Source organism: Streptomyces tendae (assembly GCF_014650435.1).
GTDB lineage: Bacteria > Actinomycetota > Actinomycetes > Streptomycetales > Streptomycetaceae > Streptomyces > Streptomyces tendae.
Genome location: NZ_BMUY01000026.1, coordinates 1 through 40,422, shown reverse-complemented (window position 1 = coordinate 40,422; position 40,422 = coordinate 1). Strand labels below are relative to the sequence as shown.

General features: G+C 70.1%; 38 protein-coding genes and 1 pseudogene. 14 read left to right on the top strand and 25 right to left on the bottom strand.

All coding sequences use genetic code 11. From position 1 onward, the window contains the following. A partial coding sequence (locus tag IE258_RS38890; protein WP_506417440.1) for a Rossmann-fold NAD(P)-binding domain-containing protein occupies positions 1–328 on the top strand: 328 nt, incomplete at its 5' end. A 37-nt stretch (positions 329–365) separates the two neighbouring features. On the opposite strand, the gene IE258_RS38885 is transcribed toward IE258_RS38890, so the two are convergent. Further along, positions 366–674 carry an ArsR/SmtB family transcription factor gene (locus IE258_RS38885; RefSeq protein WP_189750518.1) on the bottom strand — a complete coding sequence of 103 codons (309 nt, stop codon included), beginning with the start codon at positions 672–674 and terminating at the stop codon, positions 366–368. A 61-nt stretch (positions 675–735) separates the two neighbouring features. Between IE258_RS38885 and IE258_RS38880 the strand changes: the two genes are divergently transcribed. The 7 genes from IE258_RS38880 to IE258_RS38855 all read left to right on the top strand — a co-directional run bounded on the left by IE258_RS38880 (position 736) and on the right by IE258_RS38855 (position 8,783). After that, a complete protein-coding gene (locus tag IE258_RS38880; protein ID WP_189750517.1) occupies positions 736–1,755 on the top strand; it encodes a zinc-binding dehydrogenase in 1,020 nt (339 codons plus the stop codon). A 136-nt stretch (positions 1,756–1,891) separates the two neighbouring features. After that, positions 1,892–2,902 carry an FAD-binding oxidoreductase gene (locus tag IE258_RS41560; protein WP_229892722.1) on the top strand — a complete coding sequence of 337 codons (1,011 nt, stop codon included), beginning with the start codon at positions 1,892–1,894 and terminating at the stop codon, positions 2,900–2,902. Continuing rightward, on the top strand, positions 2,899–3,798 hold the full coding sequence (locus tag IE258_RS38870) for an LLM class flavin-dependent oxidoreductase (RefSeq protein ID WP_189750516.1): 900 nt from the start codon (positions 2,899–2,901) through the stop codon (positions 3,796–3,798). The genes IE258_RS41560 and IE258_RS38870 overlap by 4 nt, the downstream gene beginning before the upstream one ends. Then, positions 3,798–4,619 carry an ATP-binding protein gene (locus tag IE258_RS41555; protein ID WP_229892721.1) on the top strand — a complete coding sequence of 274 codons (822 nt, stop codon included), beginning with the start codon at positions 3,798–3,800 and terminating at the stop codon, positions 4,617–4,619. Before IE258_RS38870 ends, IE258_RS41555 begins: the two co-directional genes overlap by 1 nt. A gap of 580 nt (positions 4,620–5,199) precedes the next feature. Next, positions 5,200–6,567, top strand: coding sequence for a LuxR family transcriptional regulator (locus IE258_RS41550; protein ID WP_229892720.1), 1,368 nt, complete (start codon positions 5,200–5,202; stop codon positions 6,565–6,567). Between the two features lie 158 nt (positions 6,568–6,725). Further along, positions 6,726–8,165 carry an aldehyde dehydrogenase family protein gene (locus tag IE258_RS38860; protein ID WP_189750515.1) on the top strand — a complete coding sequence of 480 codons (1,440 nt, stop codon included), beginning with the start codon at positions 6,726–6,728 and terminating at the stop codon, positions 8,163–8,165. A gap of 27 nt (positions 8,166–8,192) precedes the next feature. Next, positions 8,193–8,783 (top strand): antibiotic biosynthesis monooxygenase, encoded by a 591-nt coding sequence (locus IE258_RS38855; RefSeq protein ID WP_189750514.1) that lies wholly within the window; start codon positions 8,193–8,195, stop codon positions 8,781–8,783. Positions 8,784–9,051: 268 nt separating this feature from the next. Here IE258_RS38855 and IE258_RS41545 read toward each other — a convergent pair whose 3' ends face one another. The 8 genes from IE258_RS41545 to IE258_RS38815 all read right to left on the bottom strand — a co-directional run bounded on the left by IE258_RS41545 (position 9,052) and on the right by IE258_RS38815 (position 16,966). Beyond that, positions 9,052–9,231 (bottom strand): LLM class flavin-dependent oxidoreductase, encoded by a 180-nt coding sequence (locus IE258_RS41545; RefSeq protein WP_229892718.1) that lies wholly within the window; start codon positions 9,229–9,231, stop codon positions 9,052–9,054. Between the two features lie 144 nt (positions 9,232–9,375). Then, complete coding sequence (locus tag IE258_RS38845; protein ID WP_189750513.1) at positions 9,376–10,503, bottom strand: Gfo/Idh/MocA family protein; 1,128 nt, start codon at positions 10,501–10,503, stop codon at positions 9,376–9,378. 156 nt (positions 10,504–10,659) lie between these two features. After that, positions 10,660–11,382 (bottom strand): alpha/beta fold hydrolase, encoded by a 723-nt coding sequence (locus IE258_RS38840; protein ID WP_059302981.1) that lies wholly within the window; start codon positions 11,380–11,382, stop codon positions 10,660–10,662. Positions 11,383–11,434: 52 nt separating this feature from the next. After that, positions 11,435–12,340 (bottom strand): NADP-dependent oxidoreductase, encoded by a 906-nt coding sequence (locus IE258_RS38835; protein WP_189750512.1) that lies wholly within the window; start codon positions 12,338–12,340, stop codon positions 11,435–11,437. A 49-nt stretch (positions 12,341–12,389) separates the two neighbouring features. Then, a complete protein-coding gene (locus IE258_RS38830) occupies positions 12,390–13,472 on the bottom strand; it encodes an MBL fold metallo-hydrolase (RefSeq protein WP_189750511.1) in 1,083 nt (360 codons plus the stop codon). Between the two features lie 47 nt (positions 13,473–13,519). Then, on the bottom strand, positions 13,520–14,635 hold the full coding sequence (locus IE258_RS38825) for an NAD(P)-dependent alcohol dehydrogenase (protein ID WP_189750510.1): 1,116 nt from the start codon (positions 14,633–14,635) through the stop codon (positions 13,520–13,522). Between the two features lie 190 nt (positions 14,636–14,825). Beyond that, positions 14,826–15,917, bottom strand: a complete 1,092-nt coding sequence (locus IE258_RS38820; protein ID WP_189750509.1) for a Gfo/Idh/MocA family protein — start codon at positions 15,915–15,917, stop codon at positions 14,826–14,828. 77 nt (positions 15,918–15,994) lie between these two features. Then, positions 15,995–16,966, bottom strand: a complete 972-nt coding sequence (locus IE258_RS38815) for an aldo/keto reductase (RefSeq protein ID WP_189750508.1) — start codon at positions 16,964–16,966, stop codon at positions 15,995–15,997. Between the two features lie 112 nt (positions 16,967–17,078). On the opposite strand from IE258_RS38815, the gene IE258_RS38810 reads away from it, so the two are divergent. After that, complete coding sequence (locus tag IE258_RS38810) at positions 17,079–17,714, top strand: MarR family winged helix-turn-helix transcriptional regulator (protein WP_189750507.1); 636 nt, start codon at positions 17,079–17,081, stop codon at positions 17,712–17,714. A 1,183-nt stretch (positions 17,715–18,897) separates the two neighbouring features. On the opposite strand, the gene IE258_RS38805 is transcribed toward IE258_RS38810, so the two are convergent. The 3 genes from IE258_RS38805 to IE258_RS38795 all read right to left on the bottom strand — a co-directional run bounded on the left by IE258_RS38805 (position 18,898) and on the right by IE258_RS38795 (position 20,744). Next, the gene (locus IE258_RS38805; protein WP_189750506.1) at positions 18,898–19,425 is read right to left on the bottom strand and encodes a carboxymuconolactone decarboxylase family protein; all 528 of its coding nucleotides are present in this window, start codon (positions 19,423–19,425) and stop codon (positions 18,898–18,900) included. Between the two features lie 27 nt (positions 19,426–19,452). Further along, positions 19,453–19,734 (bottom strand): hypothetical protein, encoded by a 282-nt coding sequence (locus IE258_RS38800; protein WP_189750505.1) that lies wholly within the window; start codon positions 19,732–19,734, stop codon positions 19,453–19,455. A gap of 128 nt (positions 19,735–19,862) precedes the next feature. Next, on the bottom strand, positions 19,863–20,744 hold the full coding sequence (locus IE258_RS38795) for a LysR family transcriptional regulator (RefSeq protein ID WP_189750504.1): 882 nt from the start codon (positions 20,742–20,744) through the stop codon (positions 19,863–19,865). A 132-nt stretch (positions 20,745–20,876) separates the two neighbouring features. Here IE258_RS38795 and IE258_RS38790 point away from each other — a divergent pair, with 132 nt between their 5' ends. Together IE258_RS38790 and IE258_RS38785 are read left to right on the top strand one after the other, a co-directional pair. Then, positions 20,877–21,905 carry an alcohol dehydrogenase catalytic domain-containing protein gene (locus tag IE258_RS38790; protein ID WP_229892717.1) on the top strand — a complete coding sequence of 343 codons (1,029 nt, stop codon included), beginning with the start codon at positions 20,877–20,879 and terminating at the stop codon, positions 21,903–21,905. An 83-nt stretch (positions 21,906–21,988) separates the two neighbouring features. Next, a complete protein-coding gene (locus IE258_RS38785; protein WP_189750503.1) occupies positions 21,989–23,059 on the top strand; it encodes a flavin monoamine oxidase family protein in 1,071 nt (356 codons plus the stop codon). A 226-nt stretch (positions 23,060–23,285) separates the two neighbouring features. Here IE258_RS38785 and IE258_RS38780 read toward each other — a convergent pair whose 3' ends face one another. The 6 genes from IE258_RS38780 to IE258_RS38755 form a co-directional block, all read right to left on the bottom strand. After that, entirely contained in the window at positions 23,286–24,608 is a 1,323-nt protein-coding gene (locus tag IE258_RS38780) for an MFS transporter (protein ID WP_189750502.1), read from the bottom strand. 70 nt (positions 24,609–24,678) lie between these two features. Further along, positions 24,679–25,542 (bottom strand): cytochrome c biogenesis CcdA family protein, encoded by an 864-nt coding sequence (locus tag IE258_RS38775; RefSeq protein WP_229892716.1) that lies wholly within the window; start codon positions 25,540–25,542, stop codon positions 24,679–24,681. Further along, on the bottom strand, positions 25,539–26,285 hold the full coding sequence (locus IE258_RS38770; RefSeq protein ID WP_189750501.1) for a DsbA family protein: 747 nt from the start codon (positions 26,283–26,285) through the stop codon (positions 25,539–25,541). The genes IE258_RS38775 and IE258_RS38770 overlap by 4 nt, the downstream gene beginning before the upstream one ends. A 135-nt stretch (positions 26,286–26,420) precedes the next feature. Next, on the bottom strand, positions 26,421–26,870 hold the full coding sequence (locus IE258_RS38765; RefSeq protein WP_189750500.1) for a hypothetical protein: 450 nt from the start codon (positions 26,868–26,870) through the stop codon (positions 26,421–26,423). A 49-nt stretch (positions 26,871–26,919) separates the two neighbouring features. Then, complete coding sequence (locus IE258_RS38760; protein WP_189750499.1) at positions 26,920–27,453, bottom strand: DinB family protein; 534 nt, start codon at positions 27,451–27,453, stop codon at positions 26,920–26,922. Between the two features lie 151 nt (positions 27,454–27,604). After that, positions 27,605–27,832 (bottom strand): hypothetical protein, encoded by a 228-nt coding sequence (locus tag IE258_RS38755; RefSeq protein WP_189750522.1) that lies wholly within the window; start codon positions 27,830–27,832, stop codon positions 27,605–27,607. Positions 27,833–27,841: 9 nt separating this feature from the next. Between IE258_RS38755 and IE258_RS38750 the strand changes: the two are divergent. Further along, positions 27,842–28,330 (top strand): annotated as a pseudogene (locus IE258_RS38750) (carbon starvation CstA family protein); the annotation flags it as partial. A gap of 539 nt (positions 28,331–28,869) precedes the next feature. On the opposite strand, the gene IE258_RS38745 reads toward IE258_RS38750, so the two are convergent. Beyond that, entirely contained in the window at positions 28,870–29,571 is a 702-nt protein-coding gene (locus tag IE258_RS38745; RefSeq protein ID WP_189750498.1) for a GNAT family N-acetyltransferase, read from the bottom strand. Between the two features lie 505 nt (positions 29,572–30,076). Here IE258_RS38745 and IE258_RS38740 point away from each other — a divergent pair. After that, entirely contained in the window at positions 30,077–31,264 is a 1,188-nt protein-coding gene (locus tag IE258_RS38740; protein WP_229892715.1) for a DUF3500 domain-containing protein, read from the top strand. A gap of 21 nt (positions 31,265–31,285) precedes the next feature. Here IE258_RS38740 and IE258_RS38735 read toward each other — a convergent pair whose 3' ends face one another. From IE258_RS38735 to IE258_RS38715, 5 genes are all read right to left on the bottom strand, one after another. After that, complete coding sequence (locus IE258_RS38735; protein ID WP_189750497.1) at positions 31,286–32,371, bottom strand: ABC transporter ATP-binding protein; 1,086 nt, start codon at positions 32,369–32,371, stop codon at positions 31,286–31,288. Then, positions 32,364–34,133: an ABC transporter permease gene (locus tag IE258_RS38730; RefSeq protein ID WP_189750496.1), complete on the bottom strand. Its 1,770-nt coding sequence runs from the start codon at positions 34,131–34,133 to the stop codon at positions 32,364–32,366. The genes IE258_RS38735 and IE258_RS38730 overlap by 8 nt, the downstream gene beginning before the upstream one ends. 54 nt (positions 34,134–34,187) lie before the next feature. Beyond that, on the bottom strand, positions 34,188–35,360 hold the full coding sequence (locus tag IE258_RS38725) for an ABC transporter substrate-binding protein (RefSeq protein ID WP_189750495.1): 1,173 nt from the start codon (positions 35,358–35,360) through the stop codon (positions 34,188–34,190). A 115-nt stretch (positions 35,361–35,475) separates the two neighbouring features. Beyond that, positions 35,476–38,136, bottom strand: coding sequence for an aconitate hydratase AcnA (gene acnA, locus IE258_RS38720; protein ID WP_189750494.1), 2,661 nt, complete (start codon positions 38,134–38,136; stop codon positions 35,476–35,478). A gap of 152 nt (positions 38,137–38,288) precedes the next feature. After that, positions 38,289–39,167, bottom strand: a complete 879-nt coding sequence (locus IE258_RS38715; RefSeq protein ID WP_189750493.1) for a GntR family transcriptional regulator — start codon at positions 39,165–39,167, stop codon at positions 38,289–38,291. 186 nt (positions 39,168–39,353) lie between these two features. Here IE258_RS38715 and rraA point away from each other — a divergent pair, with 186 nt between their 5' ends. After that, a complete protein-coding gene (rraA, locus tag IE258_RS38710) occupies positions 39,354–39,863 on the top strand; it encodes a ribonuclease E activity regulator RraA (protein ID WP_189750492.1) in 510 nt (169 codons plus the stop codon). A gap of 287 nt (positions 39,864–40,150) precedes the next feature. On the opposite strand, the gene IE258_RS38705 is transcribed toward rraA, so the two are convergent. After that, positions 40,151–40,422 (bottom strand): DUF475 domain-containing protein (locus tag IE258_RS38705; RefSeq protein WP_189750491.1); only part of this gene is annotated, 272 nt, incomplete at its 5' end.

The following is a 40,422-nucleotide window of genomic DNA, read 5'->3' as shown; positions in this document are numbered from 1 at the left end:
GGTGGCGGCGGCCTGCCTGCTGGAGGACCGTTACACCGGCGGCGCGTACGAGCTGACCGGCCCGGAGGTGATCACTCCGCGCGGGCAGACGGAGGCCCTCGCCGCCGCGCTGGGCTCGCCCGTGGCCTTCCACGAGCTGACCCGCGACGAGGCCAGGTCCGCCATGGCCCGGAGCATGCCGGCGGAGTTGGCCGACGACACCCTGGACATCCTCGGCAACCCGAGCCCGGCCGAACAGCGCGTCAGCCCGGACGTCGAACGGGTTCTGGGCCGTGCCCCGCGCTCCTTCGCCGACTGGGCCGCCCGCAATGTCACCGCGTTCCGCTGAGACCGGCCGCACCGGGGCGCCGTACCGGGGCCAGGCGCTAGAACACGTCGCGCAGGGTCTCCAAGAGGCGGGCGATGTTCGCCTCGTCGCGGCGGTAGTAGGTCCACTTGCCGCGTCGGGTGGCGACCACCAGCCCTGCCTGCCGCAGCATGGTGAGGTACTGGGAGGTGGTGGACTGTCCCAGGCCCATGCGCCGCTGGATGTCGGTCACGCAGACGCCGATCTCGACGTCCTCGGCCTTCTGGTCGGGGAAGCTCATGGGGTCCTTGAGCCACACCAGCATCTGGCGGCGGGCGGGGTTGGACAGGGCCCGGAATACGGACAGCAACTGCTCTTCCGAGAACACGGCGTGATCGTAACCCATTCTCATATTGACGATTCGCGATATGACGATTTATCTTCGCCGTATGTCCTCTTCGATGCGTGTGATGGAACTCGTCCGTTTCGGTGGCGCGGACACCGCGTTCGCGGCACGGGAACTGCCCGTGCCCAGCCCTGGGCCCGGCCAGCTGCTGGTGAGGGTCATGGCCACCTCCGTGAATCCCCTGGACCTGCAGACCCGCCGCGGCGACTACCGCGACCAGGTGGCGCTGCCGGCGGTGATCGGCAACGACGTGTCCGGCGTGGTCGTCGAGACCGGCACGGGGGCGGGCGACTACCGGCCGGGCGACGAGGTCTGGTACTTGGCGCCGGTGTTCACCGGTCAGGGGACCTATGCCGAGTTCCACGTGGTCGACCAGGCCCTGGTCGCCCGCAAGCCCTCCCGCTTGTCGCATGTCGAGGCCGCCGGTCTCGCTCTCGTGGGTGTGACGGCGTGGGAGGCGCTGGTCGAACGGGCCGGAGTGCGGGCCGGGGAGCGGGTCCTGGTGCACGGCGGCGCGGGCGGGGTCGGTTCGGTCGCCATCCAGGTCGCACGTGCGCTGGGGGCCGAGGTGGTCACCACCGCGCGGGCGAGGGATCACGACTTCGTCACCCGGCTGGGAGCGGACGTTACGATCGACTTCTCGGCCGGTGACTATGTGCCGCAGGTGCAGGCCCTGGGCGGGGTGGACGTCGTGTTGGACACGGTGGGCCGGGACACCCTCACCCGCAGTCCGCTGGCTCTGGCCGACCGAGGCCGCGTGGTGTCGATCGTGGACATTCCCGAGCCGCAGAACCTCCTCGCCGCTTGGGGCGTGAACGCGACCTACCATTTCCTCTTCGTCAGTCCCGGCCGGGCAAAACTCGAGGCCCTCGGCCGCCTGGTCGACCAGGGCGAACTCCGGCCGGTGATTGGCGCCGTGCTGCCGCTGGCCGATGTCGCCCACGCCCACAGCCTCTTGGAAGGCGGCTCCGCCGACGAAGGACGCCAACGCCCGCGCGGCAAGATCGCTCTCGCCGTGCATCCCGTGGACGAGACCCCGCACGCGGCGGCGGCCCGGACCTGAGGAATGGGGCGTCGCGCACCCGTTGTCCTCTCGTATGAGCGAAACAACTGCGGTAGTGGCGGGCGCGTATGGGGGTCCCGAGGTCCTGTCGGTGATGGATGTCGCCGTCCCGGAGCCGAGGCCGAACGAGGTACGGATGACGGTCCGCGCGGCCGGCGTCAATCCCTTCGACTACAAGTCGTACAGCGGCGCCTTCGGTGTCGATCCGGAGAGACTGCCGGTGCGGCTCGGTGTCGAGGCGGCGCGCGGGCACGGACTGACCATCGACCGCCTGCGGGCCGTGGAGATGGTGCTCGCGGACGGCTCCGTCGTGCGGGCCGACGATGCGGAGAACCCCGATCTCTTCCGGGCCGTGCGAGGGGCGGGCGCGAACTTCGGGATCGTCACTGCCTTCGAGTTCGAGGCCGACGACGTGGGCGCGGTCGCGTTCGCCCGGCTCACCCAGGACGCGAGCGACCTCGAGCGCTACCTCGTCGAGTGGGGCCGGGCGGTCGAGGACTCTCCGCGGGACCTCACCAGCTTCGTCATCGTGCCGCCCCCGCGCGGCGGACGACCGGCGCTCGCGGTGAGCCACACCATGGTCGACTCCTCGGAGCCGGAGACCGTGCGCGCCCGGCTGGAGCCACTGGCCGCGATCTCCGCGATGTACGCCCAGGACATCGTCATCACCTCCTACGCGGCCGTGATGGACAACGCGAGCGACGACCCACCGGTCTCCCACGGTGAACCGGTCTCACGCAGCGGTCTGCTCCGGCACGTGACCCCGCAGTTCGCCGCGGCGGCGGCTCGCATGATCCGCAGCGGCGCGATCGGATGGTTCCAGCTCCGCTCGGTCGGCGGCGCCGTCGCCGATGTTCCCTCGGACGCCACGGCCTACGCCCACCGCGACGCGAACTTCTCGCTGGTGGTGATGGGCGGTGCCGACGAGGTGGTCGACCGGGCCTGGGCCCGGCTGAGCCCTTTCCTCGACGGCCTCTACATCAGCTTCGAGTCCAGCCTCCGGCCCGAGCGGATCACCGCGGCCTGGCCCCCGCGGACCCTCACGCGTCTGCGTGAGCTGAAGAGCGTCTACGACCCCGAGGGCGTGTTCGGCGACAACTTCGCCCTCACACCCGCCGCGAACCACCCCGGAGGAAGCACCCCATGAGCGACTACGGCCACGAACTGTGGTTCGGCAGCTTCATCACCCCCGCCGCCCGCCCGCCTCAGGCGCCGGTCGAGCTGGCCCAGACATCCGAGAGGGCGGGCCTCGACCTGGTCAGCTTCCAGGACCACCCCTACCAGTCGGCGTTCCAGGACACCTGGACCCTGATGTCGTACGTCGCCGCACGCACCGAACGGATCCGGATCAGCGGCAACGTGCTGAGCCTTCCGCTGCGGCCCCCGGCCGTGCTGGCCCGCGCCGCCGCGAGCCTGGACCGGCTGACCGGCGGGCGAGTCGAACTGGGCATCGGCGCGGGCGCGTTCTGGGACGGCATCGTCGCGATGGGAGGCCGCCGGCTCGAACCGGCCCAGGCCGTGCGGGCGGTGGAGGAGGCCGTGGACGTGATCCGGGGTCTGTGGGCCACCGACGAGACCGGTCCCCTCCGTGTCACCGGGGAGTTCTACACCGTGAACGGCGCCAAGCGCGGCCCGGCACCCGCCCATCGCATCCCGATCCGCATCGGTGCCTACAAGCCGCGCATGCTCCGGCTGACGGGCAGGATCGCCGACGGTTGGCTGCCCTCCCTGGGTTTCCTGCCCGAGGGCCCGGCATCGCTGCGCGCGATGAACGAGCAGATCGACGAGGCCGCATCCGCCGCCGGCCGGGAGCCCGCGGCGGTCAGCCGCCTGCTCAACCTGAGCGGCCGATTCACGTCCGGCGCTGGCGGCCTGTTGCAGGGGACTCCCGGCGACTGGGCCGAACAGATCGCCGACCTCGCCCTGCAGTACGGCGTGTCCGGGTTCATCCTCGCCTCGGACGAGCCTGCCGACCTGAACCTCTTCGGTCACGAGGTCGCGCCGCGCGCCCGCGAACTCGTCCAGTCCGAACGCGTGACGTGATGCGGTGGGCGCGTGGCGGGCCCGGTGACGGAGCTGCGACAGCGGCAGCGCCGACGGAGCTGTTCGGACGCCGCGAGGAGACCGCAGTTCTCGACGGGCTGCTCTCGCAGGCCCGCGGCGGGAGCGGTGGCGCGCTCGTGGTGTGGGGCGAGCCGGGTATCGGCAAGTCAGCTCTGCTTCGCCACGTGTACGGCCAGGCCATGCACTTCGTCCGGCTGAGCCACTCGGCCACCCGGTCCGAGTCGGACCTGGCTTTCGCGGGGCTGCACGGGCTGCTGCGACCGCTGGCCGATCGTGTCGAGCTCCTGGCGACGGCCCAGGCCGCCGCTGCGCGTACCGCGCTCGGGCTGAGCGGTGAGCCGACGGACCGCCTGGTGGTCGGGGCGGCCGTGCTGTCGCTGCTCTGCGGACTCGCCGAGCGGCAGCCCGTGCTCGTCGTGGTGGACGACGGGCAGTGGCTCGACGAGGCCACCGCGCTGTGCCTGGGGTTCGTCGCTCGACGCGTGGGAGCGCATCCCGTGGTCGTCGTGCTCGCCGATCACAGCGATCCGGCCGCCCGGCCCTGGGAAGGCGTGGCCGACGTGCGGGTCGACGGCCTGAGCGACGAGAGCGCGCGGCAGCTTGTGGCGTCCGTGGCGCCGCTCACCGACGAGGCGACGACGCGGAACATGGTCCGGGGGCCGGGGGCAGCCCCTTGGCGCTGCATGAACTGGCCACGCTCGGGGGCGACCTCGACGACGCCGAGCATCGCCGGAAGCGAGGACGACCGCCCGTCGGGCCGCGCCTGCAGCGGGCTTTCCGTGCCGGGATCGAGGTCCTGAGCCCTCCGGCGCAGTTGCTGACCGTGCTCGCGGCGGCCGAGGAGCACGGCGACCGGCTCACGGTGCAGCGGGCCGGCCGTGCGTCGGGTGCCGGTGACGCCGTCTGGGAGGAAGTGACCAACGCGGGCCTGCTCCACGTGGCGGGCAACCGCGTCGGTTTCCGGCACCACGTCGTGAGCAGAGCCGTCTACGAGGGCTGCGGTGCCGCGACGAGGCGCCGGGCTCACCGCGCCCTGGCCGCCACGATGCCGGACGAGGCCGAGGAGCGCGCATGGCATCTCGCCGCCCTGGCCCGCGGACGCGATGAGGACGTCGCGCGGCTCCTAGAACGGACCGCCGCCCGCTCCCGGCTCCGCAGGGCCACGAACACGGCGGCACGGGGTGGTGGCGGGCCGCCGAACTGTCGGCCGCACCGATCGACGCCTCACAACGCCTCGCCGAGGCGGCCAGGGCTTCCTGGGACGCCGGGTGGGCAGCCACGGCGGAGCGCCTGCTCGATGACGCGGAACGGCTGGCCCCCGGTGCTCACGTCGCCCGGCGGAGCCGGGGTCTGCGGGGGATCATGGAGTTCGCCCGGGGCATGCCCGAGATGGCGCACCACTTCCTGATCACCGACATGAAGCGCGTCCCGGAACCGGGAACGGCGCTGGAACTGGGCACGCTGGCCATGCGCGCCGCCTGGTCCGTCGGACGCGGCGACCTGCGGGACAGAGCGCTGGAACTGCTGCTCGAAGACGACGTCGCGGGCCGGACCGGATTACCCGGCACGCTTGCCTGGTGGAGCGACGACGTGTCCGCCGACGCGGCGCCGGCGGACACCTGCGACCTCGGTGATGCCGCCGCGCGGGCCCGTACGACCATCCTGCCGTTGCTGCCGCCGACACCCCTCGCCCTGGCCTGGGGGATCGACAAGCCGATGGCGGATGCGCTGCGCCGCCGGTTGCCGCACCTGCGGCGGCGCAGCGAGCGCGCTCGGCTCGCCGCCGCCCTGGCCCAGACCGGGATGCTCGACAACGCTGCCGGCCGCTGGCCGCCAGCGGAGTCCTCGGCCGCGGAGGGACTGCGGCCGGCCCAGGACCTGGGTGCCGACCACATCGCCTCCCACTGCCGCACCAGCCTGGGCTGGCTCGCCGCGGCGCGTGGTGACGAACGCGCCGTCGCGGAGGCCACCGCCAGGACTCTGGAGACGTCACTCCCGCAGGGCGTCCGCGCGCTGAGCGCCGCCGCGTACTGGAACCGCGGCATGGCCTCGCTGTTTCGCGAGTGTCCCGAGGAAGCCCTGGACATCCTGGTGCGCCTGACCGAGCCGGGCCATGGCGCGGAACACCCGACCTTCGCGCTCCTGGCCGCTCTCGACACGGCCGAGGCGGCCGTGCGCGTCGGCAGAAGCGACCTCGCGGACGAACGGGTACGGGTGCTCGAAGCCTGGGCGCGGCGCACGGGAGCGCCGTGGGCCCGCTGTGCCGCGCACGTCACGCGCGGGCTCCTCGGCGGCGCCCGGGCCGAGGGCGCCTTCCGGGCCGCACTCGACGTGCCGGGTGCCCGATCCCACCCGCTGCTCTACGCGCGCGCTCAGTTGTCCTACGGCGAGTGGTTGCGACGGGGCCGCCGGCGGACCGAGGCGCGCGTCCGGATCGGCGCCGCCTTGGAGGCGTTCGACCGGCTCGGTGCCGAGCCGCTGCGCCAACGCGCGCAGCGCGAGCAGGACCTCACCGGAGCGCCGGGACTCCGGGGAAGCTCGGACACCGGGGCGATGAACCGGCTCACCGCCCAGGAACAGCGAGTCGCCCAACTGGCCGCCGAACAGCTGACGAATCGCGAGATCGGCGTACAGCTGCGGATCAGCCACCGCACCGTGGGCCACCACCTCGGGAACGTGTTTGCCAAGCTCGGCATCAACACCCGAACCGAGCTGAGCCACCTCCACGCCGGTTGCGAGCCGCCGTGAGCGCAGAAAGGCCGCGGCGGAGCGGGCGCGCGACGCCTCCGGCGGAAACGACGGATTGCCCGCCCGATTCGCTCACCGGCCCTGCTTTGTAGCGTCGCTGACGTTGTCCCGCGGACCCGCGGCGAAACGCCGTGCGACGCATGACGAGAGGTCACCTGATGCCCAAGTCCGAAACCCTGCCCCACGCGCGCCACTACATCGACGGGCAGTGGCAGGACTCCGGTTCCCGCGGCGAGTCACGCAGCCCCGCGACCAACGGCCTGCTCGGCACCTTCGCCGACGGCGGTGCGCGGGAGGCGAGGGCCGCCGTGGCCGCGGCCCGAAGGGCCTTCGACTCCACCGCCTGGTCCCGCGACCGTCACCGGCGTGCGGCAGCGCTGCACGAACTGGCCGACCGGCTCGAGCAGCGCAAGGACGAACTGATCACCCTCCTGGCGCGGGAGAACGGGAAAGTGCTTTCCGAGGCGGCCATCGAAGTCGAAGGCACCATCCCCAAGCTCCGCTACCACGCGGCGCTGGCCCTCACCGACCACGGCAGGGCCGGCGAAGTGCGGCCCGGCATGTACTCGATGACCCTGCGCGAAGCCGCGGGCGTCGCCGCGGTGATCGTGCCGTGGAACTCACCGGTCATCCTCTCGGCGCGTTCCTTCGCACCCGCCCTGGCGGCCGGCTGCACCGTGGTCATGAAGATGCCGGCGCAGACCGGCCTGGTCAACGGAGTGCTGAGCGAGATCGTCGCCGACACGCCGAGCCTGGACCCGGGCGTGTTCAACGTCTTCACCGAGAGCGGCAACGCCGGGGCTCCGGAGCTGGTCTCCTCCCCGGACGTCGACGTGCTCAGCTACACCGGCTCCACCGCGGTCGGCCGCGTGATCATGGAACAGGCCGCCCCGACGCTCAAAACGCTGTCCATGGAGCTGGGCGGAAAGACGCCGATGCTCGTCTTCGACGACGCCGACCTGGACGCCGTCGTGCCCGTGCTCACCAAGGCCGTCACCATGTTCGCGGGCCAGTTCTGTATGACGGGCAGCCGGATACTGGTCCAGCGCGGCGTGGCCGACGAACTCCGGCGGCGGCTCGTCGCCGCCCTCGAAGCGGTCCGGGTCGGGCCCGGCGACGACCCCGCCAGCGAGATGGGCGCCATGATCGACGAAGGAAACGCCCAACGGGTCGAACAGACCGTGGCCGCCGCGGCCGACTACGCCACCGTCCTGGTGCGGGGCAAGCGGGATCGGGCGCTCCTCGGCCCGTCCCTGATCGAGGTCGCCGACGTGTCCTCGCCGATCGTGCAGCGCGAAGTGTTCGGGCCGGTCGCCACCTTCGAGGTGTTCGACTCCGAGGCCGACGCCGTGGCGCGTGCCAACGCCACCGAGTTCGGCCTGGCCGCGAGCATCTGGACCCGTGATGTCGACCGCCCCCTGCGCGTCGGCCGCGAACTGCGGGCCGGGACCGTCTGGACCAACACCTGGGCCATGACCCACGACCAGTTCGAGGAGGGCGGCTTCAAGCAGTCGGGAGTGGGCCGCCTGAACGGCGTCCGCGGGATCGAGGAATTCCAGGAGACCAAGCACCTCGTGCATGTGGCACCGCAGCTCTGACAGCTCTCGACGGCGGAGTGAGATTCGATGACCGAGACGGACGGCGTCGGCCCGGCCGACGTCACCCTGCTGACCGCGCGCGTGGTGGAACCCGGCTACGAGCAGGACTTCCGGGAGTGGTTCGGGCGGGTGACCGACACCGCCTCAGCGTTTCCCGGGCACCTGGGGGACGGGTTGTTCCGGCCTGCCACGGCCGCCGGGCCATGGGTTCTGATCCACCGGTTCCGCGACCAGGAGTCCGCGCGGCACTGGACGATGTCACCTGAGCGGGCCGCACTGTTCGACCACTGCGAGGGCCATCATCAGAGCGAGGTGGCGCGTCGCGAACTCTCCGGAATGGAGACCCTGTTCACCACTGCGCACGACACGCCCACGACGGCGCCGCCTCGGTGGAAGATGGCGCTCGCCGCCTTCGCGGCCGTACTCCCGATCTCCCTGATCGGCAACGGTCTTCTGGGGCCGGCGCTCCGTGCTTGGCCGCTTGTGGCGCGGGTGCTGATGCTCGCGCTGCTGTTCAGTACGTTGATGACGTATCTGATGATGCCGGCTGTGACCCTCGTCCTGCGCCGTTGGCTCTATGCCGCCACCTCGACCGCGCGCGAGCGACCGACGCGATGACGCGGCCCCCGGGGCGGACCGCGCCGTCTTGCGGCTCGGCTTTCAGCGGGACATTTCCATGATCTCCGGCACGGATCTCCCGCAGCGGCTCGTTGATCACGGTGGCGGGGTCGAATACGGAACCCCGGACAGGCACCGCGACGGGAAGTACACCGTCCGCGCGGCGGGCCGCCCGGCGTCGGGAGGCCGCGGCGAAGCCGGACAGGTTGATCGGGGGCCCCGGGGCGCGCCCCGCTCCTGCCAGGGAACGCCCATTCCCTGGTACTCCTCAGGCGACCAGCCGGTTCCGAGGCCGGTGATGAGACGGCCCTCGCTCCCCGTCGACACCGGTCAGCGACCGGGCGAGCAGCAAGGGGGAGTACCAGGGTGCGACGAGGGTGGATGTGCCCAGCAACACCCGTTCGGTGAGGCTCGCGGCAACGCTCAGCGTCACGAACGGGTCGAGCATGGTGCGCAGCTGCCACGGAATCGTGTCCGTGTCCGTGGAGGGCTCTTCGCGGTCAGCTCTGTGTGATCAAGTCAGGGTTGACTCGCGGATCGCCATCTCCTCGGGGCCTGCGGCAGTGCCTCTCCCGGGTTCAAAGATGGGAGTTCATTCGGTCGGGCGGGACAGATGCTGCCGATGGCCTGTTTCAGCGGCCCGTGTGATCGCCTCGAGTGCCCGGTGGCGATCGAGTGCGACCGCGAAATCCGGCGCATCGGCGGTTCCGTTGCGGAGGTCGGCGGCGAACTGGGCGTAGAGGCGGGCGACCCCCGCTGCGGGTGCGTCGAGTTGCAGGTCGGGAGCCGCATAGGCGGGGGGGACCTCTAGCACTTGGACAGGCTCGCTGCCGCGGCACAGTGTGATGGTGAAATCGGTGAAATGGATGTAGCCCGACGCCGACTCCACACGCACACTGCCCTCGGTGCCCTGGATCTCCCATACCATCGCCGGGCCGGCTGACTGCCCGGCACTGTAGTGCAGCGAAGTGACGATCCCGCCTTCGAGAACGCCGGCGACGACGATCTCATCCGGCGCGTCCTTCGGCAGCGACGCGCCATCGGAGAGGCGGACGCCGTCACCGCGCTGATTGGCGACGACGGCGGACAGACTCTCGAACGTGCCGAGCACGCGCGCAAGCGGTTCGAGCCCGTGGCCGAGCATGATGCTCAGAAGCGTGGCGCCATTCTTTGCGTGAGCCATGTACTCGACCGGCGGGTCATATCGGCCGACCCACATGTCGTCGGCCAGATGCGCTCGGATGCTCGTGCTGAGCGGCTTGCCAATCGCGCCTTGCGCGATGAGGTCGCGAAGGAAGAGGACCGGCGGGTGCAGGCCGCCCTGCAACCCGACAACCGTCCGCAGCCGCCGCTCGCGGGCAAACCCCTCCAGCGCTTCGGCCTCCGACAGGTTTCTTGCGAGCGGCCATTCGCAATAAACCATCTTGCCCGCGGCCAGCGCGTCGGAAACAATCTGCTTGTGATCCGGCACCTTGACCGCAACCACCACCAGGTCGACCTCCGGTCGCACGACCAGAGCCTCATGCGTGTCGAAGGCGAGATCGGCGCCCAGCCGACGAGCGGTCGCGTTCGCGCTCTCCATACGAGTCGTACTGACGGCGCGGATCTGGAACGCGTCGAGCGCCTGCAGCGCCGGGACGTGAGCAATTCCGCCCCAACCCCGATCGGTACTGGCCCCGACAAGGCCGACGCCGATCCGGGTATGTGCTGAATTCGTCATCAGGATGCTCCTGCCGTGTGCAGCCCCGGCAACGTTCTCCGGGCTGCGTCACCATGATTCGTTTCCGGACAAATGCGTGGTCACTCGGACTCACCATGGCGAGCGAGCAATTATTGCCGTTCGCCATGGTGAGCCCGAGTGACCCAAGCGCAGGTTCTACACGTGAGCCCAGTGGGCCTCGAGTTCGCGCGCGACATCGGCCGCACGCTCTATCATCGGCCAGTGCGAGCTGCGCAGCTTGAAGACGGCACGTGCGCGTGTGGCATTACCGAGCTCGTCGGCGAAGCGGTGAGGAAGGAACGGATCGTCCAGGCCCCAGATCACTAGCGCTGGTGCGGTCACCTTGCTCAAACCTGGCTTCCACTCCGCCCCGACCTCGATCGCCGAACGGTAAAGGGCGAGAATGCTTGCCCTCATAGTGGCATCGATATGCCGGACCGCTTCGTCTGCCGCGTCGCGCGGCATCTGCGCCTCGTTGAGACTTGCTGCGAACTCCTCGAGGTCGAGGTCCGCCATCCATTGCTCGCCCTCGCCCGGCGTTTGCCAGATCTTGGCAAGATAGTGCCACGGATACTCCGGATCGATCGGTCCGCTGATGCCTGTCCATGTCCGCACCAGATCTGGCCGGACAGACGCGAGACGGCCCGTGAGCAGAGACCCCCAGTCATGACCTACCAGGTCGACGGGTTCGCCGATTTCTTCGATCTTCTCGATAAGCCAATCGAGATACTCTTCCTTCGTCGACGTGAATCCCGCTGGTAGGGGTACGCCAAACCCGGGAAGATCGATCGTCACAATATCTTCGCGTTGAAGATGGGAACGGACGGTGTCCCAAAGCCGGTGGGTATCAGGTACACCATGGACGAGGACTGCAGGCATTTCGGATTCTCCAGCTGTTTGTTGTCTTGGTTGAAATGGCCGGTCGGCCGAGTCAGGGAAGGAGGATGACTTTGCCGTGGGTGTGGCCCGTGGCGACGAGGCGATGGGCGTCCGCGGCCTCGTCGAGTGGGAAGCTCCGGCCGGTGCGTGCGGTCCATGCGCCGGCGGCGATCAGATCCAGGGCTTCCTGGACAGGGCCGCGGTCGCGGTTCCCGCTGCCCCCGGGGCTGAATACGACGCCGTGCAGTGCGGCATCGCGGTCGGCGAGCGTCACGATCCGGTCGGGGCCGCCGAGAAGATCGACGAGGGCGGGAAGGAGCCCCTTGCCGGCGGTGTCGAGCGCGGCGTCGACCCCGCCCGGAGCGACGGCACGGATGCGATCGACCAGGCCCGGGCCGTGGGCGACAGGGGTCGCTCCGAGACTCCTGACGAAGTCCGCGTTGTCAGTCCCGGCGACGCCGATCACCGTCAGACCGCGCTGTCGCGCGAACTGCACGGCGGCGCCGCCCAGAGCACCGCTCGCGCCGGTGACCACGAGCGTCTCACCCGGGCGAATGTTCAGAAGCCCGAGAGCCCTCGCCGCGTTGTCGGCGCCGATGACAGTAGCCGCGGCCTCCTCGAAGGAAACGCCGTCGGGGATCGTCGCGAAGTTGCTGCTGACCGTGTACTCGGCGTACGAGCCCTGGGTGGCGGAGTCCGGCCACCCGGCGACGCGGTCGCCGACCATGCCCTCGTCGACGCCCGGGCCGACCGCCTCGACGACGCCGGCGAACTCGAATCCGATGATGGCGGGAGCACGCAGGCGGAACACTCCGGCGCGTGCCTGGATCTCCGCCGGGTTCACCCCCGCGGCGTGAACCCGCACCAGTACCTGACCCGGACCCGGCACCGGTCGCGGAGCCTCCGCAACCCGCAACACGGAGGGTTCGCCGAACGAGGTGATGACGACGGCTTTCATGATGATCCTTCTCGTATACAAGGGTTTGCTCGCACCGTTCAGAACGGTGTCAGGTCAGGAAGACCGGCGGATTCTCGCCCCGCAGGCGGTAGTCGGGCCGGGGGCGTTCGAGGCGGATCGATTCCAGCACGGTGTACGCGTGGTACTTGGTCTGGGTGGTGGCTCCTGCCAGCCGTTCCCACCAGAGCCGGCCGTCGCTCGTCCGCTTCTCGAGGACGTGGCGGGTGGTGTAGTTCGCCATGGAGCTGATCCAGTTCTCGGTACCGACGAAGATCCTGTCCCAGCCGGTGGCGGTCACGATGTCGGCGAGCGCATCCGAGCGGCTGAACCGCTCGACCGCCGCAGTCGCCCCCTCGAGCACGTCGGTGAAGTACTCCACGCACAGCTTCACCTGCTCGTAGGTGCCGTAATGCATGTGGTGCCCGCCGACGAAGTAGTCGAAGTCGTATTCGAGGATCTGGGACTGAGCCTCGTACCAGCCGGAGATGTTCTGCGAGGCGTCGCAGTGCATGAACGTGACGCTTCCCGGACTGACGATGTCCACGGCCGTGAGCACCTTCTGCCGCGGTGCGTAGATGAAGATGTTGCCGGGGCAGTGGTTCTCTCCCCTGTAGGAGAGCTGCAGGCTCACGCCGCCCACTTCGAGGACGAGTTCGTCGTCGAACGTCCTCGTCGGCAGGGGGCGCTTCGGGTCGGGGAAGCGCTCCAGGAGTTCCTTGGTGATGCGGTGGGCGACGATCTCGACGTCGGGACCGAACACGGAGGCCGCGCCGATGTGATCGGCGTGCCAGTGGCTGTAGATGACGTGGGTCACCGTTCGGTCGGTGACGTCCTCGATCGCCGCCAGCATGTTCTCGCCCAGCGTCGGGGGTGCGTCTATCGCGACCACGCCCTCCTCGGTCACCACGAACGCGGCGTCGTAGCCGGCACTGGTGACCCAGTAGAAGCCGTCGCGCAGTTCTTCCACGTGGTAGCCGTACTTCTGGAAGTGCTCGCTCTGGAAGTACGGGGGGTAGTAGCCCGCGGGGTCCAACGGGTCGTCCGCACCCGCGCGCGGGAATCCATAGTGGTCGATCCCGTAGAAGCTCGGGGTCTCTTCGACGCTGATGGGTATCTGACCGCTCTGGCACATCGGCGGGACGCCTTTCTGTGTTCTTGGGAAGTTGTCGAACGGGTGGTCTATCCCGGTGACGTGAATCGAAGGACCGCCTTGGTGACGCGGCCTGAGCCCGCGTCCTCGAACGCGGTGTTGATATCGGCGAAGTCGTAGAAGGACAGCAGTCGGTCGATGGGGAACCGGCCCGCTCGATAGAGCTGGGCAAGGTCGTTGATCAGGAGCGACGAGACGGCGTCGCCCTGGATGATGCCCTGAAGCGACTGGCCGAGCGTGAGCCGGCCGGCGTCGAGCACGGCGCCCGCTCCTTCGTGGAACGCCACGAAGCCGAATCGGCCCATCGGGGCCAGGGCGCCGACCCCGGCGTCGAGGTTCTCCGCGCGGCCGCTCGTGTCGAGGACGTACTCCAGGCCGCGTTCGTCGACGGCGCGGAGCGCGCCGGTCAGATCCTCGACCCGGCCGGGGTTCACGAGGTGCGTCGCTCCGAGATCGCGGGCCAGATCGAGGCGGCCGGCGTCGACGTCGACGGCGACGATGGTGGTGGCACCCGCGACATGTGCCGCCATGACCGCCGCCAGGCCCACCGCTCCCACGCCGAAGACCGCGAAGGACGCTCCCGCCGGCACGGTGAGGGCCTTGAGTACGGCCCCCGCGCCCGTCTGCAGCCCGCACCCCAGCGGAGCCAGGACGTCGAGGGGCAGATCGCGGGGGACCTTGATCGTGTTCCGTTGGTGCGTCAGGGCGTGGGTGGCGAACGAGGACTGGCCGAAGAAGTGACCGTGCGGCTCGGCACCGTGGGCCACGTGGAGACCGTTCGAGCCGTCCAGGCGGGCACCTGCGAAGTTGGCCGCCCAGACGTTGTCGCAGTAGGCCGCGTGCGAGGACATGCACGGCTTGCAGCGGCCGCACGAGTGGTAGGAGAGGACGACGTGGTCACCGGGCTCGACGGTGGTGACGGCGGCCCCCACGCGTTCGACGACTCCTCCTCCCTCGTGCCCCAGCACCACCGGCAGCGGCGTCGCCATGCGCTGTGCCCGCACGTGAGCGTCGGTCGCGCATATTCCGGTCGCGACCATGCGAACGAGTACCTCGTCGGACCGCGGGTCCTCGATCTCGATGTCGCGGAACTCGAAGGGCCCGTCCTGCGCTTCGAGAACAGCGGCGCGCGCGGAGGTGGTCATACGCCGTGAGCCTGCCGCGAAGCGCCGCGAGGGACATGGTGACGGGGGACTGACATCATCAACGACTCTCTGATCGGGGGGTGGGCCTCAGGAACCCTTCAGCGAGTCCGAACCTATGTCGGCCGCCCGTGCCCGCGGATCGGTCGCCGTATCCGTCACGGCAGGCACGGTGCCGCGAGGTGCGGGGGCGTCACTGCCGGACGCCGGTCCGGGCGGCCTGTTCGACTCGGGTGACGAGACGGCTGTTGTGGGCGGCGTGCTGGAATCCCGGGGTGTGGTGGGTGCCGTTCGTGATGTCGCGGGCCAGGCTGGCGTAGACCTCGCCGACGTTGATGGAAGCGCCCGTCCAGATGTCGGCGGCGGTGGGTCCCGCGCCGGTGGCGACCGGGCGGTCGGGCGCGGTGAAGTCGACGCTCGACGACAGGGTGAGGTCGCCGACCTGAACGCCCGCGGGGTGGTCGCCCGTCAGCTTCAGCCAGCCCTCCGATCCGCGTACCTCCAGACTGAAGTGGGCGTCGGGGGCGGGCACGCCCGCCAGGATCTGCACCCCGACCGGCGCCCCCGAGGAGGTCTTGGCGATCGCGTCGAGGTGATCCGGGACCTCGCGGACGGATATCGCGCCGGTGTCGACCAACTTCACCTGGGGCCAGAGAAGTTCGGTGCGGGCGTCGATCTCGGTGATGTCGCCGAGAACGGCTTCGACCACATCCAGGACGTGGCCCGCGGCGATGGTGAGGAATCCGGCTCCGGACGCTGCCTTGTCGAAGTACTCGTACGCGCTCACCGACTCCGGGCCGTTGCCGAAGGTCGTCGCGGCGACTCGCGCGGAGAGCAGCCGCCCGAGCCGCCCCTCAGCGATGATCTCCGCCGCGCGGCGGACCGAGGGGTTGAGCCGGCCCTGCAGGCCGATCGCGGTGTGCAGTGAGCCGGCCGCCTCAGCCATCTCTTCCGTCTGCGCGACGGTCGCACCCAGCGGCGACTCCGCGTACACGGCCTTGTTCGCCGCGAGGGCCGCCAGGACGAGCTCGCGGTGAGCCGGGACCTTCACCGCGACGGTGACGAGGTCGATCGAAGGGTCACCGATGAGGGCGTAGGGATCCGCGAACCAACGCTCGGCGCCGAACGCCTCGGCAGCGCCGCGCGCGCTCTCCTCGTGCCGCGTCGCCACACCGGCCAGGTGGAAGTCGGGCTGTGCCGCCAGCGCGGGTATGTGCGAGGCGCCCGCCCAGCTCGCCTTCGTGTCCGCGCCGATGATGCCGACCCGAATGAGATTGCTTGACATGATGTGGTGTTCCGTTTCTTTCGCTGAAGCAGGACGAGGTGTGGTGCGCGGGGCGAACCGGCGCGTTCGCCCTTCTCTCACTGGTCGACGGCGGCCATGTCGGGCTCGGCATGGCGTTCGCCGGACGCCGGTGCGAGGTTGTTCAGGCGGGCGATCTGGCCCGGGGTGAGTCGGATGCCTTCGGCGGCGCTGTTCTCCTTGAGGCGGTCGATGCGTTTCGTCCCCGGAATGGGCGCGATGCCGTCTCCTTGCGCGAGCAGCCAGGCCAGAGCGACCTGCGCGGGCGTGGCCCCGACCTCGTCGGCGACCTCGCGTACCTGGTCGACGATGCGCAGGTTGCGCGTGAGGTTGTCGCCGGTGAACCGGGGATTGGAGCGACGCCAGTCGGTGTCGTCCAGGCCGTCCAGGGTGCGGATGTCACCGGTGAGAAAGCCGTGTCCCAGCGGTGCGTAGGGAACCAGTCCGATGCCGAGCTCACGCAGCGTGGGCAGCACCTCGGCCTCCGGGTCCCGCGTCCACAGCGAGTACTCGCTCTGGACAGCGGCCACGGGATGGACCGCATGGGCCCGGCGGACGGTCGCCGCTGCCGCCTCCGACAGTCCGATGTGGAGGACCTTGCCCGCCTCCACCAGCTCGCTCAGCGCCCCCACCGTCTCCTCGACGGGAGTGTTGGGGTCGACCCGGTGCTGGTAGTAGAGGTCGATGCGGTCGGTTCCGAGCCGCCGCAGTGAGCCGTCGACAGCCGTGTGAATGTTGGCGGGGGTGCTGTCCGGGCCCGGCCGGCCGGTGTGGGAGACGAGGCCGAACTTGGTGGCGAGGACGACTTCGTCCCGGCGGCCCTTGATCGCGCGACCCAGCAGTTCCTCGTTGACGTAGGGGCCGTACACCTCGGCGGTGTCCAGATGGGTGACACCGAGGTCGACGGCGCGACGAATGGTGCGGATCGACTCGGCTCCGTCCCGGCCGGCGCCCGTGTAGTACGCCGACATCCCCATGACACCCAGGCCGATGCGTGGGACATCGAGCCCGCCGAGTGACGTGGATTGCATCTGTTGTCCATTCCGTGTGGGGCGGGCCTCAGCGCCGCAGAGCGAACTTGACGCGTCAAGTTCTATCTCCTTCGAACTTGACGCGTCAATAAGTGGGTCTAGGATGTCCTTCATGGCGAGCACGGCAGATGACACGAACAGCCGGCGCCGTCGGCGTCCACGGAACGAACCGACATCCGAGGCGACGGCTCGTGCCGACGAAGGCTCCGGCTCGGGGGCGTCCACCGGTCCGGTTGCCGGGACGCGATGGCTGAACGGCGACGAGCTGGCGGCGTGGCTGGCCAACTCCGCGATCATGATCAGCCTGCCGGCCGCGCTGGATGCGCGCATGCAGCGCGAGGCTCAGCTGACCTTCTTCGAGTACATGGTGCTCTCGGTCCTCTCCGAGCAGCCGGACCGCACCATGCAGATGAGCGCCCTGGCCGCGCGAACGGCTGCGTCACTGTCGAGGCTGTCCCATGTAGTCGGTCGGCTCGAGAAGCGCGAACTGCTCGCACGGAAGCGGATCCCCGGTTCCGGGAGGCGCACCACCGCGACGCTGACCGAGGCCGGTTGCGACGTAGTGGTGGCGGCGGCGCCGGGACACGTCGCCGCAGTCCGCGAGTACCTGATCGATGATCTCGGTCCTCAGGAGCTGGCGGCACTGCGCCGCATCGGTGCGGCGGTGGACGCGGCCATCAAGCGCGGGCAACCCGACGCGAGCGCTGCGGCTTCGCCTCCGGGGGACGGCGCGGTGGACGGCCAGTAACCCACGATTCATCCCTGCTTCACAGCCTCCGGCCGACACCTTGATCGTGACTCCCCGCGAGCCCGCCGGCCAAGAGCCCGACCAGCCCTGACCGGCGGGCGTGAGTGAGGTCCGCGCAGCGTGCGGGCCGTGCTGGGCTGCATCACAGCACGCGACCTTCACCGTCCGTGACGACCATCGACTTGACGGCGTTCTGCCAGTTTTTGCCGGAGATGAACTTGCATACCCAAAGCGGGTGTGAGCCGGAATGCGAGGGCGGCTCGGCAGGGGGGTCGCCATCGCCACCCAACGAGTCGTTGGGCGGCTGGCCCAAGATCTTCATCGGACGCGCCTGGCTCTGTCGACGTTGAAGAGCAGCGTCTCGCGCCGTTCGGGAGGCACCTCGGCTGCCAGTTCGGGCAGACAGCGAACAGCGGAACAGCGGAGGTATGTGTGAGTCGTCCGCGCTCTTCGTCGGCGTGGGCAAAGCGCTGGCTACAGGGCATAACAACCGTCTCCCGAACTCGTCGGCATCGGCTTTCCTCGAGCCGCAGGTGTCTGCCGTGGTCGTCGACAACTGCTGTCGCAGGACATCGAGAAAGCCATGCCAGCCGCACGCCTCTGCGGGACCGTGGTCCGCCGGCCGGCGGCCAGCGCCATCCTCCGCCACCGAGCCCACAGCGCGCCGAGTCAACTCCCTGCTCGCCGATTCCATCCGGCTCGGTCGAGACCCTGAGGAAGTGCCACGTTCGTGGTGGCCTGCGCGTTCCTCCCCGTCGTCCGGGAGAACACCACCGTGCTGCGACTTCCCTTCGCGGAGGTGAGGGCTGCAGTTCTCGTTCGGTCTGAAGCGCTCGGTTGCGCACGCGGCGTGCGTCATGATGGCGCACGTAGCGCACACTATGCCCGTAACGACGTGACCCGTATGCCGGATTTGCGCGTCACGTGCTGGTTGACCTGCGGGTTCGTGAGCGAGTGCCTGTATGGGTGACGCCTTCGGAGGGGTGTTCCGGAGATTCTTGACGCTCGAATGACGCTCGTTGCGGAAGCTTCGGGCGGTGCTGCGAGCGACCATCATCGTCCCCGCGTCACCAGGGAACGCGGGGACGATCGCGTCACTCTGATACAGGTCAGGCATGCACCCGTACCGACCACCGAGACGCCGGCAGCCGGTACGTGACGTGTCGCCGTGGCGTCGCCCGGGTCAGATGGCCAGCGCCACCAGGAAGCGGGAGACCATGTTGTACGCCGCGACCGTGGCGACCGCCTCCACCGTCCGTGCCTCGCCGAACAGACGCTTGAGGTGCTCGATCACGTCGGCGTCCACCTCGACCCGGCGTGTTGACTGGTCGGTGAGCGTGATCAGAGCCAGTTCCTCCTCGTTGAAGAGCGTGCTGTCCGCGTCCTCTTTCCGAAGGGCCTGGCTCTTCTCGTCGCTCCCGCCCGCATCCAGGTATGCGGGGTGGTGCACGCCCCATTCGAACTCCGCCCTGTTCAGAGCGGCCACCCGGAGCATGATCAGCTCGCGGTACTCCAGACTGAGGTCGAACTCGGCGCGGACCCGGCCCAGCAGGCCGTTCCAGCCCGTGGCGAGCGGAACGCTCCGCAGCAGAACGCGGTCGATCCCGATCAGCTCGCCGCCCGGGCGGCGGCCTCGCATGCCTGCGAGCAGCTCGGACGGGGGAGACGGGACATCGCCTTCGTGCCAGGGGGTGACTCGCACGGTGCTCACACTGTCCTCCTTCGCGGAACGGGGATGTCAGACGGTGTCGTAGACCCGCACGTCCGGGTCGGTCGACAGCAGCGGCGCGAGTTCACCCACGACGTCCTGTGTGGACAGCTCGCTGTCCAGGTACGCGCGGGCGTCCGCGACCGACCCGAAGCCGTGGAGCACCTGGACGTCCTCGTCCCGGATCAGGAGCTCCTTGCTGGTGGCGCCGGAGACGCCGTCCAGGAACTGCTGCTTGTACTTCTCGTAGACGGCTGCCGCCGCGGGACGGTTGGCGGGGTCCACGGAGAGAGTGATCTCAAGATAGGCCACGATTATGTCTGCCTTTCCAGCTCGACGGGGTGCGCTGCGGCATCGCCGCTGTACATCGCCAAGTTAGGCAGACGAAATGTCGTCCGGTAGGGGAGAATACTGAATCGCCATATAAGTAACCTGTATGGCTATCGCGCGGCGCCGAGCTGCCGGGCGAGCAGGACGAGGTCCGTGTGCAGGGCCGAGTCCGGGCTCCATACGGCCTCGAAGGAGATCTGTACCTCCCGGCCCGAGTTCAGCAGCGGGCGGTGCGGGACGGCCGGGGAAGTGAGTCGGGACTGGGGAAGCATGGCCGAGCCCAGGCCGAGAGCGGCCCATTCCTCCAGGACCCGGTAGCTGGCCGCTTCCCCGGGATAGGTGTGCAGCGGTACCTCGTTCGCATGGAAGAGCTGGGTGGTGAACGTGGTCAGTCCACAGGCTTCCGGCACGAGGATGAACTGTTGGTTTCCGGCCTCGATCAGTTCCAGCGAGGTGCCGTCGTCGGCGGTCGTACCGACGATGACGACGGGCTCGACATCGATGACCCGGTGCTCGAAGCGCGGCATCGCGGTCACGGCCGGGATCAGGATCAGGTCGAGTTGTCCGGCCTGCAGACCGTCGCGCAAGTCCTGCATGTTGGCCTCGCGCAGGACGAGATCCCGGGGCGTGGGCAGGTCGCGGACGGCGTCGAACGCGCGGCCCACCAGGTGCGGGCCGATGAGGGGGGAGACGCCCATGCGGATCTTCGGGTCGTCCGGTTCGGTGAGCCGCCGGGCTTCCGCGGTGACGGCGTCCAGGGCGGTGACGGCGCGTTCGATGAGCGGCAGGACGCGGCTGCCGAAGGCGGTCTGTGTTACGCCGCGAGGAGAGCGGTCGAAGAGTTTGCCCCCGAGCCGTTCCTCCAGTTTCGCGATGCCGTTGGACAGGGCCGGCTGGGTGACGCCGTACGCCCGCGCCGCCGCACTGAAGGAACGGGTCTCGGCGACCGCCTGCGCGTAGCGGAGACCTTCGACGTTCAGTCGTTCCGTCATAGCCATCGCTTATCGCCTCATTCGCTGGAGTCGCCTACCAGTGCGGCTCACCCCCGTTTACTGTGGGCCGCCGATGACTTCGTCATCACTCACCCTTATAACACTCATCCGCGTTCCCCCAGGAAGTGCACTGTGTCGGATCCCACCGTCGCCATGGTCGTGACCGAGCCGGGCGGGCCGTTGGTCGCGTCCGCCGTCGACACCGTCCCGCTGGAAGGGCATCAGGTCCGGGTGTCCGTGCAGGCCAGTGGCGTGTGCCACGCCGACATCGGCACGGCCAGTGCCCCGAAGGCCGGCCGGGACACACCGGTGACGCCCGGACACGAGGTCGCCGGCGTCATCGCCGAGGTGGGCGACCGGGTGTGTGGCTGGAGGGTCGGGGAACACGTGGCCGTCGGTTGGTTCGGCGGAAGCTGCGGGCACTGCGCCTTCTGCCGTGACGGTGACGTCGTGCACTGCCCCGAGCGGAAGGTGCCCGGACTGTCCTACCCGGGCGGCTGGGCACAGAGCATCACCGTGCCGGCCGACGCACTGGCGCGCGTCCCCGACGGCCTGGACCTCTTCGACGCGGCGGTCTTCGGCTGCGCGGGCGTGACCACCTTCAACGCCGTCCGCAACGCCGGTACGCGGACCGGGGGCAGGGTCGCCGTGTTCGGACTGGGCGGGCTGGGACACCTCGCCGTGCAGTTCGCGGCGAAGCTCGGGTACGAGACGGTTGCGGTCGCCCGGGGCGCCGACCGTGAGGAACTGGCCCGTGGACTCGGTGCCCGGCACTACGTCGACAGCACCCGAGAGGCCCCCGGTGCGGCACTCGCTGCCCTCGGCGGCGTCGACCATGTCGTCTGCACCGCCTCCACCACCGACGCCCTGGGCGAACTGGTCACCGGCCTGCGGCCGCACGGTCGGCTCACGCTGGTGGGCGTGGACGACGGCGCCCTGTGTCTCCCGGTGGGCCTGCTGGTCGGTCGGGGCGTGAGTGTGACCGGGCACCTGACCGGCAGCGCGCGGGACACCGAGGAGGCCATGGTCTTCGCCGTCACCAACGGAGTCCGGCCCATGATCGAGCGGATGCCGCTGCGGGAAGCGGGGGCGGCCGTCGCGCGCCTGCGCTCCGCGGCACCCCGGTTCCGTATTGTGCTGGACCCGTCCCAGATCTCCTGAACCTCACCGGGACCCTCTCCCGTCCGCCCGTCGCGCCGGCAGCCTGCGGGGCGGCCCTGGCACCGTCCCGAAGGGAACCCGACATGCTCGACAGCGGCACTTATGACGTCATCGTGATCGGCGCCGGCGCGGCCGGGACGACCGCCGCGACCGTACTGCACGAGGCCGGGCACAAAGTCCTGTGCCTGGAAGCGCGGACGAGGGTCGGTGGCCGGCTGCTCAGCGAGCCCGTCGACGGCGGCGTCCTGGACCTTGGGGCCACCTGGTTCTGGCCGGGGGAGCAGCGCGTCGCGGCGCTGGCCGCCAGGACCGGGGCCGAGGTCTTCGACCAGCACCTGGCAGGGGATGCTGTCCTGCACGACCGGTCCGGGGCCCACCGGTATACCGGCAACATGATCGACGTTCCGTCCTACCGTTTCGCAGCCGGAGCGCAGCGTCTCACTTCGGCACTCGCGTCGCGTTTGCCTCCGGGCGCCGTACTGCCGGACACACCCGTCACCGCGGTCCGTCCCGTCGGTGCGGACGGAGTCGACGTCCACGCTGCGGGGCGGGCGTTCCGCGCCGCGCAGGTGGTCGTGGCCGTTCCACCCGCGCTGGCGCTGGAGCGCATCGACTTCGACGGCGCCCTGCCCGGCGACCTCGTCCGCCTGGCCCGCTCCACTCCGGTCTGGATGGGGGCCGTCGCCAAAGTCGTCGCCCGCTACTCCACGGCCTTCTGGCGCGAGGACGGGCTCGCCGGCGCGGCCTTCAGCAGGATCGGACCGCTCCAGGAGATCCACGACATGTCCGGCGCCTACGGACGTCCCGCGGCGCTCTTCGGCTTCGCGCACGCCCGGACCGTCCGGCCGGGCTTCGAGGCGGCAGTGGTTGCACAACTCGGTGCGTGCTTCGGGCCCGCTGCCGCCGCACCCGAGGCCGTGTACGTGCAGGACTGGAGCCGCGAGACCTGGACGGCCCCGCGTTCCGTGCACGCCCTCAGCGACTACTCCGTCTTCGGCCACGACCTCTACCAGCGGCCGTTCCTCGACGGCCGACTGCACTGGGCCTCGACGGAGACGGCCACCGAATGCGCAGGGCACATCGAGGGCGCGCTGCACTCCGGCGAGCGCGCGGCCCGCGCAGTGTTGTCCGCGACCGCCCACGGCCTTCCCTGAGCTGACCCGGACAACGCGCGGCCGGCGTCCCGACCCCGTCCTCTCCGACGCGGGTACGTGCGGTGCGTGGCTTCTCCCATGCGTCGGCCCCTGGCGGCCACCTCGACCACGAGAAGGTCCGTGCGTACGTGGAGACGTCAAGCCGGTCGCGCAGGGCCCGGGAGGAGGTGCGGCGGCGGTCGCCCGCGGACGCGGTGCCATACGGCCGCCGACCCTCGTGGTCGATTCAGCGTGCGCGCACCAGGACCGCCCAGAAGGCGAGCACGGGCAGGACCAGGACGGCGGCGACGGCGTTCAGAGCGCCGAAGCCGGCCCAGCCCATCAAGGGCCCGGCGAGGCCGGCGCCCACGGCCGCGACGACGTTCATCGCGGTGTCCGTGGTGCCCTGTACGCCGGGCAGAAGGGAGAGGGGCGTGGTCTCGCTGAGCATGGCCGAGCCGGCCACCAGGCTGAAGGACCAGCCCAGTCCCAGGAGGAACAGCCCTGCCATCATCATGCCGACCGAGCCGTGGCCCATGCCCGACAGTGCGGCGGACACCAGGAAGACCGCCTGCCCGGCCACGACGGTCGGCATGTGACCGATCCGGTCGGAGAGCCGGCCGACGAGCGGGGAGAACGCGTACATGCCCAGCAGGTGACCGCTTATGGTGACGCCGACCACGGTGAGCCCGTGACCGTGCTCCGACATGTCGACCGGGGTCATCGTCATGACCGCGGCCATGACCGTGTGGGCCACGACGATGGTCACGAACGCGAAGGCCGCTCGCGGGGTGTGGCGAAGGTGCCGCAGGCCCGCGCGCACGGTCCCGTTCTGCCGGTCCTTCTTCTGCCCGCCGGTCTCGTCTTGTGCCGCCGGGAGGCCCGTGTCCTGGTCCACGGGTGCGTCGGCGTCCTGGTACCGGCGGGAGAGCGTGAGCGGGTCGGGGCGCATCAGGCCCCACAGCAGAGCCGATGCCGCTGCCGTGCAGACGGTGGCCAGGACGAACGCCCCCGCCAGGCGCGGAAGGTGGAGAGCCGACGCTACGGCGGCACCGGGATCGGCGAGGTTGGGTCCGATCACCGAGCCGATCGTCGTGGACCACAGCACGATGGACAGCGCGTGGGCCCGCCGGTGCGGCGCGGCCAGGTCCGCGGCCGCGTAGCGGCTCTGCTGGTTGGTGGCGCTGCCGACGCCGAACAGCAGCATGCCCACGATCAGCAGAGGGATCGACCTGCTCACCGCCGAGGCGATGAGCAGGCCCCCGCCGGCCGCGGCGACGAGCCATCCTGCCCCGAGAGAGGTCCGGCGACCGCGCCGCTGGGCGAGCAGGGCGAGCGGTATGCCGACCAGGGCGGCGCCCGCTGTGGTCGCCGTGCGCGCCAGTCCGGCGTAGGTCTCGCTCCGAGCCACGGACTCCGCGAGCAGGGGACCGACGGACACCGAGACGCCCACTCCGACCCCGCCGACGATCTGTGCCGCGGACAGGATCCGGACCGTGCGCTTCTGCACCGCGCGGACTCGGTCCTGCTCCTGCCACGGCGTCGGGGCTATGTCCTGTGGCGTGCTCACGTGTCGGCGCTCCTTGGTGAGTCGGCTGAGTGGGTGTCGGGAGGGCGAAGGGCGTGCGGGGAGCCCGGGTTCAGAGGTCGTGCCGGGACGGTCCGGAGCCGGATTTCGGCCGGGGGCCGTCCCGGCGTGCCAGCAGGACGACGGCGGTGAGCGCCGCGGCCGCGGCCAGGACGAGCAGGAGGACGCGGTCCGGTACAGCGCTGCCGAGGCGTGCGAGGTGTTCTTCCAGCCCTGCCTCCGTCTCGACGCTGATCAGGGAGGGGAGGGCCGCCGTGCCGTCGAACAACAGGAAGACCGCGCCGAGCAGGATGAAGAGGATGCCGCCGACGAGCGAGGTGGTGTGCCAGGAGAAGCGTCCCAGCCGCACGGTGCGGCCCCGCAGCCAGCGCTTGTGGCCGAGGTCGAAGCGGTCCCAGAGCAGCGCCAGGGCGAACAGGGGGACTGCCATGCCGAGTGCGTAGACCGCGAGCAGCAGGCCCCCGTGGGCGGGCCGGCCGCCGAGGGCGGCGAGGGTGAGGATGGAGCCGAGGATGGGGCCGGCGCAGAAGCCCGCCAGGCCGTAGACGGTGCCGAGGGCGAAGACGGAGACGGCCGACCCGGAACGGCGGGCTCCTGCGGCTTCCTGCAATCGGCGCACTCCGAATCCGATCCCGAGGATCTGTGCCGCTCCCAGCACGATCACGGTCCAGCCGCCAATGGTGACCAGCAGGTCACGGTGGCCGTAGAAGAGACGGCTGGCGAAGGAGCCCGCGACGCCGAGCGGCACCAGGGTGGTGCACAGGCCGAGATAGAACAGGCCGGTGCGCAGCAGCAGTTTGGCCGGGCTGGTGAAGGAGTAGGCGAAGAAGGCCGGCAGCAGCAGCGCGCTGCAAGGGCTGAGCAGGGCCAGCAGGCCGCCGAGGAAGGCGGCCAGCAGGCTCGCGTCGCCGTTCACCGAGTGGCCTTCGCGGCTGCCTCGATGGTCTGCTTGAAAGTGTCGACCGGCTGGGCGCCGAGGACGGGGACGTCGTTGACCAGGAAAGCGGGGGTGCTGGTCACGCCGAGGGAGTAGCCCTCGTTCTGGTCCTGTCGGATTGCCGTGTCCGCCGCGTCGGAGTCCATGTCCGCGCGCCACTTGTCGAGGTCAGCCACCCCGGCGGCCTTGGCCATCGCGGTGAGCCTGTCGGTGGAGAAGGCGCCGGTGTTCTTCTTGCGTGTCTTGCTGTACGCCTGGTCGTGGAACTCCCAGAACCTGTCCTGTTGGCCGGCCGCCCAGGCCGCGCGGGCTGCCGCTTCCGATTCCTCGCCGAAGATCGGGAAGTTGCGCCACTCGATGCGCAGCACGCCCTTGTCGACGTAGGAGCGGATCAGTTCCGCTTCGGTGTCGCGGGCGAACTTCCCGCAATAGGGGCACTGGAAGTCGGAGTACTCGATCATGACGACAGGGGCGTCGGCGTCCCCCACGGCCAGCGGGTCGTCGGTGTCCCGACGGGCCAGTGCGAGCAAGGCGCTCGCCCGGGCGTCGGGCGTACTGGTGTCGGCGACGGCGGAGTCCTGCGACGTGGTGCCCGACGGCCCGTCGTCGAGGGTGAGGGCGAGCACCGCTGCGACGACGGCGGTCAGTCCGGCGGCGGTGGCGGCGAGTGTGCGGTTGCGTCGGCGGACGCGCGATGCGGCGGGGGAGGAAGAAGACGGCATGGTGGGAGACAACCTCGTGCTCGGTGGGTGAGTGACGGACAGCGGTAGGCGCACGGCGCTGTGGCCGTGCGCCGGGCCGTGACCGAAGGACGGCCGGTCGGCGCGCGGCGCGCGGGGAACGCGCGAGCGTCCGGCCTAGATCCGCATTCGGTCGGGTACGGCCCGTCCCGCCGGCGGGGAGAGTCCCGACGTCACCACGTCCCGGCACACGTCGGCCGAGATCTTGTCGAGCCCGGTTGCGGCCAGGGCGGCCGTCCGGGCCACCGGCTCCGCCGTCTCCAGGAGGCGTACGTCCGGCTGGGCGAGGAGCACTTTCCTGCACGGGGGCGGTGTGCCGGGTTCATCGCACTGGGAGGAGCCCGGCCGCACCCGATCGGTGGCCTCGCCCGGGCCCTGGACCGCCGCATCCGCCGAGGCGGTCACGGTCCTGGGACTCGACGATGCCGCGCCGACGTCGAGCGTGCGTGTTCCGCAGGCCCACGCACTCAGCACGACGAGCAGCGACAGCAGGGCGAGAAGACCCCGGCGCGCTCGCGCGGAGCGTGTCACCGCGGTCACCGCACGGAGCCGGGGAAGAACTGTCATCACCTCACGTCACGTCCGGAAGGCGCCGGATCGCCTACAGCTGCGCCCGTCACGTACAGGGGTGCAGGCACAGGTAGCCGTCGATACGGCGCACATGGTCGCAGTCCGGGTCGCCGGGCAGTGCGTGCCCGAGGTGCTCGGCGCGGACCTCGCCGATCCACTGGTCGTGCTGGTACTCGTGGTTGACGAGAGCGGTCAGCAGATGCGTTGCGACGATGGTCATCTGGGTGGGCGCGCCGGTCCTCCCGGCCGCGATGTCACCGATGCGTGCGTGCACCCGCTCGGCGACGGTCTCCCGGAAGGCCGCGAGCCGCTCCGCCGTCGGGAGAGCGCCGCGGAACTTCTCCGGGTTGGCCGAGTCCATGAGTCCGTCCAGTTCCGGATCCGGGCTGGGCTCGGCGGCCGTGAGGTTGCGGATCATGAAGTGGGCGACGTGGGCCTGGTGCCCGAGGTGCCAGCCGATGGCGCTGAAGTCCTCTCTCGGCCGCCACACCACCTCGTCCGGCGTGAGGTCCCGCCACAGCTCGTCGGTGTACCCGCGGGCACGGTCGTACTCGTCCAACAGCGCCTGCAGTTCGTACACGGCTCTCCTCCACATGTGCGGTCGGGTCTGCGGGTTCGGGTTGCGCGAGGAGACTTGGCGCTCCTCGGACGGCGCGGCTGGTGGCGGCGGACCGCCGCCACTGTAGAGAGCCGCAGCGCGAGCCGGTAGGAGACGAACCCGAATGTCCTCATCACTGCTCTGTATGGCCCACGCCGGGCACGGCGCGGTGGAGCGGCTCCGCCGGCCCCGGCGAGCTGGGCTCCCGAACCGGTTGGTCATCGGCCGACTTCCCCTTCGGGTCCCTGGTGTAGAAGGTGTAGGCGGCGAGTACCACCAGTACCCAGACGCCGGAGACGACCAGCGAAACCCGGGTGTCCGGGAGGATCGCGACGCAGACGAGGACGACGGCTATGAACACCAGGGCGAGGCCGTCCTCGCCATCATGGTCATCATCCTCGCGGTGCTGGCCCTCGTGGTCGTCAACGCTCTGGCGGAGTCCCCCTGGGGCACCTTCTCGGTGACCATGACCATCCCCATCGCCCTGTTCATGGGCTTCTACATGCGCTACCTGCGCCCCGGGCGGGTCCTTGAGACCAGCCTGATCGGCGTCGCCCTCCTGCTCCTGGCCATCGTCGGCGGTGGATGGGTCGAGAACTCCTCGCTCGCCGGTGCCTTCACCTGGGCGCCGACCACGCTGGTCTTCTGCCTGATCGCCTACGGCTTCGTCGCCTCGGTCCTGCCCGTGTGGATGCTGCTGGCACCCCGCGACTACCTGTCCACCTTCATGAAGGTCGGCACGATCGTGCTGCTCGCCATCGGCGTGGTGTTCAGTGCGCCGCTGCTGAAGAACGACGCGGTGAGCCAGTTCGCCTCCACCGGCACCGGACCGGTCTTCGCCGGTGCGCTGTTCCCCTTCCCCACCCGGGTCGGCCGCTTCATGCTCCAGGACATGCTCGGCAACGTCTGGAAGCCCATCGCCCGGGTTTCCTGGAAGCCGCTGCTGCTGACTGGAGCGCCGTCGGGGGCTTGCGGCCTCAGGCCGCGTGCCCCCGACGGGGCTTGCGCCGCTCATACACGTCGCTTATGACGTGATTCAGAGAGCACGCCTACCGGACCACAGCGTGACGTTCTAACTTCGCTGGGACTCCGTGCCAACCGCCGCTCGCAACCATCAGTCAGGAGGCCGCGAACTCAGCGACAAGAAGCAGGACTTCGTAAATCCCGCGACTGGGCATGGCAACTCATGAAGGATGCGGAGGCGTCCGATGGCGGAGCCCCGCGCACAGGGAATCCGGGCATCCTTCCGATGACCCGGCAGCACCGCTCGACCTGCCCCCAGGTGCCCCCTTGCGCCAACTCCGGCAGCAGCAGTAGGAGGCCGGAAGCCGGTGAGGTGGCGCGCGTGGCGGGCGAAGCGTCGGCCATGCGCTTCGGGCGGGCCCGTCGATGCGGACGTCATGGGGTCCGGAAACCCCGGAAAGTGACCGGCCTGCGGGTCTTGAAACCGAGCCGCTCGTACAAGGCGATCGCGCCGGTGTTCGTCTCGGCCACGTGCAGGAAGGGACGATCACCGCGCGCCGCGATGCGCTCGGCGAGAGCGCGGACAAGACGGGCGGCATGGCCCTGCCCGCGTGCTTCGGGAGCGGTGCAGACGGCGCTGATCTCGGTCCAGCCCGGAGGACGCAGGCGTTCCCCGGCCATCGCCACCAGGGTGCCGTCGACTCGAACACCCAGGTAGGTGCCGAGTTCATGGGTACGGGGCCAGAACGGCCCCGGCTCGGCCCGCGCGGCGAGATCCAGCATCTCGGGCACGCTGTCCGCGCCCAGCACGACCACGTTGGTGCAGGACGTGAGGCCAGGTCGGCCATCGCCATCACTGGGCCAGATCATCTGACGGCCCTCAAGGCTGAAGACTGGCGCCCAACTCGACGGCGGAACGGCCGGAGAGCTGAACATGTCGGCGAAGGCGCCCGGACCGAGTAGGTCGGCCAGGTCGTCCCAATCCTCTGCGTTCGGGACGGCGGACACAGAGGAAAAGGTCGCCACGTCGGTGAGATAGGCGGCGGCCCGGCCCCAGCGTCGGGCGAGATGCGCGTGCCGACCGCCGAGCGACTGACCTACCGGGTCGTCGAGTGCCGGGACGTAGTCGTTCCTCATTGTGCCGTTCCTCTCCTGGTGGGCGCGGTGGTCGAACAGCCGGGGCAAGACCGTCAGTGTTCCGGACGCGGCGTCTTCGACGCACCCGCGCCTGACCACTGTCCGTAGCCCGTCCTGCCGGCCGGAGGCGACAGCCCGCTTTGGTCACGAAGGGCATGTCCGGCCCGGGCACCATGGTCAGCCACCGCGCTGAGCGGGCGCGGTCCGCGTCGCAGGAGCCGGCGACTGCTGTCACCGTCGTGATCTCGTAGGCGTCTGACAGAAAGACCTCAAGGAAAACCCAGGGTTCTGGGTGAATGTCACGTACATGCACGCACACCGACCCCGCACCCCCGCCACCGAGCGCACGCGCCGCTGGTTCATGAACCGCTCTCTGCTGTTGGGAGGCGCTGCCGCCGTGGCGACCATGACCGGCTGTTCCGCCGGAGCATCCGACACGAACGGCTCCGCGTCCGGCAGTGCCCAGAGCGGGATGCCGTCAGGTGGGCCCGGTGGTGCCGGGGGCATGGGTCCTGGTGCCAGCGAGGTGAAGTACGCCGACTTCAAGGGTGTCACCACCGACGGCACGGTCGTCGACGATCTGTTCTCCATCCACTCCACCGGTGTCTCGACGGATGCGGTGGTGAAGGCCGCGCAGGCGTTCCTGGACGGGCTCGGCGCCAAGGTGCGCCGGGCGTCCGTGTTCGACGTGGACGACGACGAGTGGCTGGCCTGGAGCAACGTCGACGGCTACGAACGCGAGGGCGCCCGCATGGGCGACCTGACCGAGAAGCAGCGCACCCTCGGATACGCCCTGCTCGGCAAGGCCCTGTCGGCCGACGGGCTGACCCAGACCCGCAACATCATGAAGCTCAACGCCTTCCTCGGTGACTACAACGGCGGTGGCAGGGAGACGCTGACCGAGGGGCACTACTACTTCACCTTCATGGGAACCCCGTCCACGACCAAGCCATGGGGCTTCCAGTACGAGGGCCACCACGTGGCCATCAACTACTTCGTCCTCGGCGACCAGGTCGTCATGTCCCCGACCTTCATGGGCTCGGAGCCGACCTCGGCCACCTACAACGGCGAGAAGATCACTCTCTTCAAGCCGGAGACCAAGGCCGGTCTGGCGCTGCTGCGGTCCCTGACCTCGGCGCAGCGCAAGAAGGTGATCTCCGCCGACGAGAAGGGCGGCACCGACATGGTGGCCGGGGCCGGCCAGGACAACCTGAAGCTGGCCTACCAGGGCCTCGCCGCCAAGGAGTTCACCTCCGCGCAGCGCCAGAAGCTGCTGGACCTGGTCGGTGTCTACGTCGGCTACATGGACGACGGCCACGCGGCGGTGAAGATGCAGGAGGTGGAGGAGCACCTCGACGACACGTACTTCTTCTGGATCGGCGAGACCAAGGACTCCTCCGCCTTCTACTACCGAGTGCACAGCCCGGTCGTGCTCATCGAGTACGACGCCCAGTCCCCGCTGGCCTACGGCGAGAACGCACAGATGGGCGGCGGCGGTGGTGCCCCCAGCGGCCGGCCGTCGGGCATGCCGAGCGGGCAGCCCACCGGTACACCGAGCGGCGGACCCGGCGGTGGCGGCATGGGCATGGGCGGCACCCCCACCCAGCAGCACATCCACACCATCATCCGCACGCCCAACGGCAACGACTACGGCGTGGACCTGCTCAAGCTCCACCTGGAGACCGACCACTGACACATGACGTCCGGCTTCGGATCAGACCTGTGCGGGGAACAGCAGGCAGTCGTCCGGACGGACGATCAGGTTGATCTCGCCGTCCGTGTGCCGGACGGGGCTCTCGGCGTGGACGCGCAGATCGCCGATGCTGAGCTCGTACTCGAATCGCGCTCCGGTGTACGAACACTGCTCGATCCTCGCCCGGAGCACGTTGACGGCACCGTCGTGCGGGGCGTCCGCGCGGTCGGTGAGCGTGATGCGCTCCGAGCGCAGGCCCACGGTGGCGGACGACCCCGCGGAGCAGGCGCCGACCACCCTCAAGTGCTGACCGGTTTCACCCAGTTTGACCTGTACGGTTCCGCCCTCGGTGGAGCCGACGCGCCCCTCCAGGAGGTTGCAGCGGCCGATGAAGCCGGCGACCTCTGGGGTGGCGGGGGTCTCGTAGATCTCGGTCGGTGTGCCCACCTGCTGGAGGCGGCCGTGCATGAACACGGCGATGCGGTCGGACAGGGACATGGCCTCGACCTGGTCGTGGGTGACGTACACGGTGGTGATGCCGACCTCCCGCTGGAGGTCCTTGAGCCAGACGCGGGCCTGGTCGCGCATCTTCGCGTCCAGGTTGGAGAGCGGTTCGTCCAGGAGCAGGACGCCGGGGGAGTAGACGATGCCTCGGGCGAGGGCGACGCGCTGCTGCTGTCCGCCGGAGAGCTGGTGGGGGTAGCGGTCGCGCAGGTGAGCCATGTCGACTTTCGTGAGGGCGTCGTCGATGAGACGCCGTTGCTCGTCCTTGGTGACCTTGCGGAGTTTCAGCGGCAGTGCGAGGTTGTCGGCGATCGTCATGTGCGGCCAGAGCGCGTACGACTGGAAGACCAGGCCGAGGTTGCGGCCTTCGGGGGGCACCGTGTTGCGCGGGGTGCCGTCGAAGAAGACCTGGTCGCCGACGCGGATGGTGCCCGAGTCGGGGGTCTCCAGACCGGCGACGCACGACAAGGTGGTGGACTTGCCGCAGCCAGACGGGCCGAGCAAGGTGAAGAACTCCCCGTCCGCGACGGTGAAGTTGATGTCCTCCAGGACCGCGGTCCCGTGGAAGGACTTCTTGATGTTCTCGACGACCAGCTCAGGCATGCTTCTTCCCCTTCAGAAGGAGACCGGCGAGGCCGGCGACGACGGCGGTGACGGCGATCTGGAGGGTGGCGAGTGCGGCGACGGAGCCGGTCTCACCCTGGGTCCACAGGTCGATGGCGGTGGTGCCGATGACCTGTGACTCGGCTCCGGCGAGGAACATGGCGGGGGCGTACTCGCGGATCATCTGGGTCCAGATGAGCAGGAACGAGGCGAGCATCGCGGGCACGAGGAGACGGAGCATGATCCGGGACACCGTGCGCCACCAGTCGGCGCCGGCGACACGTGCGGCGTTGTCGAGTTCGGCTCCGAGCTGCATGGTCGCCGGGGAGATCGCGCCGTACGCCGACGGGAGTGCCCGGATGCCGAAGGCGATGATCAGCGCGAAGAGCGTGCCGCGCACCGCGTCGCCGCCGGGCATCCAGGTGAAGGCCCAGAACAGGCCGATGCCGACGATCAGACCCGGGACCGCGTGCGGTGACTGCGCTGTCGTCTCCAGGAGACGGGCGAAACGGAAGTCGGAGCGGCGTGCCACGAGGACGACCACCGTGCCGAACAGGGTCACGGCCACCGCGCCCACGAAGGCCACGGTGATGCTGTTGACGATCGACTCGGTGTAAGGGGCGTAGTCGAAGATCAGACGGAAGTTGTCCAGGGTGAGCAGGTCGAACGGGTTCACCAGCGGAGTGAGCAACGAGGTGAACGCGCGCAGGATGAGCGCGAGCATCGGCAGCAGTGCGCCGAAGACGACGTACAGACCGACGAAGGCGAAGCCCAGCCACTTCCAGGCACCGATGTCGAGCAGGTCGGAGCGGGTCGCCTTGCCGCGCACCGACACGAACCGCTGGGCGTGCTTGAGCAGCCGCGTCTGGAACACGACCAGGGCGATGGTGGTGAGCAGCATGAAGGTGGACGCCGCGCCCAGCAGGCCGTAGTCCGGGTTGATCGAGTCGATGCCCTGCTCGTAGAGGAAGTTGGAGAAGAGGGTGATGCCGGCGGGCTCGCCCAGGATGAGCGGGATGGACAGGGTCTCGATCGCCGTGCCGAAGATCAGCAGCCCCGCGTAGAGCATCGGCGGGCGCAGCATCGGCACCACGACCGAGCGCAGGACGCGCAGAGGACCCGCGCCGACGCTCCGGGCCGCGTTCTCCAGCGAGGTGTCGGAGGCGGCCAGCGCGTTGGCGCAGAACAGGTAGGCGATGGGGACCTGGGCGACGGCCTCGACGAACGCCATGCCGGGCAGTGAGTACAGGTTCCAGGGCACCCAGCCGAAGCCCTCGCGGACCGCGCTGGTCAGGAAGCCGGCCGGGCCGTAGACGACGATCCAGCCGAAGGCCAGGACGAGCGGGGAGATGTAGATGGGCCAGCGCAGCACCTGCCCGAACAGGCGGGCGGCGGGAAAGCGGGTGCGCTCCAGCAGAATCGCCATCGGCACCGCGATGGCGAGCGCGAACACGGTCGTCAGGACGGCGAAGAGGAGGGTGTCGAGGACGATCGAACCGAAGCCCGCCGACGTGAACAGGTGGGCGTAGTTCGAGAGGGTGAAGGCGCCGCCGGCCGCGTACAGGGGCTGGTTGCGGACCGACTGGTAGAGGATCGGTACGACGGGGGCGAGGACGAGCACGGCGGTGACGAGGAACGTCAGCCAGTGGATCGTGACCTCACGTCCGGCGCCGAACAGGCGCCGGTACTGGGGCGTGCCCAGCTCGCCCGCGCGCGGGGTGCGGGACGGCGCGGGTGGCGCCGGGGATGTCTGGATGGCCATGGAGACTCCGAACGAACGGGGTGGGGACAGGGGCGTCGGGCGGGCGGGGGCGGCTCAGCCGGCCGCCTTCTCCCAGCGCGCGACGTACGCCTCCTGCACGCGCTCCGGCACCTGCACGGGCCGGTACAGATGGACGCGCTCCGCGCCGAGCCTGCGCCGCACGTCCTGCAGGCTGTCCATGGCGTCCTGGCGCACGCCCGGCCGGTACGGCACCAGGCCGCCCTCGGCGACCGCCGCCTGTCCCTCGGCGGAGAGCAGGAAGTCCAGGAAGAGGCGGGCCGCGTTCGGGTGCGGGGCGGTCTTCACGATGGACACTCCACGTGGCATGACGACGGTGCCCTCCGCGTAGTAGCTCCACCCCAGCAGGCCCCCGCTGTGCTCGGCGGCGGGTATCGCGACGCCACCACTGAGGTTGATGGAGAAGTCGTACTCGCCGGAGACGACCTTCTCCACGAGCGTGCCGGAGGAGTGGTCGGCATGGGCGAACGGCAACAGCCGCCGGAACGTGTCCCAGCCGCCCGCGACGTTCGAGGTGTAGCCCTGGTTGCTGGCGTAGCCGTAGGCGTTGGTCGGGTCGTAGACGCCGATCTTCCCGCGGAAGCGGGACGGCCGTGCCTCCACGATCGCCGCCAGCGTCCGAAGACCGTCGGGGAACTGGTCCGGGTCGAGGGTCTTGCGGTTGTAGATGAGAGCGACCGGGTCCGTCGACATGGTCCATACACCGGGCAGCAGCTCGGCCCAGTCGGGCAGGTGGTCCTTCTCCGGCGAGCGGTAGCCGGCGGCGGCGTTCCGGGTCGCGTAGTCGCCCCACAGAGGTCCCGCGTTGTTGGCCAGCACGTCGGCGGGGGAGGTTCCGGCGCCGGATTCGCTGTAGTAGCGCTCATAGACGGCGGAGCCGCCGAGGTTGGTGGCGCGGATGTCCGACAGCCATGGGTAGCGCCGGACGAACGCGTCGAAGACCGGCTGCCAGTTGGTCTGCGAGGTGTTCGAGTAGATGAGGAGTTTCCGCTCCCGCCGTGAGGCGTCGACGATTTCGTCGTAGGCGGCGGGGTAGTACGCGGGGGCTTGTGGGGCGGCGGCGTTCGCCTCGTCGGCCGTGCAGGCGGAGAGTGTGCCGCCCAGGGCGGTGAGGCTTCCGACGGCCGCGGCGCCCCGTAGGAGGTGACGGCGGGAGGGGCCGGCGCCGGACGGTGCTTCCGGCGCGGGCGGGCGGGGGATGGTGGACATGGCGGCTCTTCTCGTAGGGGGCGCGACGGCGCTGTCTGCTGCTTCGAGAGACCGGCGGGGTCGGGTGACGCCGGTGGGCGTGGGGGTGGTGAAAGGCGGGCGCGGTGCCGTCCGGTCACGACGCCGCGACGGCGCGGCGCATCACGTACGGCAGGATCCCGCCGTGCCGGAGGTAGGCGAGTTCCTGGCGCGAGTGGAGGCGCAGCCTGAGGCGGACCGTGGCGGGGGGCGCGTCGGGCCGGATGCGGGACAGGGTGACGGGGTTCGTGCCGACGCGCAGGTCGGCGAGGCCGTCGAAGGCGAGTTCCTCCTCTCCGGTGAAGGCGTGGGCCGATGCCGTGTCGCCCTCCTCGAACTCCAGGGGCAGCACGCCCATGCCGATCAGGTTGTTGCGGTGGATGCGCTCGAAGGACTCGGCTATCACCGCCCGCACTCCCAGCAGTGCCTGTGCCTTGGCGGCCCAGTCGCGGCTGGAGCCGGCACCGTAGTTGCGGCCCGCGACCACGACCAGATCGTGGCCCGCGGCACGGTAGGTCGCCGCGGCTTCGTGGACGGGCAGGACGGCGGAGCGGTCGGCGGTGTGGGCGTGACCGCCGGTGAAGTCGCATTCCCCGGGGAGAAGCCGGTTGCGTACGGCGGCGTTGGTGAAGGCCCCGCGCAGCATGACCTCGTGATTGCTGCGGCGGGTCGAGTACTGGTTGAGGTCGCGGCGGGCGACGCCGCGATCCGCCAGCCAGCGCCCGGCGGCACTGCGCGCCGGAATGGCGCCGGCCGGTGAGATGTGGTCCGTGGTGACGTCGTCGCCCAGCACCATCAGCACCCTGGCCCGCTCGACGCGCAGTCGGTCGGGCGGCGAGGTGGACAGGCCCGTGAGGTGCGGGGGGCGGCGGATGTAGGTGGAGTCCGGACTCCAGGAGAAGCGGACGCCGTCGGGCGCCTCGATCTCGTGCCACGCCCGGGTGCCTTCCCGCAGCCGGGTGGCGTTGGTCCGGAACATCTCGGGCCGTACGGAGGCGGCGACGCGCGCGGCGACCTCGTCGTCGGTGGGCCACAGGTCCTTCAGGAACACGGACGTGCCGTCCGGGCCGGTACCGAGCGGGTCGCGCTCGAAGTCGTGCAGGATCGAGCCGGCCAGCGCGTACGCCACGACCAGAGGCGGCGAGGCGAGGTAGGACTGGGCGACGCGCGGGTTGACGCGGCCGGCGAAATTGCGGTTGCCGGACAGGACGGCCACCGGATCGATGCGGGCGTCGGTGGTGAGCCGCTCCAACTCGGGGTGGAGCGGGCCCGAGTTGCCGATGCAGGTCATGCAGCCGAAGCCGACGATGTGGAAGCCGGTCTCCGCCAAGGGCGCCAGGAGCCCGGCCTCGCGCAGGTAGTCCTCGACGACCCGTGAGCCGGGGGACAGGGACGTCTTCACCCACGGCTTCGCCGTGAGCCCGGCCCGTCGCGCCCGTTCGGCGAGGAGCGCCGCCTGCACCACCAGCGTCGGATTGGCGGTATTGGTGCAACTGGTGATCGCCGCGATGGCGACCGGCCCCTCGGGGAGCCGCTCCCCGAACTCCGTCGTGTTCGCGGGCCGGCCGGCCGCGGTGGACCGGAAGGACCCGGGCACCTGGGACAGCGCAAGCCGCTGATGAGGCAGTCCCGGTCCGGCCACGCTCGGCTCCACCGTCGCCAGATCGAGGTCGATGACATCGTCGTAGCGTGGCTCGGGCCGGTCGGCGGTGCGCTTGAGGCCCTGCGCGGTCAGGTAGGCGTCGACCAGTCGTACGTGTGCCTCGTCACGGCCGGTCAGCCGCAGGTAGGCGGCGGTCTCGTCGTCGTACGGGAAGTAGACGCAGGTCGCCCCGTACTCGGGCGCCATGTTGGAGACCGCGGCACGCTCAGCCCACCCGAGGGTGGCCGCACCGGGGCCGCAGAACTCCACGAACCGGTCCACCACGCCCTTGGTGCGCAGCAGTTCGGTGAGGGTGAGCGCCAGGTCGGTGGCGCCGACGCCGGACCGCAGCCGCCCGGTCAGACGCACGCCCACCACGCGCGGGTACGGGATGGTCACCGCCTCGCCCAGCATGGCGGCCTGCCCCTCCAGTCCGCCCACGCCCCAGCCGACCACGCCCAGGGCGTTGATCATCGGGGTGTGGCTGTCGGTGGCGACCAGCACGTCCGGGTGCAGCCAGGGCAGGCCGCCTTCCGGAGGGTCCTCGTCGCGCCACACCACGCGGGCCAGGACCTCCATGTTGACCTGGTGGATGATTCCGGTGCCGGGCGGCACGACCCGGAAGCCGCGCAGGCTGCGCTCGGCCCACTTCACGAACGCGTAGCGCTCGCCGTTGCGGCGGAAGTCGATGAGCAGGTTGCGTTCGACGGCGTCGGGGCGCCCGTACTCCTCGACGATGACCGAGTGGTCGACGGTCAGGTCGACGGGGACGGCCGGTTGGAGCCGCCCCGGGTCACCGCCGAGTTCGGCGACGCTGTCGCGCAGGGCGGCGAAGTCGGCGAGGGCGGGCAGACACGTGGTGTCGTGGAGCATGATCCGGTTCGGGTGCACCGGGAGCTCGCAGTCACCGTGGCCCGAGCGGGCACGGGCGAGTACGTCGCCGAGCGCGGCCGGGGAACGGCGGGCGACGTTCTCCAGCAGCACCCGGACCGCGTACGGCAGTTCGGCGAGCCGCTCGGCGGGCAGCAGCCCGGCCAGCGGCTGGTACCGGTACGAGTGCCCTTCGACGGTCAGGACGGCGGTGACGGTGGGGTCCGTGCTGGGGTCTGTGCTCATGGTCCCTGCTGTCGTTCCGGGAAGAGGAGCCCACGGGCGCATGGCGCCGGGCGCGGCCCATATTGTCTCAAGCCGTCGATTGATACAACCGTTGGAGCGCCGGATTCTCGGAAACCCCGATGGCGGAGAAGGGTGCTCGGGGAGTGAGGTGCTCAGCCCCGCGTCTTGATGACGCGGACCTTGTCCAGGTGGCGGCGCAGGAAGGCGGCCGCCTCCTCGAGCTTCCCGTCCTCGACCAGGTCGAGCATGTGCAGGTGCTCGCGGGCCTGGCCGGCCAGGCGGGAGCGGTCGACCTGGTGGCGGTACTCGATGAGGCGGCGCAGCCGGTGCTGCCGGCGGGCGGCGTCCAGGAGGAACTGGTTGCCCGAGAAGCTCACGAGCATCTCGTGGAACGAGGCGTTGACGTGGAACAACTCGGCCCGGGGCAGTAGCAGGATGTCTCCGCGCAGCAGGGCCTCCTGCTGCTTGCGGTGCAGGGCCGCGGCCTCGGGGTCGATCGTGAAGCCGGGCTCCAGCAGGGCGTTCGGCTCGATGATCATGCGGAAGCGGTAGCTCTGGTCGTGCGCCTCGACGGTCGAGAACACCTGCTGGAACTCCCAGCCACGCCCACCGGCCTTGCGGCGCACCAGGTCCTCGGACTCCATGCGGGCCAGTACCCGGTCGGCCTGGCGTGCCGACAGGCCGTAGCCGCGACTGATGTCCGCAGCGGTGAACGGGCCGGCGAACCGTCCCCCGATGTAGTCGTCGGCGATCCGGAAGTACGCGTCCTCCTCCGTGTCCGCGCCTCCCGTGAGGTCCGTCCCGGTCAGGGTGGCGGCGTCACGGTCCAGGAAGAAGCCCCGATTCGGTTCCCGCCTCAGGATGCCGACCTCGGCCAGGAAGAGCATCGCCTTCCGGGCCGGGGTGCGGGAGACGTCCAACTCGTCCGCCGCCCACTGCTCGGTGACGTGCGCGCCCTCCTTGAGGCCGCTGCGGCGCAGGAGATCGACCAGGCGGGTGGCGATGGAGGTGGTCAGGTTGGGCCGCGACATCAGTCTGCGCTCTTCGGAAGGGGACGTGGGACGCCCCATCCTATGAGCCGGGGTGCGGCGGGTGCGGCCGCTGGACTCTCCGTCACCGAGGGATTGTATCTATCGACGTAGTGATGCAAAGTGTGGCCGGGGTGCTGATCGGCGCCTCTGTGAAGCCAGGAGCAACGAGAGGCAGCGCCTACAACGATGCAGTCGATTCCCGTCCCCACCGCCGATCTGGCCGACCAGTACGAGCACCGACTGCGTGTCTGCGGCGTGCAGTTCACCACCTACGGGGGAGTACGCTCCTTCGCCGGCCCGGTGCGGACCGTCTCCTGCCGCGAGGACAACGCCTTGCTGCACGAATTGCTCCGTACGCCCGGTGACGGAGCCGTCGTGGTGGTCGACGGAGGCGGCTCCCTCGACACCACGCTTTTCGGGGACCGAATGGCCACCAGGGCCCGCGACAACGGATGGGCGGGGGTCATCGTGTACGGCGCCGTCCGCGACAGCGTCGCACTGGGCGGCACAAGGCTCGGCGTGCAGGCGCTGGGCACCAATCCGCGCAGGGCGGGCAAGACGGGGCGGGGAGCGGTGGACGTGCCTGTTTCGTTCGGCGGGATCACGTTCGCCGTCGGTGATGTCCTGCATGCCGATGAGGACGGGGTGGTGCTGCTCCCGGCCGGGCAGGCCCCCCAGGAGCCTGTCTCGGTGTGAACAGCCGCAGCGGGCGGGCCAATGGAGAGCCGCCCCCAGCGTGACGAACGCCCCTCGTTGACCGGCGAGGCCGCCGGTACGCATGGGCCGTGGAAGGTGCCCCTCGGCGGATGTGTCGGCACGTTCACGGGCCGATACCGTTCAACGGCCTCGCCCGGTCGTGGCGTCACGCCATCCGCAGTTGCGTGGCCCGGGTCAGGAGCGACCCAGCGGCCAGGCCCTCGAAGGGAACCGGCCGCATCGTCCATGCGCAGGTCGGCCACCGGGGCCCGCCACCCCGATGGAGCTCATGCCGTGGAAACCGCTTCGGTCTCTCCTCCTCCGCTCTCGCCCCCGGCTGCCGGGAGGCGCTTGTTGCGGCGCACGGAGGACCAGAAGGAGGCGCCGATGAGGACCACACCGATCAGGCCGGTGATGATCTCGTTGATCTCGTACTGGATGGTCACCAGCAGGATCACGGCGAGGGCGCCGATGGCGTAGTGGGCGCCGTGCTCCAGGTAGACGTAGTCGTCGAGGGTGCCCTGGCGGACCAGGTAGACCGTGAGCGACCGGACGTACA

Excerpts from the sequence above, each read along its gene's own strand:
- IE258_RS38880 (WP_189750517.1), top strand. The coding sequence starts at position 736 with ATGTCCTCTTCGATGCGTGTGATGGAACTCGTCCGTTTCGGTGGCGCG.
- IE258_RS41560 (WP_229892722.1), top strand. The coding sequence starts at position 1,892 with ATGACGGTCCGCGCGGCCGGCGTCAATCCCTTCGACTACAAGTCGTAC.
- IE258_RS38870 (WP_189750516.1), top strand. The coding sequence starts at position 2,899 with ATGAGCGACTACGGCCACGAACTGTGGTTCGGCAGCTTCATCACCCCC.
- IE258_RS41555 (WP_229892721.1), top strand. The coding sequence starts at position 3,798 with ATGCGGTGGGCGCGTGGCGGGCCCGGTGACGGAGCTGCGACAGCGGCA.
- IE258_RS41550 (WP_229892720.1), top strand. The coding sequence starts at position 5,200 with ATGCCCGAGATGGCGCACCACTTCCTGATCACCGACATGAAGCGCGTC.
- IE258_RS38860 (WP_189750515.1), top strand. The coding sequence starts at position 6,726 with ATGCCCAAGTCCGAAACCCTGCCCCACGCGCGCCACTACATCGACGGG.
- IE258_RS38855 (WP_189750514.1), top strand. The coding sequence starts at position 8,193 with ATGACCGAGACGGACGGCGTCGGCCCGGCCGACGTCACCCTGCTGACC.
- IE258_RS41545 (WP_229892718.1), bottom strand. The coding sequence starts at position 9,231 with ATGCTCGACCCGTTCGTGACGCTGAGCGTTGCCGCGAGCCTCACCGAA.
- IE258_RS38845 (WP_189750513.1), bottom strand. The coding sequence starts at position 10,503 with ATGACGAATTCAGCACATACCCGGATCGGCGTCGGCCTTGTCGGGGCC.
- IE258_RS38840 (WP_059302981.1), bottom strand. The coding sequence starts at position 11,382 with ATGCCTGCAGTCCTCGTCCATGGTGTACCTGATACCCACCGGCTTTGG.
- IE258_RS38835 (WP_189750512.1), bottom strand. The coding sequence starts at position 12,340 with ATGAAAGCCGTCGTCATCACCTCGTTCGGCGAACCCTCCGTGTTGCGG.
- IE258_RS38830 (WP_189750511.1), bottom strand. The coding sequence starts at position 13,472 with ATGTGCCAGAGCGGTCAGATACCCATCAGCGTCGAAGAGACCCCGAGC.
- IE258_RS38825 (WP_189750510.1), bottom strand. The coding sequence starts at position 14,635 with ATGACCACCTCCGCGCGCGCCGCTGTTCTCGAAGCGCAGGACGGGCCC.
- IE258_RS38820 (WP_189750509.1), bottom strand. The coding sequence starts at position 15,917 with ATGTCAAGCAATCTCATTCGGGTCGGCATCATCGGCGCGGACACGAAG.
- IE258_RS38815 (WP_189750508.1), bottom strand. The coding sequence starts at position 16,966 with ATGCAATCCACGTCACTCGGCGGGCTCGATGTCCCACGCATCGGCCTG.
- IE258_RS38810 (WP_189750507.1), top strand. The coding sequence starts at position 17,079 with ATGGCGAGCACGGCAGATGACACGAACAGCCGGCGCCGTCGGCGTCCA.
- IE258_RS38795 (WP_189750504.1), bottom strand. The coding sequence starts at position 20,744 with ATGACGGAACGACTGAACGTCGAAGGTCTCCGCTACGCGCAGGCGGTC.
- IE258_RS38785 (WP_189750503.1), top strand. The coding sequence starts at position 21,989 with ATGCTCGACAGCGGCACTTATGACGTCATCGTGATCGGCGCCGGCGCG.
- IE258_RS38770 (WP_189750501.1), bottom strand. The coding sequence starts at position 26,285 with ATGCCGTCTTCTTCCTCCCCCGCCGCATCGCGCGTCCGCCGACGCAAC.
- IE258_RS38765 (WP_189750500.1), bottom strand. The coding sequence starts at position 26,870 with ATGACAGTTCTTCCCCGGCTCCGTGCGGTGACCGCGGTGACACGCTCC.
- IE258_RS38745 (WP_189750498.1), bottom strand. The coding sequence starts at position 29,571 with ATGAGGAACGACTACGTCCCGGCACTCGACGACCCGGTAGGTCAGTCG.
- IE258_RS38740 (WP_229892715.1), top strand. The coding sequence starts at position 30,077 with ATGGGTCCTGGTGCCAGCGAGGTGAAGTACGCCGACTTCAAGGGTGTC.
- IE258_RS38735 (WP_189750497.1), bottom strand. The coding sequence starts at position 32,371 with ATGCCTGAGCTGGTCGTCGAGAACATCAAGAAGTCCTTCCACGGGACC.
- IE258_RS38730 (WP_189750496.1), bottom strand. The coding sequence starts at position 34,133 with ATGGCCATCCAGACATCCCCGGCGCCACCCGCGCCGTCCCGCACCCCG.
- IE258_RS38725 (WP_189750495.1), bottom strand. The coding sequence starts at position 35,360 with ATGTCCACCATCCCCCGCCCGCCCGCGCCGGAAGCACCGTCCGGCGCC.
- acnA (WP_189750494.1), bottom strand. The coding sequence starts at position 38,136 with ATGAGCACAGACCCCAGCACGGACCCCACCGTCACCGCCGTCCTGACC.
- IE258_RS38715 (WP_189750493.1), bottom strand. The coding sequence starts at position 39,167 with ATGTCGCGGCCCAACCTGACCACCTCCATCGCCACCCGCCTGGTCGAT.
- rraA (WP_189750492.1), top strand. The coding sequence starts at position 39,354 with ATGCAGTCGATTCCCGTCCCCACCGCCGATCTGGCCGACCAGTACGAG.